54 protein-coding genes, 1 tRNA gene and 1 pseudogene (1 of these 56 running past the window's edge) are annotated in these 57,671 nt (G+C 46.3%); 38 read left to right on the top strand and 18 right to left on the bottom strand.

Annotation, left to right across the window (positions count from 1 at the left end):
* From PMG71_RS04025 to PMG71_RS03970, 12 genes are all read left to right on the top strand, one after another.
* A protein-coding gene (locus tag PMG71_RS04025) for a potassium channel family protein (protein ID WP_283752357.1) crosses the window boundary here: on the top strand, window positions 1-674 show its 3' end. It extends 1,102 nt beyond the left edge of the window; the window shows 674 of its 1,776 coding nt (coding positions 1,103-1,776); its start codon lies beyond the left edge, outside the window; it ends in the stop codon at window positions 672-674.
* A gap of 13 nt (window positions 675-687) precedes the next feature.
* Window positions 688-1,827: a glutamate--cysteine ligase gene (gene gshA, locus PMG71_RS04020; protein WP_283752356.1), complete on the top strand. Its 1,140-nt coding sequence runs from the start codon at window positions 688-690 to the stop codon at window positions 1,825-1,827.
* Window positions 1,828-1,916: 89 nt separating this feature from the next.
* A complete protein-coding gene (locus PMG71_RS04015) occupies window positions 1,917-2,384 on the top strand; it encodes a tRNA (cytidine(34)-2'-O)-methyltransferase (protein WP_283752355.1) in 468 nt (155 codons plus the stop codon).
* A gap of 319 nt (window positions 2,385-2,703) precedes the next feature.
* Window positions 2,704-5,208: a peptidoglycan DD-metalloendopeptidase family protein gene (locus tag PMG71_RS04010; protein ID WP_283752354.1), complete on the top strand. Its 2,505-nt coding sequence runs from the start codon at window positions 2,704-2,706 to the stop codon at window positions 5,206-5,208.
* A gap of 89 nt (window positions 5,209-5,297) precedes the next feature.
* A tRNA-Met gene (locus tag PMG71_RS04005) sits at window positions 5,298-5,371 on the top strand.
* Between the two features lie 160 nt (window positions 5,372-5,531).
* Window positions 5,532-6,134 carry a peroxiredoxin gene (locus tag PMG71_RS04000; protein ID WP_283752353.1) on the top strand — a complete coding sequence of 201 codons (603 nt, stop codon included), beginning with the start codon at window positions 5,532-5,534 and terminating at the stop codon, window positions 6,132-6,134.
* Between the two features lie 38 nt (window positions 6,135-6,172).
* A complete protein-coding gene (gene cobU / locus PMG71_RS03995) occupies window positions 6,173-6,778 on the top strand; it encodes a bifunctional adenosylcobinamide kinase/adenosylcobinamide-phosphate guanylyltransferase (protein ID WP_283752352.1) in 606 nt (201 codons plus the stop codon).
* Between the two features lie 136 nt (window positions 6,779-6,914).
* The gene (locus tag PMG71_RS03990) at window positions 6,915-7,454 is read left to right on the top strand and encodes a hypothetical protein (protein ID WP_283752351.1); all 540 of its coding nucleotides are present in this window, start codon (window positions 6,915-6,917) and stop codon (window positions 7,452-7,454) included.
* Window positions 7,455-7,468: 14 nt separating this feature from the next.
* Entirely contained in the window at window positions 7,469-8,215 is a 747-nt protein-coding gene (locus PMG71_RS03985; protein ID WP_283752350.1) for a hypothetical protein, read from the top strand.
* A gap of 116 nt (window positions 8,216-8,331) precedes the next feature.
* Entirely contained in the window at window positions 8,332-9,288 is a 957-nt protein-coding gene (locus tag PMG71_RS03980) for a phosphoribulokinase (protein ID WP_283752349.1), read from the top strand.
* 119 nt (window positions 9,289-9,407) lie between these two features.
* Complete coding sequence (gene radC / locus PMG71_RS03975; protein WP_283752348.1) at window positions 9,408-10,136, top strand: RadC family protein; 729 nt, start codon at window positions 9,408-9,410, stop codon at window positions 10,134-10,136.
* A 195-nt stretch (window positions 10,137-10,331) separates the two neighbouring features.
* Window positions 10,332-12,482 (top strand): Tex family protein, encoded by a 2,151-nt coding sequence (locus tag PMG71_RS03970; RefSeq protein ID WP_283752347.1) that lies wholly within the window; start codon window positions 10,332-10,334, stop codon window positions 12,480-12,482.
* A gap of 350 nt (window positions 12,483-12,832) precedes the next feature.
* Here the strand turns inward: PMG71_RS03970 and ppsA are convergent, their stop codons facing one another.
* The 4 genes from ppsA to PMG71_RS03950 all read right to left on the bottom strand — a co-directional run bounded on the left by ppsA (window position 12,833) and on the right by PMG71_RS03950 (window position 18,050).
* Complete coding sequence (ppsA, locus tag PMG71_RS03965; RefSeq protein ID WP_283752346.1) at window positions 12,833-15,295, bottom strand: phosphoenolpyruvate synthase; 2,463 nt, start codon at window positions 15,293-15,295, stop codon at window positions 12,833-12,835.
* A 658-nt stretch (window positions 15,296-15,953) separates the two neighbouring features.
* Window positions 15,954-17,243, bottom strand: coding sequence for a Glu/Leu/Phe/Val family dehydrogenase (locus PMG71_RS03960; protein WP_283752345.1), 1,290 nt, complete (start codon window positions 17,241-17,243; stop codon window positions 15,954-15,956).
* A gap of 226 nt (window positions 17,244-17,469) precedes the next feature.
* Complete coding sequence (locus tag PMG71_RS03955; protein ID WP_283752344.1) at window positions 17,470-17,763, bottom strand: type II toxin-antitoxin system RelE/ParE family toxin; 294 nt, start codon at window positions 17,761-17,763, stop codon at window positions 17,470-17,472.
* Window positions 17,760-18,050 (bottom strand): hypothetical protein, encoded by a 291-nt coding sequence (locus tag PMG71_RS03950; RefSeq protein ID WP_283752343.1) that lies wholly within the window; start codon window positions 18,048-18,050, stop codon window positions 17,760-17,762. Before PMG71_RS03950 ends, PMG71_RS03955 begins: the two co-directional genes overlap by 4 nt.
* A 138-nt stretch (window positions 18,051-18,188) precedes the next feature.
* Between PMG71_RS03950 and map the strand changes: the two genes are divergently transcribed.
* The 5 genes from map to PMG71_RS03925 all read left to right on the top strand — a co-directional run bounded on the left by map (window position 18,189) and on the right by PMG71_RS03925 (window position 21,899).
* Window positions 18,189-18,977 carry a type I methionyl aminopeptidase gene (gene map / locus PMG71_RS03945; protein WP_283752342.1) on the top strand — a complete coding sequence of 263 codons (789 nt, stop codon included), beginning with the start codon at window positions 18,189-18,191 and terminating at the stop codon, window positions 18,975-18,977.
* A 134-nt stretch (window positions 18,978-19,111) separates the two neighbouring features.
* Entirely contained in the window at window positions 19,112-19,648 is a 537-nt protein-coding gene (locus PMG71_RS03940; RefSeq protein WP_283752341.1) for a Fur family transcriptional regulator, read from the top strand.
* A 36-nt stretch (window positions 19,649-19,684) separates the two neighbouring features.
* Window positions 19,685-20,107: a DUF309 domain-containing protein gene (locus PMG71_RS03935; protein ID WP_283752340.1), complete on the top strand. Its 423-nt coding sequence runs from the start codon at window positions 19,685-19,687 to the stop codon at window positions 20,105-20,107.
* Window positions 20,108-20,129: 22 nt separating this feature from the next.
* Window positions 20,130-21,035 (top strand): hypothetical protein, encoded by a 906-nt coding sequence (locus PMG71_RS03930; protein ID WP_283752339.1) that lies wholly within the window; start codon window positions 20,130-20,132, stop codon window positions 21,033-21,035.
* A 42-nt stretch (window positions 21,036-21,077) separates the two neighbouring features.
* On the top strand, window positions 21,078-21,899 hold the full coding sequence (locus PMG71_RS03925) for a DUF3598 family protein (RefSeq protein ID WP_283752338.1): 822 nt from the start codon (window positions 21,078-21,080) through the stop codon (window positions 21,897-21,899).
* Here PMG71_RS03925 and PMG71_RS03920 read toward each other — a convergent pair.
* Complete coding sequence (locus PMG71_RS03920; RefSeq protein WP_283752337.1) at window positions 21,896-22,993, bottom strand: Gfo/Idh/MocA family protein; 1,098 nt, start codon at window positions 22,991-22,993, stop codon at window positions 21,896-21,898. The genes PMG71_RS03925 and PMG71_RS03920 overlap by 4 nt on opposite strands.
* A 296-nt stretch (window positions 22,994-23,289) precedes the next feature.
* On the opposite strand from PMG71_RS03920, the gene PMG71_RS03915 reads away from it, so the two are divergent.
* Window positions 23,290-24,900 (top strand): XDD3 family exosortase-dependent surface protein, encoded by a 1,611-nt coding sequence (locus PMG71_RS03915; protein ID WP_283752336.1) that lies wholly within the window; start codon window positions 23,290-23,292, stop codon window positions 24,898-24,900.
* 79 nt (window positions 24,901-24,979) lie between these two features.
* Here PMG71_RS03915 and PMG71_RS03910 read toward each other — a convergent pair whose 3' ends face one another.
* The 3 genes from PMG71_RS03910 to PMG71_RS03900 are packed head-to-tail and all read right to left on the bottom strand — an operon-like array spanning window position 24,980 to window position 27,383.
* Complete coding sequence (locus PMG71_RS03910; protein ID WP_283752335.1) at window positions 24,980-25,576, bottom strand: DUF6940 family protein; 597 nt, start codon at window positions 25,574-25,576, stop codon at window positions 24,980-24,982.
* A 9-nt stretch (window positions 25,577-25,585) separates the two neighbouring features.
* Window positions 25,586-26,335, bottom strand: coding sequence for a HEPN domain-containing protein (locus tag PMG71_RS03905; RefSeq protein ID WP_283752334.1), 750 nt, complete (start codon window positions 26,333-26,335; stop codon window positions 25,586-25,588).
* Window positions 26,319-27,383, bottom strand: coding sequence for a ParA family protein (locus tag PMG71_RS03900; RefSeq protein WP_283752333.1), 1,065 nt, complete (start codon window positions 27,381-27,383; stop codon window positions 26,319-26,321). The genes PMG71_RS03905 and PMG71_RS03900 overlap by 17 nt, the downstream gene beginning before the upstream one ends.
* A 169-nt stretch (window positions 27,384-27,552) precedes the next feature.
* On the opposite strand from PMG71_RS03900, the gene PMG71_RS03895 reads away from it, so the two are divergent.
* A complete protein-coding gene (locus PMG71_RS03895; protein ID WP_283752332.1) occupies window positions 27,553-28,914 on the top strand; it encodes a 16S rRNA (cytosine(967)-C(5))-methyltransferase in 1,362 nt (453 codons plus the stop codon).
* A gap of 8 nt (window positions 28,915-28,922) precedes the next feature.
* On the opposite strand, the gene psb35 is transcribed toward PMG71_RS03895, so the two are convergent.
* Entirely contained in the window at window positions 28,923-29,108 is a 186-nt protein-coding gene (gene psb35, locus PMG71_RS03890; protein WP_283752331.1) for a photosystem II assembly protein Psb35, read from the bottom strand.
* Window positions 29,109-29,189: 81 nt separating this feature from the next.
* Window positions 29,190-29,708, bottom strand: a complete 519-nt coding sequence (locus PMG71_RS03885) for a hypothetical protein (protein ID WP_283752330.1) — start codon at window positions 29,706-29,708, stop codon at window positions 29,190-29,192.
* Between the two features lie 145 nt (window positions 29,709-29,853).
* Between PMG71_RS03885 and PMG71_RS03880 the strand changes: the two genes are divergently transcribed.
* The 6 genes from PMG71_RS03880 to arsC all read left to right on the top strand — a co-directional run bounded on the left by PMG71_RS03880 (window position 29,854) and on the right by arsC (window position 34,966).
* Window positions 29,854-30,327 carry a CHASE3 domain-containing protein gene (locus PMG71_RS03880; protein ID WP_283752329.1) on the top strand — a complete coding sequence of 158 codons (474 nt, stop codon included), beginning with the start codon at window positions 29,854-29,856 and terminating at the stop codon, window positions 30,325-30,327.
* A gap of 17 nt (window positions 30,328-30,344) precedes the next feature.
* Window positions 30,345-30,662, top strand: coding sequence for a hypothetical protein (locus tag PMG71_RS03875; RefSeq protein ID WP_283752328.1), 318 nt, complete (start codon window positions 30,345-30,347; stop codon window positions 30,660-30,662).
* Window positions 30,663-30,712: 50 nt separating this feature from the next.
* Entirely contained in the window at window positions 30,713-31,312 is a 600-nt protein-coding gene (locus PMG71_RS03870; RefSeq protein WP_283752327.1) for a LemA family protein, read from the top strand.
* 6 nt (window positions 31,313-31,318) lie between these two features.
* Window positions 31,319-33,217 carry a M48 family metallopeptidase gene (locus PMG71_RS03865; RefSeq protein ID WP_283752326.1) on the top strand — a complete coding sequence of 633 codons (1,899 nt, stop codon included), beginning with the start codon at window positions 31,319-31,321 and terminating at the stop codon, window positions 33,215-33,217.
* Between the two features lie 195 nt (window positions 33,218-33,412).
* A complete protein-coding gene (arsB, locus tag PMG71_RS03860) occupies window positions 33,413-34,558 on the top strand; it encodes an ACR3 family arsenite efflux transporter (RefSeq protein ID WP_283752325.1) in 1,146 nt (381 codons plus the stop codon).
* A gap of 15 nt (window positions 34,559-34,573) precedes the next feature.
* The gene (gene arsC, locus PMG71_RS03855; protein ID WP_283752324.1) at window positions 34,574-34,966 is read left to right on the top strand and encodes an arsenate reductase, glutathione/glutaredoxin type; all 393 of its coding nucleotides are present in this window, start codon (window positions 34,574-34,576) and stop codon (window positions 34,964-34,966) included.
* Between the two features lie 324 nt (window positions 34,967-35,290).
* Here the strand turns inward: arsC and PMG71_RS03850 are convergent, their stop codons facing one another.
* The 4 genes from PMG71_RS03850 to PMG71_RS03835 form a co-directional block, all read right to left on the bottom strand.
* Window positions 35,291-36,928: an acetolactate synthase large subunit gene (locus tag PMG71_RS03850; protein ID WP_283752323.1), complete on the bottom strand. Its 1,638-nt coding sequence runs from the start codon at window positions 36,926-36,928 to the stop codon at window positions 35,291-35,293.
* 124 nt (window positions 36,929-37,052) lie between these two features.
* Entirely contained in the window at window positions 37,053-38,420 is a 1,368-nt protein-coding gene (locus tag PMG71_RS03845; RefSeq protein WP_283752322.1) for an NAD-dependent succinate-semialdehyde dehydrogenase, read from the bottom strand.
* A 224-nt stretch (window positions 38,421-38,644) separates the two neighbouring features.
* Entirely contained in the window at window positions 38,645-39,853 is a 1,209-nt protein-coding gene (gene lhgO, locus PMG71_RS03840; protein WP_283752321.1) for an L-2-hydroxyglutarate oxidase, read from the bottom strand.
* 137 nt (window positions 39,854-39,990) lie between these two features.
* Window positions 39,991-41,514, bottom strand: a complete 1,524-nt coding sequence (locus PMG71_RS03835) for a carboxypeptidase M32 (protein ID WP_430540989.1) — start codon at window positions 41,512-41,514, stop codon at window positions 39,991-39,993.
* 421 nt (window positions 41,515-41,935) lie between these two features.
* Here PMG71_RS03835 and PMG71_RS03830 point away from each other — a divergent pair, with 421 nt between their 5' ends.
* The 10 genes from PMG71_RS03830 to PMG71_RS03785 all read left to right on the top strand — a co-directional run bounded on the left by PMG71_RS03830 (window position 41,936) and on the right by PMG71_RS03785 (window position 51,852).
* Entirely contained in the window at window positions 41,936-43,252 is a 1,317-nt protein-coding gene (locus PMG71_RS03830) for a sensor histidine kinase (RefSeq protein ID WP_283752319.1), read from the top strand.
* Between the two features lie 384 nt (window positions 43,253-43,636).
* Window positions 43,637-43,960, top strand: coding sequence for a hypothetical protein (locus tag PMG71_RS03825; protein WP_283752318.1), 324 nt, complete (start codon window positions 43,637-43,639; stop codon window positions 43,958-43,960).
* Complete coding sequence (locus PMG71_RS03820) at window positions 43,953-44,339, top strand: type II toxin-antitoxin system VapC family toxin (protein WP_283752317.1); 387 nt, start codon at window positions 43,953-43,955, stop codon at window positions 44,337-44,339. Before PMG71_RS03825 ends, PMG71_RS03820 begins: the two co-directional genes overlap by 8 nt.
* 98 nt (window positions 44,340-44,437) lie before the next feature.
* Window positions 44,438-44,764, top strand: a complete 327-nt coding sequence (locus PMG71_RS03815; RefSeq protein WP_283752316.1) for a DUF433 domain-containing protein — start codon at window positions 44,438-44,440, stop codon at window positions 44,762-44,764.
* 6 nt (window positions 44,765-44,770) lie between these two features.
* Entirely contained in the window at window positions 44,771-45,124 is a 354-nt protein-coding gene (locus tag PMG71_RS03810; protein ID WP_283752315.1) for a DUF5615 family PIN-like protein, read from the top strand.
* A gap of 249 nt (window positions 45,125-45,373) precedes the next feature.
* Window positions 45,374-47,782, top strand: coding sequence for a CHAT domain-containing protein (locus tag PMG71_RS03805; protein ID WP_283752314.1), 2,409 nt, complete (start codon window positions 45,374-45,376; stop codon window positions 47,780-47,782).
* Window positions 47,783-47,890: 108 nt separating this feature from the next.
* Complete coding sequence (locus PMG71_RS03800) at window positions 47,891-48,748, top strand: hypothetical protein (protein ID WP_283752313.1); 858 nt, start codon at window positions 47,891-47,893, stop codon at window positions 48,746-48,748.
* Between the two features lie 331 nt (window positions 48,749-49,079).
* The gene (locus tag PMG71_RS03795) at window positions 49,080-50,669 is read left to right on the top strand and encodes a hypothetical protein (protein ID WP_283752312.1); all 1,590 of its coding nucleotides are present in this window, start codon (window positions 49,080-49,082) and stop codon (window positions 50,667-50,669) included.
* A 53-nt stretch (window positions 50,670-50,722) separates the two neighbouring features.
* Window positions 50,723-51,439, top strand: coding sequence for a GDSL-type esterase/lipase family protein (locus PMG71_RS03790; protein WP_283752311.1), 717 nt, complete (start codon window positions 50,723-50,725; stop codon window positions 51,437-51,439).
* 98 nt (window positions 51,440-51,537) lie between these two features.
* The gene (locus PMG71_RS03785) at window positions 51,538-51,852 is read left to right on the top strand and encodes a hypothetical protein (RefSeq protein ID WP_283752310.1); all 315 of its coding nucleotides are present in this window, start codon (window positions 51,538-51,540) and stop codon (window positions 51,850-51,852) included.
* A 25-nt stretch (window positions 51,853-51,877) separates the two neighbouring features.
* Here PMG71_RS03785 and PMG71_RS03780 read toward each other — a convergent pair whose 3' ends face one another.
* The 4 genes from PMG71_RS03780 to pgsA form a co-directional block, all read right to left on the bottom strand.
* Window positions 51,878-52,342: a DNA phosphorothioation-associated protein 4 gene (locus tag PMG71_RS03780; RefSeq protein ID WP_283752309.1), complete on the bottom strand. Its 465-nt coding sequence runs from the start codon at window positions 52,340-52,342 to the stop codon at window positions 51,878-51,880.
* Window positions 52,343-52,399: 57 nt separating this feature from the next.
* Window positions 52,400-52,735 carry a photosystem II reaction center protein Psb28 gene (gene psb28 / locus PMG71_RS03775; RefSeq protein WP_283752308.1) on the bottom strand — a complete coding sequence of 112 codons (336 nt, stop codon included), beginning with the start codon at window positions 52,733-52,735 and terminating at the stop codon, window positions 52,400-52,402.
* Window positions 52,736-52,819: 84 nt separating this feature from the next.
* Entirely contained in the window at window positions 52,820-54,907 is a 2,088-nt protein-coding gene (locus PMG71_RS03770; RefSeq protein WP_283752307.1) for a potassium channel family protein, read from the bottom strand.
* Window positions 54,908-54,957: 50 nt separating this feature from the next.
* The gene (pgsA, locus tag PMG71_RS03765; protein WP_283752306.1) at window positions 54,958-55,473 is read right to left on the bottom strand and encodes a CDP-diacylglycerol--glycerol-3-phosphate 3-phosphatidyltransferase; all 516 of its coding nucleotides are present in this window, start codon (window positions 55,471-55,473) and stop codon (window positions 54,958-54,960) included.
* 124 nt (window positions 55,474-55,597) lie between these two features.
* Between pgsA and PMG71_RS03760 the strand changes: the two genes are divergently transcribed.
* The 3 genes and pseudogenes from PMG71_RS03760 (at window position 55,598) to miaB (ending at window position 57,446) form a co-directional block, all read left to right on the top strand.
* Window positions 55,598-55,843 (top strand): UPF0175 family protein, encoded by a 246-nt coding sequence (locus tag PMG71_RS03760; RefSeq protein WP_283752305.1) that lies wholly within the window; start codon window positions 55,598-55,600, stop codon window positions 55,841-55,843.
* Window positions 55,840-55,947: pseudogene (locus tag PMG71_RS23820) on the top strand (PIN domain-containing protein); the annotation flags it as partial. The gene PMG71_RS03760 and the pseudogene PMG71_RS23820, both read left to right, overlap by 4 nt.
* A gap of 137 nt (window positions 55,948-56,084) precedes the next feature.
* Window positions 56,085-57,446, top strand: a complete 1,362-nt coding sequence (gene miaB / locus PMG71_RS03755; protein WP_283752304.1) for a tRNA (N6-isopentenyl adenosine(37)-C2)-methylthiotransferase MiaB — start codon at window positions 56,085-56,087, stop codon at window positions 57,444-57,446.
* Window positions 57,447-57,671: the final 225 nt, after the last annotated feature.

Below are 57,671 nucleotides of genomic sequence, written 5' to 3'. Positions count from 1 at the left end.
CCAACTGTCGGTTCCTCAATGCTGCCTATGCCCTGAAAGTCCCTGTCATTATTAGTGATGCCTGTTTAGCCACCACCTTAGAAAGTGCCCATATTCAAAAGGCAGAAGCGCTCTTTGCCGTAACCAGTGATGATACCATTAACCTGGAAATTGCCCTCAGCACTAAGGGATTAGTACCTAAATTACCGGTGATTGTCCGCAACCAAGACCCCCATTTTGCTAAGTTATTCCAACAGGTTTTCGATCTCGACTCCGTTCTCAGTCCCATAGATTTAGCCGCTCCTTCCTTTGCTGCTGCTGCCCTAGGAGGAAGAATTTTGGGTAATGGCATGACCGGTGAAAGCTTATGGGTAGCCCTGGCCGCTTTAATTACCCCCAGTCATCCCTTTTGCGGTAAACGGGTGAAAGAGGCGGCCATGCAAGCGGATTTTGTACCCCTGTATTTGGAAACCAACTATCATCAGGTGATGCATAGTTGGGAGTTATTAGAGGCGATGTTAACCCCTGGAGATGTGTTGTATTTAACGATGCCTGCCAGCCAATTGGATCAGTTATGGCGGGTAAAGCCCTCTTCTGGGGCGATTCGGGCGAATCAAGGTGCATCCGATCTAGAAATGGAGAATGGCTATTCTTTCCGGAGGGAGGGCGATCGCTATAAGCTAGAACAAGAATAATTGAGGAATCAATATGCTCCTCTCCAAAGGTTTTGAAATTGAAATGTACACGGGGACTCCCCAGGGCGAAATTGTGGGGCTGTCCGATCGCATTGTGGCCGATCTCAATGGTTTTGTCCGCGAACCCGATAGCCGTAATGTGGAGTACACTACCGCTCCCTTATGTCGTTATGAGCGTTTGTTGTGTGAATTGCTTCAGCCTCGACAACGACTGCGCCACTATCTGAAGGGGTTGGGGAACTATACCCTGATTCCGGGCAGCACCTTATCTTTGGGTGGGGGCGATCGCTTTTATCGCTCCGACCCCGATAATCCTTATCATGGGTATATCGAAAAAACTTATGGGACTAAAGTCGTCACCGCCAGTATTCATATCAATATTGGGATTTCTGACCCGGAAGTGTTAATGCGGGCCTGTCGTTTGGTACGCCTAGAAGCGCCTCTCTATCTGGCTTTAAGTGCGTCTTCTCCCTTTTTTAATGGCCAAGTGACTGGCTACCATTCCACACGCTGGCAGGTTTTTCCCCAAACCCCTGAATTTGTCCCCTTATTTGAAAGCCACCGCCATTATATCGACTGGACTCAGGAACAGTTGGCCCAAGGAACCATGCAAAATGTACGTCATCTGTGGAATTCTGTCCGTCCCAATGGCGATCGCCGTCCCTATACCCTCAATCGCCTAGAATTGAGAATCTGCGATCTCGTCACCGATCCGATCGCCCTTTTAGCCATTACCGCCCTCTTAGAAGCTCGCTTATGGCAACTCATTACCGATCCCGGTTTAGATCCCCTACTCCTAGGTGGTGGCGATCCTCAAGAATTAGTCCATTTAGCCACTAAAAATGAACAAGCCGTCGCCCAATCGAGTTTAGATGCCCCATTAGTCCATTGGCAAGATGGACGCTCTATTTTAGCCAGGGAGTGGATCGAGGAACTCTACGATCAGGTTTGGCCCGTAGCCAAACAAAAAGGATTTAGTTGTTTTCTCTCTCCCGTGAAAAAGATTTTGCGCCAAGGCAATGAAAGTTTACGATGGTTAAAGGATTATCAAGTCCATGGTAATCTGGAACAAGTGATGCAAAAGGCGATCGCCGCCACAGCACAACAGGAACAAGACATGGCCGATCATCTCTGTTATCCATTAGGAGCTTAAAAAAATATCTTTGGCCAAAAAGTAATTGCCCCCAATTTAAACCCACCTCATGCTCACTCTGATTAGAATTTCTGATAGCATTCAAGACTATGGTTAGGGTCGTTCTGGTTCATCCCCAAATTCCTCCCAATACCGGAAATATTGCCCGAACCTGTGCGGCAACCCGTACTCCCCTGCATTTGGTGGGCCCTCTGGGTTTTGAAATTAGCGATCGCTATCTGAAACGGGCCGGACTAGACTACTGGCCCTTCGTCGATCTCACCTATCATGTTGATTGGGAAACCTTCACCACCCATCAACAAGCTCAAGGAGGGCGCTGCATTGGCTTTAGTACCTCCGGCACAACCAACTATATCCATTTTGCCTTCCAAAGCAATGACTGGCTCCTATTTGGCAGTGAAACCCAAGGCTTGCCCCCAGACATCCTCAAATCTTGTGATTGTGTCGTCAAAATTCCCATGGATCAACCCGGAGTCCGTAGCCTCAATCTCTCAGTCAGTACAGCTTTAGGACTATTTGAAGCCCGTCGGCAACTGGGTAAACTCGATCGGCTTTAAGCTCTAATCTATAACTCAATCGAGTCAGTTGAATAAGAAATTTCTATCAGAAGTCTATTGATAGGGGTTTAAAGTCCTGAAACCCTTCAAAAATCTAGATAATCGATAAGGATGACAATTTAACCAGTCAGAGCTAGAATCATTGAAACAAAAATTAACGCTTGTCAGATTTGAAAAAGCAAGGTAGTCTTGCCTAAGCCTATTACATTGTCTGTGATTCCGATCTCCGAACTTAAGTGTTTCAAATCACGAAAGTTAGGTTATATTGACTCAGATAGCTCAGACACTGTTGAGCGCTCGTCTATTAGGAGGTCGTTCTTTGAAACGAGCAAATTCCCAGAAAGATAATCAATCGGTTCTGCTTCCCACCGCTGTATTTCAAGCGGAATTAGGTAACTCGAAGCAGGTTTCCCCAGATAGCAACCGCAGGGTGTGTACATCGGCAGCCATGATTGGCTTGGCGGCGATTTCCATGGGTTTTCCCAACCTATTATTCCCAGAAGGTCAGCAAGCGGCTAGAGCGGCAGAACCAGCAGCGCTTGACCCTAATCCAACTACTGATCTAACTTCCCAACCCAATTTAGCGGGTCGTGAAGTGTCCACAACAGTAGCTTCTCCAGGGTTTATAGCAGCACCTGCTTCTCTGGGAAATGCGCCTGCGGTCTTCGGAAGTCAAGGGTTTTCTCAAGTGGAAACCTTGAACGAGACATCCCCAATGCTCGGCTCGCAGCCTCTCGAAACTCCCTTGCTAGACAATAAGAGCCAATCTGCCTCTGAAGTCCCAGCTCAGGGAATGAAGGTCACCGCTCCGGCGATCCTCACTCCAGCATCAACCAGCCATCAACCGGTGGCCGAACAACAGAAAGAAAAAGAGCAAGCCGCCTTAGAAGAGGTAGTTAGCTATGTAACTTTACTAGAATCGGTAAACCCGGAATCATCCCGCACTTTAACTGTTCTCCCCTCTGGAAAAACTGCCCCTAAATTCCAAAGCGTGGCTGTAGAGGAATCTCCCGTCCAATCGGAATCGGTGATTCCGGTGACGACAGAAGCGCAACTACCAGAAGTCACGGCAGTTAAACCCTCTTGGCAGGAGCGGAACATCCCAGAGACAGGGGAAGTGAAAATTGCTCCCCAGGTGAGAGTTCAGCCCATGACTGTGCCTCAAGTGGATGAGGCCCCGAAAAAAGTTACTCTAGAAGTTTACCAAGTTCAATCGGGAGATACGGTCAACAAAATTGCTGAAACCCATGGCGTGGACTCCCAAGCTCTGATTGAAGCGAATCAGCTCAGTAATCCAGATGAGCTGGAAGTCGATCAGTCCTTGGCAGTACCTCGGTTTCAAACCTCTGGGTCAGCAGTAGCCCCCTCTCTAACCTGGCAAACGGCAGGAGAGCTAAAAACATTAGAGCAGTTAGAGGCTCAATCGAAAGGGTTTACGGAATCTCCAGAGGTTGCGTCAACTGAGACATTCCCGACTCAGTCCCTGCTCCCTCAAAGCCAAGCTGTTCCTACCTTAGAAAACGCTAACCCGATGCCGGAAGCGGCAGCAAGGGTGACAGAAGTTGAGGACTCTTCGGCTCAAACGAAAGATCAAAGCAAGGAAATGACCCCAGTGGAGTTGGGTTCAGCTCAGATGGAGCCAGAGCTAACTCAGTTGCCGATCGCCCCTTCCTTGAATTCTACTCCGATTGCTTCTACGTTTAATCCGACAAACTCGAATTTCCCCCAACCCATCCTGCATCAAGTGCAAACTGGGGAAACCTTAGATGCGATCGCCCGTCGCTATGGCGTAACGCGATCTGAGTTAATGCGAGTGAATCACATTACCAATCCCAATTTGATTCGAGTCCATCAAAATCTCAAGATTCCTAAGAGTCATAGCGTAGACTCATTTCCTGCAACAGCCCTGATTCCAGGAATGAATAGCACCCAAATTAGCTCATCTGTAATTGATCCCAATCAACCAGTAGCTTTGGTGAGCTTCAACGATGATTCGTCATCCCAAAAGCAGTCTACCAACTCCTCTAGTGGAGAAAACTCTTATAGTACCTATGTGGAAGGGTTAACCACAGAACTCAATCAGCTTCGCCAACAGTATCAAAATCAGCCGGCAAGCGTGACGTTACCCCTGACTCAACCCTCAACCCCAGTACAGCAGCCAGTGACTCCGGTGGCTCCCCCTGTAGAGCGGGTTAATCCAGAGTTCTCAGGTTCTAGTTCTGGTGGAAACTTAGAAGCAGACTTACGGCGCTTACAAGAGCAATATCGCTCTTCTAGTCCTTCGCTTCCCACAACTCCAGCTTCTGGAGGGGGGCAAAATGTAGCAGTGGCTCCACTAGGGCCAGATGCTTATGACCCCAGTAAGTTACCCATTGGGGAAATGGTTTCTCCAGAAGTTCCCCCCTTAGCGCCTGGTGAGCGTTATCTTCCCGATAGCCATCGCATGAATGGCTATATCTGGCCAGCTCAAGGAGTGTTAACCTCTGGATATGGCTGGCGCTGGGGTAGAATGCACCGAGGAATTGATATCGCTGGGCCCATTGGTACGCCGATTTTTGCGGCTGCGCCTGGTGTGGTAGATTATGCCGATTGGAATACTGGCGGTTATGGCTATTTGGTGGATATTCGCCATCCAGATGGTAGTTTAACTCGCTATGCCCACAATAACCGTTTGTTAGTCCGTGAGGGGCAAACCGTTCGCCAGGGACAGCAAATTGCGGAAATGGGAAGTACCGGTTACAGTACCGGCCCTCACCTGCACTTTGAAATTCATCCTTCGGGACAGGGTGCTGTTAATCCCATGGCCTATTTGCCCAATCGTTAAAGTTGATAATTGCTAGATCGGGAAAATTTTCCCGATCTGCCTTGCTTTTTGGCTCGCAATTAAGTTATAATCGTGAAGTTGCGAGTTTTGGCTCGGTAGCTCAGTTGGTTAGAGCAGGGGACTCATAAGCCCAAGGTCGGCAGTTCAAATCTGCCCCGAGCCATGGAAATATTAAATAGTCTTCAAAATCGTCTGTATCTTCTGGGTATAGGCGATTTTTATGGGATGCATTCCTCAAGATTAGGGAAAATTGGCAAAAAAAGGAGTCATAACGACTATGAGTATGATATGATTCGTAACAATATGTAACGGAGAAAGCAGACATGACTCAATCAGAAGGATGTATCCGCGTTGGCCAGGCTGCGCCTGACTTTACGGCAACCGCAGTGGTCGATCAAGAGTTTAAGACGATTAAACTATCTGACTATAAGGGTAAGTATGTGGTGATTTTCTTCTATCCCCTAGACTTTACCTTTGTTTGTCCGACCGAGATTACTGCATTTAGCGATCGCTATGAAGAATTCAAAAATCTAGGTACTGAAGTTCTAGGAATTTCTGTAGATAGTGAATTCTCTCACTTAGCTTGGATTCAAACCGACCGTAAATCCGGTGGTGTTGGCGATCTGAACTATCCTCTGGTCTCTGATATCAAAAAAGAAATCAGCGCTGCTTACAATGTCCTCGATCCCGATGCTGGAATTGCTCTGAGGGGTCTGTTCATCATTGACAAAGAAGGCGTGATTCAACATGCCACCATTAATAACTTAGCTTTTGGTCGCAACGTTGATGAAACCTTGCGCGTGCTGCAAGCGATTCAATATGTTCAATCTCACCCCGATGAAGTTTGTCCTGCGGGTTGGAAACCGGGTGAAAAAACCATGAACCCCGATCCGGTAAAATCCAAAGTTTACTTCGCAGCCGTATAAAAGATACTGCTTAGAAGTTGATTAACCAGGTACACTAAATGTACCTGGTTTTTTATGGGGAATATAAAGGATTGACTTGGCCAACTGATGCTTCTAGTAGAGGAACCGTTATATTAGTAACGGGGCCAGCGCGATCGGGTAAAAGTGAATGGGCGGAAACTTTGGCCCAGCAGAGTGAAAAAGTTGTGGTTTATGTGGCCACAGCCCACCTCGATCCTACGGATCGGGAATGGGTTGAGCGGATTGAGCGACATCAACAGCGCAGACCTGCACAATGGCAAACAAGGGAGGTTTCCGAGGATTTAAATCACTGCTTGGAGAAGGGGCAGAAAGGAGAATGTTTTTTAGTGGATTCTTTAGGAACTTGGTTAGCGAATTGTTTGGATCTAGAGGAAGAGGGTTGGTTATTGGTGGAACAAAGATTTTTAGCTCAGGTGGCAAAGACGCAAGCGGATCTGATTTTGGTGGCGGAGGAAACGGGATGGGGGGTGGTTCCGGCTTATCCTTTGGGTCGCCAATTTCGCGATCGCCTGGGAAACTTAGTGCGTCATGTCGGGGCGATCGCTGACCAAGTTTACCTAGTTACGGGAGGATATGTCCTCAATTTAACCCAGCTAGGAACTCCTTTGAAGACCAATCTTTAGAATTTTATAAGCTGTTTTGACTTAATTTCTCCCTTTCGATGGGCATAAGGCAGAGAGAATCAAGGTTAAGATGGGAATACAAGGGGAGCGATTAGGGATGTAAACCCTCATAAGTTGTATTCAGGTTAAATTATTTATGGCATCAGCAGACCAAGTTAAACGATATTTAGCCCACTGGCTTCAGTTAGGGCGCAAAATTTATATTCATAATGGCGATCGCTCTCTTTCTCCCCATCCTGTCATAGAAGGAAATCGCTATAGTAAAGCGTTTGAAGAGTGTTGGCAAACCCTCCTTGCTAACGAATCAGGAGACTGTTATTTAGAAGATACGGATCAAAGGATTGCCGAATTACTCACGGACAAATGGGATATTATTCTTTGCTGTCGTTGTGTGATGCCCATTCCCATGACCATTGGTAGCATGGAGTCTAAAACTTGTCCTTGTATTAGTCTCTCTAGTTGGCCTAATTTAGACTTACCTTTACCGCGATCGCCAGTGGATAATCAATCTATCTTAAGTACCATTAAACAACGGTTAATTCAGACCAGTGAAAAACCCATCCCTGCTGAAATAGCCATTTTAGAACCCGGTGAAACTCCTCCGCCAGTTAGCACTACTGACACTGAATTACTCAATAAGTTGCCCAAATGTCAGTGTTCTCATCAAGTAGCTTAAAGGAATGATGAGTCATGAGTAAAGCTTTCATTTGGACAATATGGTTGGTTTATGTGGTTTATCTCTTGTTTTCTGACCTACCTCCCGGCCCCTCTTTGCTGCATATTAATGCCGAATTACTGCAAGAAGTTTGGGATTTAAGCTTAAACTTTTGGTTTATTACTCCCTTGGTTTTACCGGACTCTGCACCCCTGTTGCATCCGGCCTTAGAAGGGTTATTTAATATGGTTGTGGCTTGGGCTTTATTATTATGGGGCTTTTTGGTGGATGGTCGGGGTCAAAAATGGCCGATGTTTCCCTTTTTAGTGGGTATTGCCTTTCTGACCAATGTGTTTTATTTGCCTTGGTTAGGGATTAGACGCAGTAATCCGGAATGGGGCGATCGCCCCCTATCCCCATTAGAACAAGTCACAGAAAGTCGCGGTTGGAGTCTCTTTTTAACCGGAATTGTATTTCTGTCGGTCAGTTGGGCCCTGTTTGCGAGACCGGAATTCGGTAATATGGGGCAACGGTGGCAAGATTTGATGCAAATTATATCAAGCGATCGCCTCGCCTATTCCTTTGCGATCGATCTACTCTTCTTTTCCCTCTTTCAATCCTGGCTCGTTGGCGATGACATGAAGCGCCGTCAATGGCATAATCCAACAATACTATGGGTCACTCGTCTCATTCCCTTTTTTGGCCTAGTCGCCTATTTTCTCCTCCGTCCTCCCCTCCCCATCCCAGATACTACCGTCTCTCTAGAACCAAAAAAGCAATAGCCATCAATTCGCCATGTTCAAGAATTGGTTTTTCCCATTCCCCATTCCCCATTTTCCCATTCCCCATTCATGGTATCATAAGGCAACTTAATCCCTCGACTTGGTACTCCTAAATCATGCCCACTCGTAACAGTTCTAACCGCCCAATTCTCCTGGGTATTGTCGGTGATAGCGCTGCTGGTAAAACCACCTTAACCAAAGGAATCGCTCAAGTTCTTGGAGAAGACAGCGTTACCGTTATTTGTACGGATGACTACCACCGATATGACCGTAAACAACGGGCAGAAATGGGCATCTCTGCACTGCACCCCGATTGTAACTATCTGGATATTATCCAACAACATCTAGGACTACTACGAACCGGTCAATCCATCCTCAAACCCATTTATAACCATGATACCGGGATGTTCGATGCCCCCGAATATATCGAACCCAAACGCTTTGTCATTGTTGAAGGACTCTTAAGCTATTCCACCCGCATTGCTAGGGATAGCTTTGACGTGAAAGTATATCTTGCTCCCCCCGAAGATCTCCGCAGTCAGTGGAAAATTAAGCGCGATACCCGCAAGCGCGGATATACTCAAGAACAGGTAATCGAACAACTCCGCAAACGGGAACCCGACTCAGAGCAGTTTATCCGTCCCCAACGGCAATGGTCGGATATTGTGGTCAGCTTCTATCCTCCCAATGATGGAACTGAGGAAAATGACCTTTTGTTAAATGTGCGTTTAGTCATGCGCCCCACTATTCCCCACCCCGATTTTACGGGTATTTTAGAGCCGAGCCGATCGCACCTCAGTTCTGCCATTCGTCTCGAATTAGACCGAGACATGAATAAACCCGTAGATGTTTTAGAAGTTGACGGTCATGCCAACAGCGAACAAGTTAGAGAACTGGAAAAAATTCTTTGTAATGATGTACCTTATTTAGGCAAATTCTGTAGTTTAGAAGGCAACGACGAAATCGGTAAACTTGTCGGCACAACCGGCGAAATTTTGCAAAGTTATCCCTTGGCACTCACTCAACTTTTGATTACTTATCATATGTTGAAAGCCGCCAATGTTTACGAGTGAATCCTGTGGGATCATAAGTCCCTCTCCCGTGGGAGAGGGATATAGGGAGAGGGCAGGATCACTCTAAATTTTTAATTTTTTGGCTGTCGCCAACCTGAAAACTTTTAATTTTAATTGAAATGACCTACAGTATCCGGATGCTGGATCTGCCCATCAGCGAACGCCCCCGCGAGCGTTTACTTGAGCTGGGAGCTAGTCATTTGACCGCAACCGAGTTAATTGCCATTTTGTTAGCGACCGGGCAAGGAAAAGGCAAATTATCGGCCATGGGATTAGGACAACATCTGTTAAAAGAACTCAGCGATGGGCAGCGCGACGCTCTAGAAGTCCTACGAGATATTAGTCCCCAAGAATTAACTAAAATTCATGGTATTGGCCCAGCTAAAGCCACCACCATTATAGCCGCCATCGAATTAGGAAAACGGGTGTTTGAATGCCGCCCGCTCAAGCGAGAAATCAAGAGTCCAGATGAAGCGGCGGCGGTTTTGAGTCATCAGTTAATGTGGCAAAATCAAGAAAAGTTTGCAGTGATATCTTTAGATGTTAAAAACCAAATTTTAGCCACTAAAGTAATTACCATCGGCACAGCTACTGAAACTTTAGCCCATCCTAGAGAAATCTTTCGAGAAGTGATTCGTCAAGGGGCAAGTCGTTTGATTATTGCCCATAATCATCCCACGGGAAGCACGGAACCAAGCGAGGAGGATCTGGAGCTAACAAAACAGTTATTACAGGCGGCTCAATTGTTAGGTATTCCGTTGTTAGATCACTTGATTTTAGGTCAGGGTTCCCATCAGAGTTTGCGTCAAACTACGGATTTATGGGATAATTATCAGGAGTTCGGTTAAGCTTTATTTACTGAACGGGTTATTGTTTTTATTTTATATGGCGTTTTGAAGCAATCAGCATTTTGCCCTCATCCCCTAACCCCTTCTCCCGCAGGAGAAGGGGCACAAGTCCCTCTCCCGTGGGAGAGGGATACAGGGAGAGGGCAAAATCTGGTCTATGCAAAAATTGATTAAAAATAGTATTGTGAATGAATCATGCTACAAATTCCGCGACAAATTGCCCAAGAATTAAACCTCAATCTCTCTCAAGTGGAGAATGTGCTGCAATTGCTGCAAGAAGGGGCGACGATTCCCTTTATTGCTCGCTATCGGAAGGAAAGAACGGGATCGCTCGATGAAGTGCAGTTGCGGGAAATTGCTGACCGCTCTCTCTATCTCTCGGAACTGGAAGCGCGGAAAAAGACGATTTTAGAGTCGATTGAGAGTCAAGGAAAACTGACGGATGAGCTAAAAGCGCAAATTGAGAACTGTGAGCAGAAAACGGAACTGGAAGACCTGTATCTGCCCTATAAACCGAAGCGCAGAACTCGCGCTACTATTGCGAAGGAAAAGGGACTCGAACCCCTGGCGCAATTGCTGCAAGACTTGAATACATCCCAAGGTTCGGTTTCGTCTTTAGAGGAGTTGGCTCAACCCTATTTAAATGCAGAAAAAGGGGTGGAGACGGTGGAAGAGGCGCTCAAAGGAGCGGGTGATATTCTTGCCGAACAAATGGCGGAAACGGCGACTTTGCGGGCGCAAGTGCGGGAACAGATGATGAAAACGGGGGCGTTTGTTTCTCAAATTAAGAAGGATTATCCGGAGGGAACGACAAAATATGAGATGTATCGCGATTATAGCGCTCCAGTGAGCAAAATTGCGGCTCATAATTGGTTGGCTTTGTTACGGGGAGAGGCGGAGAAGGTTTTGAAGCTGGATTTGGACTGCGATCGCGATAAAATCCTAGAGACCTTAGAAGGCCAGATTCTCCGTACCCGTAACCGGGTGTTGCGTCCCTGGTTTCAGGGGGTGATTGAGGATAGCTTTAATCGCTTGATGAAGCCGTCTTTAACCTCGGATATTCGCAGTGAGTGTAAATTGGCGGCGGATATTGAGTCTATCCAAACCTTTGAAACGAATCTGCGGGAGCTGCTGCTTTCTCCTCCAGCAGGAATGAAGCCGACGCTGGCGATTGACCCCGGATTTCGCACGGGGTGTAAGGTGGCGGTGTTGGATGAGACGGCGAAGTTTCTGGAGTATCAGGCGATTTTTCCCCACCAGGGAGAGCGGAAACGGCAGGAGGCGGCCCAGGTTATCGTTAAGCTGATTGGGAAGTATAGCATTGAGTTGATTGCGATCGGTAATGGTACGGCTTCCCGCGAAACGGATCAATTTGTGACCGAAGTGTTGCAAAATTTAGAGCGCAAACCGATTAAGGTGATGGTGAATGAATCGGGGGCTTCGATTTATTCGGCTAGTGATTTGGCGCGGGAGGAATTCCCCGATTTAGATGTGACGGTGCGGGGTGCAATTAGTATTGGTCGGCGGTTGCAAGACCCGTTGGCGGAATTGGTGAAAATTGACCCGAAATCGATTGGCGTGGGGCAATATCAGCATGATGTGGATCAGAAATTGCTGAAAAAACAGTTAGACGAAACGGTGGAAAGTTGCGTGAATTATGTGGGGGTGGATTTAAATACGGCTTCGATGCAGTTGTTGTCGTTTGTGTCGGGAATTACGCCCACCATTGCCAAGAATGTGGTGAAGTTCCGGGATGAAAATGGGGCGTTTAAGAATCGTCGTCAGTTGCTGAAAGTGCCGAAGTTAGGGCCGAAGGCGTTTGAACAAGCGGCGGGGTTTTTGCGAATTCGTGAGGGTGAGAATCCGTTGGATAATACGGCGGTGCATCCAGAGAGTTATGGCATTGTGGAGCAGATGGTACAGGATCTGAATTTGCCGTTGGCGAGAGTTGGAGAAATTGCGGATCGGGTGAGTAAAATTCGCTTGGAAAACTATATTACGGAGGCGATCGGATTACCAACGCTCAAAGACATTGTGAATGAGCTTCAGAAGCCGGGACGCGACCCTAGAGCCAAATTTGAATATGCGACGTTTAGAGAGGGCATCAATGAGATTACAGACCTAAAAGAGGGGATGATTTTAGAGGGGGTGGTATCGAATGTGGTGAACTTTGGCGCGTTTGTGGATATTGGGGTACACCAAGATGGATTAATTCATATTTCTGAAATGGCGGATCGTTTTGTGAGCGATCCCAAGGATATTGTCAAGGTGGGACAGGTGGTGAAGGTGAGGGTTTTGGAGGTGAATGAGAAGTTAAAACGAATTGGTTTGTCGTTGAAGGTTTAACGAAGTTATGGATGGGAAATGAGGGATACGGTTAAACTTGCCCCTACAAGAATAGGGAATATTGATTAATTCGTACGGGCGGGTTATACCCAAATCTAGGACACCCACAGATCAATAACGTAAACCCGCCCATCCCAACCATTTTGGTTAAATGATGACAAGGGGCGGCAATTGATTGATTCCGGCGAAGACCAGAAACCCGGTTTCTTGAAGAAACCGGGTTTCTAGACAGGGGTGGGGGCAGGTTTAGGGAATTGATGGGTGGGTGTTCTAGATTTGGGTATAACCCGCCCCTACAAAAATTGGTAATAATGCATTAACCCGCCCCCACCATGGATTAACCCGCTAAATTATCCGCGCTCCAGTTCGGCAATATCCAACATTGTCTTCAACACTGAATCCGGATTCAAACTAATCGAATCAATGCCTAACTCGACTAAAAAGCGGGCGAATTCTGGATAATCACTCGGTGCTTGACCGCAGATGCCGATTTTTCGACCTTCGGCTTTTGCGGTTTCAATGGCCATTTTCACCATCCGTTTAACGGCTTCATTGCGTTCGTCAAATAAGGGCGCAACTAACCCGGAATCCCGGTCTAAACCTAATGTGAGTTGGGTTAAATCATTGGAACCAATGGAAAACCCGTCAAAGACTTGGGCAAATTCGGAGGCTAAAATCACGTTGCTGGGTAACTCGCACATGACATAAACTTGCAAGCCATGTTTACCCCGTTTCAGTCCATGTTTTTCCATTTCTGCTAACACCTTGCGCCCTTCTTCTGGAGTCCGACAGAAGGGAATCATGGGGATAGCATTCACCAATCCCATGTCATCGCGAACCCGTTTTAAGGCTTGGCATTCTAGGGCGAAGGCTTCCCGATATTGGGGGTCGTAATAGCGGGAGGCTCCGCGCCAGCCAATCATGGGGTTTTCTTCCTGGGGTTCAAATTGACGACCGCCTAAAAGATTGGCGTATTCGTTGCTCTTGAAGTCGGAAAGCCTGATAATGACGGGATGGGGATAAAAGGCGGCGGCGATCGCCCCCATACCATAGGCTAACCGATCCACAAAGAAGTCGGGTTTATAGGGATAGTGTGCCGTCAGCTCCTCAATTTCCGCCTTTACGTCGGCATCTTCGAGGTCGTCAAAGTGAAGGAGCGCTAAGGGATGGGTCTTAATTTGATTGGCAATAATGAACTCTAAACGAGCTAAACCGACTCCATCACAGGGTATGGCTGATAACCGGAATGCCTCCTCTGGGTTGCCCACGTTCATGAGAATCTGCGTGCGGGTTCGAGGTAAATCATTTAACACCGTTTCCTGCACTTCAAAGGGTAACAAACCGGAGTAAACATTGCCCTGTTCCCCTTCGGCACAGGAGACGGTAATTTCCTGACCATTACTTAACCGCTCGGTCGCTTTTTCGCACCCGACAACGGCGGGAATGCCCATTTCTCTAGCAATAATGGCGGCGTGGCAGGTGCGTCCCCCGGTATTGGTGACGATCGCGCTCGCTTTCTTCATGATTGGCTCCCAATCGGGATCGGTGCGATGGGTGACCAGCACTTCCCCGGACTGGAATTGATCGATTTGCGACACATCCAGAATCACCCGTGCGGGGCCGGAGGCGATCGCCTCTCCCACGGCTCGACCTTGCACCAACAGCTCGCCCTGTTCCTGCAACTGATAATGGCGTAAAACTTGGCTCGACTTCTGGGACTGCACCGTTTCCGGCCGTGCTTGCACAATAAACAACTGCCCGGTTTTCCCATCTTTGGCCCATTCAATGTCCATCGGGGTATAGGTTTGCCGCAATTTAGAGTAATGATCCTCAATCATCACAGCCCAATCTCCGAGCTTGAGAATTTCCTCATCACTGAGGGCAAACTGTTGTTGCCGCATCCAAGGAACCGGCACAATCTTCGTCGCATGGTTGCCATCCTCACGATAGACCATTTTAATCGCCTTACGACCCAGACGTTTCTGCAAAATCGGCTTGAATCCTTCGCGCAATGTGGGTTTAAACACCAAATATTCATCCGGGTTTACCGATCCTTGCACCACGGTTTCTCCTAACCCATAGGCAGCCGTAATCAGAGCGGTGTTCTTAAATCCCGTTTCTGGATCAATGGAGAACATCACCCCGGAAGTCGCTAGGTCAGAGCGTACCATTTTTTGCACGCCTACAGAGAGGGCGACCTCAAAATGGTCAAAGCCTTTATGGGTGCGATAGGAAATGGCGCGATCGGTAAACAGGGACGCAAAGCAGCGATGAACCGCTTTAATGACCTCATTTAAGCCAGAAATATTCAGATAGGTGTCCTGTTGACCGGCAAAACTGGCATCGGGTAAATCTTCTGCGGTGGCTGAAGAGCGCACTGCTACATCGGGATCTTTACCGTAGAGTTCTCCTAAGCGCTGATAGGCAACGGCGATCGCCATTTCGATGTCTTTCGGGAATTTAGTATTGAGAATGAGCGATCGCGCCTTAGCTGCTCGCTGACGCAACAATGGCCCATTCTCCACATCCAAATCTGTCAACAGTTCCCGCAGTTGCGGCTCTAACCCCGCCGACGAGATAAAATAACGGTAAGCATGGGCCGTAATGGCAAATCCTTGGGGCACATTAATCCCTTTGGGCGTTAACTGACCGATCAGTTCTCCTAACGACGCATTTTTACCGCCAACTAAGCCAATATCATTTAAACCGACTTGATCGAACCAAAGGATCAAGGCATTTTGTTTCCACAACACCAAAGCCTTGGCTTTAGCTTCTTGGGTATAAGCATTTGTTAAAGCAACAGTTTTTAACATTTTTTTAATCTCTCCAAAAACTGGAATAATAGAGGCAAAAGGCAACAGGCAACAGGCAACAGTTACAGCACGTTGCTCTGCTCTGCGACACATATCGATCCCCCTAAATCCCCCTTAAAAAGGGGGACTTTTATTGCCCCCCCTTAAAAAGGGGGACTTTTATTGCCCCCCCTTAAAAAGGGGGACTTTTATTGCCCCCCCTTAAAAAGGGGGACTTTTATTGCCTCCCCTTAAAAAGGGGGACTTTCGCTGCCTCCCCTTAAAAAGGGGGACTTTTACTGCCTCCCCTTAAAAAGGGGGACTTTTACTGCCTCCCCTTAAAAAGGGGGACTTTTACTGCCTCCCCTTAAAAAGGGGGGACTTTTACTGCCCCCCTTTTTAAGGGGGGTTGGGGGGATCTTCGCCTATCGAATCAAAGAGGTAAATTGAATCAAAGAGATAAAGATTCCAAAAATGAATTAAGGGGGGTAGAGAGTGGGAAGCAGTGCCACCCCTACCGGGAATCTTTACCTGAAAATAGAATGGGATGAAAAAGTGGGAAAAATTGATCCCTGAATGTTAAAAAGCAATTTCAAAATGGATTATCTCAATTCTAGCAAACAAATTGTCAATGAGACAAGAGAATGTTGCTGATTTGTAACAGAAAAACCAAACTCAATTACGGATATAAACCGCGATCGCTCAAAGCCTGAGCCACACGACCCACACCCAAGGTATACGCCGCCAACCGTAACGGAATTCCACGGTTTTGAGACTCTTCATAAACCCGATGATACGCCCGTACCATCAAGCCTTCCATCTCCTGGTTTACCCGTTCCTCATCCCAAAATACATAGGACTGGCCTTGTACCCATTCCAGATAGCTAACCACCACACCACCGGCATTAGCCAAAATATCCGGTAAAACCGTAATACCGCGACTTTGCAACAGTTGATCTGCAACCAGCGTCACCGGGCCATTTGCCGCTTCTGCCACAATTTGTGCCTGAATCTGAGCCGCATTGTCTTCCGTAATCTGATTTTCCAGAGCTGCTGGAATCAGCACATCACAGGGCAAAGTTAGCAGTTCCTCATTACTAATCAGTTCGCCACCGGGGAAGTTACCCATATGGCCATGATGTTCAACCACATGCTTATAGAGTGCAGGAATATCTAAACCATTTTCGGCAAACACGCCACCGGAAACATTAGAAACTGCTAACACTTTAGCCCCTGCTTCATGGAGTAACAGAGCAGCCGCACTACCCACATTACCGAAGCCTTGAATGACCACAGAAGCACCCGCCAAGGGTTTCCCCTGTTGCGCCAAAGCTTCCCGCACCACAATCATCACTCCTCGACCAGTTGCCTGTTTCCGTCCCTTAGAACCGCCCACAGACAGGGGTTTACCCGTGACAATTCCGGGAACCGCATGACCGACATTCATGGAATAGGTATCCATCATCCAAGCCATTTCCCGCGCCGAAGTCCCCATATCGGGAGCCGGAATATCAACAGCCGGGCCAATATCCTTAATCAGTTCGCTGGTATAGCGGCGAGTAATCCGCTCTAGCTCACCCACGCTATATTGATTCGGGTCAATAGCAATACCGCCTTTAGCTCCGCCGTAGGGAATCCCCAGTAAGGCACATTTCCAGGTCATCAGCATGGCCAAAGATGAGACTTCCTGCAAGGTGACGGAGGGATGATAGCGCGTTCCCCCTTTGTAAGGGCCGAGAACATCGCAATGTTGGACTCGGTGTCCGGCTAAAACCTGCACTTCTCCGGTATCAAGCTTAACAGGAATCGAAACCGTTACCACTTTGCGGGGATTTTCCAAAACCACCAGAATACCCGGATCGATATTAAGTTCAGAACCGGCTTGCTGTAAGTAACTACAGGTGCGATCCATCGGGCAAATATGGGCCGGAGTTGGAGGCTGGGGCATCTTAACTGAGGTGTTCATCATCAGAGTTTACCTCTTATGTATGGTGTTAATTCAACCTTATAGCTCTAGATTAGCCCACAATTATAAAGAAAAACAAAAAACTGTAAATTTCGTAACAATTTGACATTTTTTAACATAATTCTCATAATTCCGCTCTGCCTGTGTCCTGAGCGGAGTCGAAGGGTAGATCTCTCCTATCCTTTGAAATGTGAGTTGTAGGGTGGGCAGGGTATAGAGCGATCGAAATCTATTCTTCCAAGCTATCCGACAAATTACGATAACCACTCATCACACGCACGATTTCAATACCGTCTTCCATCACTCGATAGAAGATGATGTACCCCATCAACGGAGTGCCTCGTAATCCGGGCTTCATATGAGCGTAAGAACGTCCTGAATAAGGAAACTTACTCAATTGCTGGCATTTGCGATGAAACCCCTCAACAAAGCGATCGCCTGCATCTAAACTCTTTTCCAAAAAATAATCAGAAATTTCTTCTAAATCCCGGCTTGCCCCAACCGTAATTCTTAAACGGCTCATTGTTCCTGCTCTCTAGCTGATAAGACTTTCTGTCGAAGTTTAGCAATAACGGTTTCTCCATCCAATACGTCCCCTCGTTTTGACTGCTCCAATCCTTCTTCTAGCTTTTGTCGAGTGTGTTCTAACCATTGTAAGTATTGGGGATTGTCCTCTAGTTCTTCTAATTCAGTTTCATCAACCAGAAGCATTAAGGCCGCATCCAGGGCCTCTTGCAATGAAGCATACCGTCCTTGTTTGACTAGCAACGTTAACACTTGGGTTTGTTCTTCAGTTAAGGCGATCATCATGATACCTGCTACATTATCTGGGTGAGCCAAATTCCCCTTATTCTAAACCAGAGCCTTAATCAGTCATCTCCCCATTTCCCCATTCCCGTATGATGGATAAAGAGTGAAGAGCTTGATGACCTTTGAGATCTTAGAAACATGGGAAGCGAAACAATCGTATTATTATCGCGGCGCGAAATCGACAAAATGCGCCAAGCCGGAATCTTAGCCAGCCAGTTACTGGATCACTTAGCGCCCATGGTGCAACCGGGAGTAACCACTTTAGAATTAAATGATGAAGCTGAACGCTGGACTCGCGAACATGGAGCCATTAGTGCGCCTTTGGGATATCATGGGTTTCCCAAATCCATTTGTACCAGTGTGAATGAGGTGATTTGTCATGGTATCCCCAACAGCAAACAAAAACTGAAAGATGGGGATATTATTAATATCGATGTGACTCCGATTCTGGATGGCTATTATGGGGATACCTCGCGAACGTTTTTTGTGGGGACTCCTTCACCGGTTGCTAAAAAGTTGGTGGAAGTGACCTATGAATGTATGATGCGCGGGATTGCGGCAGTGAAACCGGGGGGCAGAATTGGGGATATTGGCGCAGCAATTCAAGAGTATGCGGAAGGTCATGGCTTTTCTGTGGTGCGCGATTTTGTCGGTCATGGGATTAATCGTGAGTTTCATACGGCTCCCCAGGTTCCTCATTATGGGGTACGGGGTAAGGGGAAACGGTTGCGTAAGGGGATGGTGTTTACTATTGAGCCGATGATTAATGAAGGCACTTATGAAGCGCAGGTTTTAGAGGATAATTGGACGGCAGTGACCAAAGATGGCAAGCTCTCGGCCCAGTTTGAACATACGATCGCCGTTACGGAGAATGGCGTAGAAATCTTGACTTTACCAGAATCCCAAGACGAGGTGAAAAGCGCTTAGGGCTATTCAGGAGTCCTCGGTCTGAAGATACGGGGACTCATAAACTAGAATTATTCTCAATAAAATTGTTTTTTTGCAAATCAGTAATTCGCGCTTTATAATTGTGAAAACAGCACTATTGTTGAGAATTCCCCATGTCTCTCTATACTCCTACCTCTCTCAAGGCTGAACTGAATTCTAAAGGTTGGCGCTTAACCCCGCAGAGGGAAACGATTCTGCATGTTTTTCAGAATCTTCCCAGGGGAAACCATCTGAGTGCCGAAGAACTCCACGATCTTCTGAAACAGAGGGGTGAGCGGATTAGCCTATCGACGATTTATCGCACGGTCAAACTGATGGCCAGGATGGGGATTATTCGGGAATTGGAACTGGCAGAAGGTCATAAACATTACGAATTGAATCATCCCTACCCCCATCATCATCATCACATTGTCTGCGTTCAGTGCAACCAGACCCTAGAATTTAAGAATGATGCGATTCTTAAACACAGCTTAAAACAAGCCTCGAAAACCGGGGTACAGATGATTGATTGTCAATTGACGATTCATGCTATTTGTCCGGAAGCGATTCGCAAAGGATGGCCAGCCATGTTACCGAGTAGTTGGTCTTGTTCGATGGCGATCGCCTCCAGTCATAATAATCTAGAAGAGATTCAAGAATATCTCGATTAAGAAGAATCTGAAGACCTATCATAGAAGACCCAACCTATGTCCGATCCTCTGCCCCCTGAATTTTGGCACGGCATTGAACAATTTAACCAACAAGAATTTTATGCCTGTCATGATACCCTAGAAGCCATTTGGCTCGAAGCCTCGGAACCGGAACGCACCCTTTATCAAGGCATCCTACAACTTGCGGTCGGTATTTATCATCTGAGCAATCAAAATTTACGGGGGGCAATGATATTACTCGGTGAAGGGATCGGCCGCTTGAGTCGCTATCAACCGGACTACGCAGGATTAGACATTCGCCAACTGCTCATACAAAGCAAAACTTTACTGACTGAACTGCAACAAGCCAGCCTGAATTCTGCGGATCGGGTAAATATTGACGAGTATTCTCAACTATTGCCTAAAATTGAGTTTGTCGATCAAACCCATGGAACTGAACGCCCTGAAACCCATTGTTAATCATCAACTGTGAATTAATCTCATGAGTGTCTTATCCAAAACCTTGGGCATGGCATTAGTTTTAAGCCTATCCTATGGACTCCCCTCCCTAGCCCAAACCTCCACCTTCGCCCTAACTCCCGAAGTCACCGTTATGGAGGATGGGCGCAACTATAGATTTGAAGCGGGGCAAGGTATTTATCGCGTGCGATATAACTACACGGGTAAAAACTGGACTCATGCGGATGTTGCCCCCATTCGCATCAACACCAACCAACCCATCGCCATTTTACCGATTCAGTATACCGCTAACTCCATGCAACCGGGAGCCAAAGTTGAGGATTACCATGTGGGACTCTATTGGAATACGGTGACTGCTAATGAACTTTATCAACGGTTAACCGCCCTTGGATTTTATGTCCTGGTTCCCACGATTCAAATGTATGGCGAAAATCTCGACGGGTTTCAAGCCTTAGAACACTATATCGCTGGTGTCCATAAAGGGAACCGTAATGTGCAGACCCTAATTTTAACTGCTGATGCCCATGTCGTCAGTGAGGCTAATCCGTTTCCGGGGGCACAAATGTTAGTGACTGGGTTGCATGAGCGCGATCGCCAATGGGAAAATCGCATTCAAGCCAAACTGCAACCCTTTTATCAACAGCAAGGGTTACGCAACATTGGCCCTAGAGTAAGGGGAGGAAAAAGCGATCGCGAAGGGCATTCCCTAGCCTGGCATCCCCTGATTGAGCGAGCAGCCGAATATAATCCCCATGTTGCCATTCTAGAAGTGGCCCAAGCCAGGGAAATTATGGCTAAAGTCGGATCTTGGGAAAGAGCTGCTCAATGGGCAACTCCTGTATTTGACGCAGTAGCCGCAGCCATGGCAGAACAAGCTTGTGTGAATGGCGCACAACTGCCCCAAGTCTGTGGGAATGTCACCAATTAATCATTCCCTATTCCCTATTCCCTATTCCCCATTCCTTAAATTATGCGATCGCAGTGGCAAAATCTCTTAGAAAACCTCGGCATTTGGGACGGTTCCTTTACCCAATTCTCACCCCTAGGCATCCTGGAAAAAGATACCCCCACCGTCGTTACCCTCGAAGGCAGAGATAACAACCAAACCGTTTACCAAACCGTGCAACGATTTCCCCCTGGGGAAACTCCACCCCCCATGCTCGAACTCGAATACAAAACTCTCCATCGCAATATTCTCTTCTTCGACGATGGGCATTTTTCCCAAGGCAGTGCCCACTATAACCCCTTTGCTACTTTTGGGGGTGAATTTGGCTTTATCCACCAACAGCGCCGCCTCCGCTTCGTGATTCTCTATCAAAAAAGTTACCTTGACCAAATTACCCTGATTCGGGAAAAACTCCGAGGGACAACGATTCCCGAACGTCCCCCCTTAACCGTCGAGCAACTCTTAGGAACCTGGGAAGGGGAAGTCATCACCCTCTATCGAGATCTGCGCCCCCCAGACGAAACCCAAAGCACCCTGACTCTCTCGCGAGAGGGGAATGAAATCACTCAAACCCTGAACAGTAATGATTTTAATCTGACCTCAACGGCAATCCTAGAGGGGTCTAGATTAGAATTTTCGGGAGGATATCAACCGGTGCAAGTTCTCTTACTTCCTGATGGGGGTTCAACTACTAGCCCAGTGAGCCTGGAATCTGGAAAACCCTTCTTTTTGGAAGTGGGATGGCTGATTTCCCCGACGGAGCGCCTACGGCTCATTCGTAACTACGATCGCCAAGGCGCTTGGGAAAGCTTGAGTTTAGTGACTGAATACAAAACCGGTTCTTAGTCGTGAGGAACCTCAACCCAACGGTTACTGGTATGAGATTGATGGGTTAAGTCCATCAACAGTTGGGAGTATACTCCTTCTTTGAGGGTGGGAACAGTCGGTGGAGCAGAAGGATTTTCGATGCTGTCTACCCAAGCATCAACGACGCGCATAAAGGCGGCAATGCGTCCATCGGGGTAGGTTTGGGGAAATTCTAGCCGTTGGGGAATTTCTAGTTCGCTCAAGGGTTCGCCAAATTTGGCTCCTTGCAGGGTAAAGCCATAGATATAATCTTTTTGATTGGCACTGCCTAAAATTAGGGTAGCGCGATCGCCATAGACTTCTACCCAATGCCCCCGTCCTTGATAGGCGATGGAACTGAGGGAAACTTGACAGGGTGTACCATCCGCGAGTTCGAGCATCAGTAAACCGGTGTCATCTGCGTCTACCGGTTTGAGTTCCCCCGTTGTCGGATCGGGGCGCTCGGAAATCGCGGTACTCAAACGAGCGGATAGGCGCTTGATGTCTCCAAAGAGCCAGGCAATGTAGTCAAAGGTATGGGAACCGATCGCCCCTAATGCGCCGCCTCCTTTCTCTTTTTGGGAATACCAATTCCAAGGACGATTCGGATCGGAGCGTGAGGGAGCGAGCCAATCAATTTTGATGAAGCGTTTTTCACCGACATAGTTATCAGCTAAAAGTTCTTGAAACCGTTGCCAGGCTGGGACAAAGCGAAATTCAAAATCCATGGCTGCGACTACCCCTTGAGCTTGGGAGAGTTGATAAAGTTCTTGGGCTGATTCAACAGATAGGGTGGTGGGTTTTTCCAGTAAGAGATGTTTTTTGGCTTCCAAAACGGTTTTCGCCATCTCGTAGTGTAGGAAGGGCGGGGTGGAAATGCTAACGGCATCTACTTCTGGTAAATTGGCGATCGCCTCTACGGTATCCACAGCATGGGGAATTTGATGTTGGCTGGCGATCTTTTGAGCGGTAGCGAGATCTCGGTGATACACGGCTACCACTTGAGTGCGGTGGTGATGCTCAAAAGCGGGAATATGGACTTTTTGCCCAAATCCTGTGCCCACAATGCCGATACCAATAGGAGACTGACTCATAGAATTTTCCAGATTACCTCTACTGTGAATTATCTATAAAGAGTAACCCAATCGGCAATACATTGATGAATCCCTGATCAAAAGTCAGTATTTGTACAGGAGTTATTGAAGAGTGCCCTAGAACTGCTCTGTAAGCTTCACACTTCTTTTAACCTAAATTCGGTATTCTCGACAATTTACGGAAGCGGTTGAGTTAAATTACTCTGAGAAATAGGGAGTCAAATACCAAGATATCATCTCACGTCAAATGTAGATGGCGATCGCCAGCAACAAATACAGTTTTAGGAGCATTGATCATGGCACGCAATACAACAACTCATTTTCTCGGCACAGTCGCTACCCTCGGTTTAGCAACCCTCTTCACCTCTCCCGCACAAGCTGGCACATTAGGCGGAACGTTCAGCATTTTCCTCGATTGTAATAATGATGGTATGGCCCATCAGAGACAAGGAAAAATCAATGGATGGCAATTCACCCAAGATGCAGTGGGAGATAACACAGACGGCCCCCTATACGACATGCGAGGGATGGCTACCACGGTAACCGAGGATGGAAAAGTTGTTGTCGTCATGACTGGAAACACAAGCATTGATGGAGAAGGAAGCGATCGCAGTGGTAACACCATTGCCTGGGGTGACCTCTTCTTCACTGCGGGGAACCAAACCTTTGAAGAAGCGCAAAACTCCGGTAACCTCTTTGCCATTAACTTCTCCCAAGCCAATGATTCTAATGCTCCTGAAGTTGGTGTTTATAACAGTGTCACCGCTCAAGGGGTGGGAATGCACAACTTTGGTCACCGCACCTATGGCAACTACATGGATTTAGTTGACTCTGATGTAACCAACTTCTTCGGAGATATCGAATCCAATGAACTCGGTGGCAATAACCCCTACTACAATACCACTGGGCCAGGATACAATGTCATCGGTCAAGGAACCCGCGCCTACAATGATGGATTTTCCTTTGTTGACTCCACTCGTTTAGATACTTTAGGATTTAATGATTCTGGATTTGACAATGCAGGAACAGAGGTGATTGCCTTTGAATTCAATCTCAAGGCTTTAACCCAACCTCTCCCCCTACCCGACCAAGCCGAACAACTGGGTGTGGAATGGATTTGGGATGATGACTTCCAGGCAATTGACGATGAGTACGATCGCCTCCAGGCAGAACAACGGCGGATCTGGCGCGAAGAAATCAAAGACCATCACGAAGAGAACAAAGCCATTCGTGCAGACACTCCTGGTTTTGATGAAATCTGGGGCAACCGGCAAGCGGCTTTAGAGGTCAGGAACGCAGCCAACAAGCGCCAAGGGTATCTTGACGACATCACAGAAACCGAAGCCAAGATTGCTGAACTCAATGCTAGGGAAGTCAACGACCCCACCTGGAACACCAAGGATGAGAAATACCGCAAGTTCCTCCAAGATGAGATCAAGAATGCCAACAAGGAAATCCAGAAGATTGAGAATGACTACGGAACTGAGGCTTTAGCCACCGCTCAGGAGGACTGGAAAACGGCAAACCGGGCGTATGGCAGCCTGATTAATCAAATCCGTGCTGACAATCCCACCTATGTGGCCAATGAAGAAGCGATGGTAGAACCGAACGCACGTCGCAAGGAAGTGATTGCAGAACGCAATGCACAAAAACAAATGCGTAAGGATTTGGAGCAAGAGATTCAAGGTATTCTCGCCGGTATGCGCCAAGAGATTGTGGCTCAAGCAGATGCTCAGGAACAAGTCTTGGAAGAAAAATATGGGGTACGGACTTCAGCGAGCGATCGCAATGCAACCACCATTTCTGAGTTTGAAGACCCTGTTGATGTCCCCGAACCCTCTGCTCTGGCTGGTTTAATGTTACTCGGCTTGGGCGCGACTCAATTGCGTAGAACAAACAAGCGTTAAGTTTGTCCCTTCCAATCTCAATTAGCTATATCCATTGATTCCATCCCCCGGTATGAACCGGGGGATGTTTTATTAATTGTTAATTGAACTTATAGGGGGTGTAGCTATAGTATTTTGGTCGTGAATCCAGGCGAATATGGAGCCAGGGAACCCCCATGCCAGCAGTATTTAACCAAATTGGTATTTGGGGCGATCGCTGCAACTGAGCCGTCATTTCCCTGGCTACGGTTGCCCATAATTGGTGCTGTTGAGACTCTGGAGCCTCTCGCACAAAGGCGGCTAAGTGAACATAAACGGAGTCAGAGGCGATCGCACAGGGCACAATTAAATGAGCATCCCCGCTCAGATTGGGGAAACTAACCATGGTTTGCTCAGGGGAGGCTGAATCAAAATAGGTCTTAAATGCATCCGGATCGGGAGGACGGCATAAACTGGGTTGATCAATCAGCACATATTCAAAGAGGCGATCGCGGGTTGCCCAGGTGCAAGGGGGAGTTTCCCAGCGAAAGGCAGTAAAGGGGCGATCGGCGAGTATGCGGCTATAGAATAAGCGAAAATCAGGATTATCTTGCCAAAGTTCTAAAACTTCTTGAACGCACAGATAACTATCACCGCTACGGATGCGATATTGGATAATCCGACCGGGTTTTATTTCCTCAGATTCAATCTCCCACATAATCAAAAATTATAATATTTGATGAATGCTTTCAACCACTTGTTCAACAAAATTAACCGCATCGCTCACCATGATTTCATCAATTGGCCAGCGATTCCCGATACCAAAACTCGGATCAATATCCGCTTCATGGGCAATTTTATTGCGCCGATCCACAATTAAGCTCAGTTGTTGCTTGATATCTTTTGCCGATCGTCCTAACTTAACTGATACCTCATCCCATAGCTTCTTGTCTGAAATCAGTCTGATCCCATCCGCAATTTTTTCTGGTTGCTGATAACTTTTGTAACTGAGTTGCTGGCGAATTTCATCTTCTAGCCAAGAACTACGATTCAGTTTATTCACCAGGCTACTCGATAGAATACGCAATAAGGAAGATACTGTATAAGATTGCTGCAAAAAGAATGAACCTTGACTTTGCTGGATTTCATTCTCTAACCAAGAGGCAATATCGTTGATGATTATTCGTTCTTGTCGTGCCCCACCCAAGGATACCTGAAACCGTGAAAAAGCAGACTGAGAACTATTGGGTGGGACTTGAGGTTCAGCACGTTGTCCTTGATGGATCTGTATCATGCCTAGGGTGACTACTTCATGAATATAATAGTCTAAAGCACTCACTGTCAACACTAAAGTTGCTCTCAAAATATCGGATAAATCTAGAGCAGCAGTGGATTGTGCTTTAACAGAATTATGAATAGAAATCAAATCGCGAACACGGGCAATGCTAATCCGGAATTGATCAAGCGCTGATTGCATGGGCAGGAGAAGTACGAGTGATTATTTTATCAGCCAATTTTGAAAAATTTGATCTAAATTCATTTTGTTTTTCTTGGGCTTTGTCCAAAACTCGACCATACCAATGAGCGGATTTTAACTGCTCTGCTGTTAAGGCATAAACCGGTGTTTGATGTTCTTGAGATAAAGCAATTAGACTATTAAAGTCCGGTATTTTCATCAGTACAAAATTATCTTCTGTATTATTCCTGCTGCCTGTAATAATCATATTATTACGGTCTAAGACTGGAATCATTTTTTGAGCAACACTTTCTTCTATTGTTTCGATCCAGTTTTGAAAAGCTGCCGTTTCTGTACCCCTAATAATGCGATAATTTTGGACAATAATTCCTAAAAATTTCAGATGCACCTCTGGAAAGGGATAAACCGCTTCTTTGAGAATGGGGAGGGAGCTGGCGGTTTTAGCCCAACTATACCATTTAGGTAAAACATTCGTTAAAGAATCAATGGCCATGACTGAAAAGAAATCTGCCGTTGTGGGAATAATAAAAAAATCACTGGTCATCAATAAGTTCTGATTGATCGATCCCAAACTGGGACTCATGTCAATCAAAATGTAATCAGCTTGATACTTTTCTGCGGTCTTGTTTAATAACTCTGTAATCGAGCCTGGTAAATTTTTAAGAGCTTGAATTGAACCACTTAGTTCTTGGGCAATGCCTAACGTTACTTCATATTCAGCCAAGCCAACATGACCCGGCAATAAAAATAATCTTTCTCGATCTTGCACCGGAATACAATCGACGGCTTCAATGGGTTTGGGCTGTGATTCAAAAGCGGGGGCTAAAGCAGTTTTGATATTGGAAGGGGTTTGGTAAATGGCGGCAATTCTCTGTTGATTCTCTTCTGTTCCTTCTCCCAAAACCATGCCGGTCAAGTTACATTGAGGATCGGTATCAACGAGAATGACGGTTTTCCCTTTCTCAGCCAGCATCCAACCTAGATTAAATGTAGTGGTGGTTTTGCTGACTCCACCTTTATGATTAAAAAGGGCAATCTTTTGAACCATGAGATTGACTCCATATTGAGGGACGGGAATTGAGACGATTGCATATTATTATAGACTATGGGAGATACTAAAATTGAGACTCTAGTGAACTGAAGATTTTTTGACTAATGACTTCCCTAAAATCGCTTCTAACCCCTATCATTAATAAGTCAGTCTGAGAAAAGTTGATATGCCTAACGCCAATGCTCGTCAAGTTGCCTTTGCCATTCTCAAGGAGATCGATCGCCAAGATACTTATACGGATGTCGCCTTACATCGGGGGTTGAGTGGGGCGAAATTGGCGGCGGTAGACCGGGGTTTGGTGACGGAGTTGGTTTATGGGGTGGTGCGAAGGAGGCGATCGCTCGATGCCCTCATTAGTCAGTTTGCCCGTAAACCGATTGAGGAACAACCGGCGGATTTACGGTTAATCTTTCATCTGGGATTGTATCAACTGCACTATTTGAATCAAATCCCAGCGCCTGCGGTAGTGCATACGACGGTGGAGTTGGCGAAAAATAATGGTTTGCGAGGCTTGTCGGGGGTGGTGAATGGGGTATTGCGCCAGTATATGAGGTCACCTGGCGATCCCCTGAAGTTGCCCGATCCAGTCGCGCAACGGTTGGGCACTCTTCATAGTTACCCAGATTGGATCGTGGAAAAATGGTTAACCCAACTGGGAGAAACGGAAACAGAACAGTTATGTGAGTGGTTTAACCGTCCTCCAACGCTGGATCTACGGGTTAATATCCATAAAGTTTCGGTAGAAGAAGTGGAAAAGGCGTTTCAGGAGGCAGATATTCCGGTGGAGCGCTTACCTTATTCTCCCCAAGGGTTGCGATTATTGAAAAAAGTGGGCGCGGTGCAGCAGTTGCCCGGTTTTGAGCAAGGATGGTGGAGTATCCAAGATTGTAGCGCCCAATTGGTGGGGTATTTGCTCGATCCGCAACCGGGGGAGGTGGTGATTGATGGCTGTGCTGCTCCTGGGGGTAAAACGACTCATTTAGCGGAGTTAATGGGCGATCGCGGTACAATTTGGGGATGCGATCGCCAGGGTTCGCGGTTGAAGAAAGCGATCCAAAATGCCCAACGTCTCGATTTACACAGCATTAAAACCCGTGTGGGAGATCTGCGGGAGATGGCCGATTTTACGGGAAAAGGCGATCGCGTCTTAATGGATGTTCCCTGTTCCGGCTTAGGGACGCTCCACCGTCATGCCGATGCCCGGTGGCGACAGTCTCCAGAGGCGATCGAGCAGTTATCGGTGCTACAGCAAGAACTGCTCGAAAAAGCCGCCTCTTGGGTGAAACCAGGGGGAATTTTGGTCTACTCCACTTGTACCCTTGACCCCCAGGAAAATGAGGAGGTGATAAGCCGCTTTTTAGACCAGAACTCTCAATGGAGTATTGTGCCGGTGCAATCGCTTCAGCAATGCGGAGCCTTATCGCCCTCCCCCCTAGCCCCTTTATCCACCCCCGAAGGCTGGATTAAAGTTTGGCCCCACCGTCATCAGATGGATGGCTTTTTTATGGCACGCTTGCAATTAAGCTAAGAGTCGATTTAAGAATCTTTGTTATCTTTATTCACGTCCGGAATATAGTCCGGTTTTTCCGCATCCTCCCATCCGGCGGGACGCTTAGAGTTATACCAGGCGATCGAACCAATCACTACCGCAGCAATAAATCCCACCACATAAACCAGAGTAAAGGCGAGAGGAAATGATCCAGCTTCCATCAGGATTAACATCGTAATACAGCCCTATCTTTAAAGGTCATCTTTCAGGATATCAGCTTGGTATAGCCCTACGCGCTAGAGTGGAAAGATCCCCTAACACTTCCAAGTTAAAGTATAAGGATCGAACGGACAGACTTTCGGAAATTCAGCCTCCGTGGAAATAGCAGGCAGGGTAGAACCATCCGGGAGGGCAGGAAGACGAGAAGGGCAATTGTCTAGATGTTGCTCAATGCGGTTGGCTTGAGTTTGGGCAATTCTGGCAATATCCACCCAAGCATTGAGAAAATTAGCCACTTGATTCGGTGAAGCAGGTAATGGCGAAGTATAAGAATTATTCTGGTTTAAGGAATTAATCTGAGCTTGAATTTGGGGAATTTGATCGATCCATTTGCCTAAATAATTGGCATAGTCTTGCGGGTTGTCAGACACAGGCGGACAAGTGTGGGTAAAAACTTCTGTTGTTTGTAGCAAGATATTGAAAGCGGGACAAATTTGGTTATCCCGACAGGGAAATCCTAGAGTTTGAGCAGAGACCGGAGCAGTGAACGTTAGGCTGCTTAAAGTTAGGGCGCTAAGGGTGAATAACCCAGTTGATTTGGGTATAAGTTTCATTGAGTATTCTCCAAATTTCAAGCCAAAATTTTGGGTATAATGACGCACTCTTTTTGATTCACTCTTTCAGTTTAGCCCACGAAGATAGCAATAAGCTAAAATGGGCTTAAATCATTTCATTCAGAGATAGGACTAATTTTGTTCAATGAATATTAAACAAGTTTTAGTCATTGGCTTTGGAGTCATTCTCGGTACTGTTGGACTGAGTGCTGTTGTCTCCAATTATACCAATCATTTTGTAGAACAAAGTCAACATTGGGTACTCCATACTTATGGTGTGCAAATTAGATTAAAAAATATTGAAACCAATCTCCTAGAGGCTGAAACCGGTCAACGAGGGTTTATTTATACAGGTGATGAAATATTTTTAGAACACTACAACTGGTCAACTCAAAACATAAACAGTGAGTGGGCAATTTTAGAAGACCTAGTGGCTGATAACCCACAGCAGATTATCAATTTACAAAATCTTAAAAAATTATCTGAGCAAAAAAACGATGAATTAGGAGAGACTATCCAACTGAAAAGATTGGGAAAAGAAGAAGAGTTATGGCAATTAGTGAAGTCCAGAAAAGGTCAGATAATCATGAATAATATCGAAGTCGAGAGTCTACGGTAAATATCAATGATTTGATTATGGAAATTCAAAAATCTATTACTGGAACGACTCAAATGAGTCAAAAAGGTCAAGAGAGTGTGCAAAGTTGTTTCACGATTACTCAGGATACTAGCCACACCTTTGAAGAGGTAAAAAAGTCTGTAACTGATGTTATTGATAGCAACCAGCAAATCACTCTAAACTTAAAACAACAGTTGATTGGTGTAGAACAGCTCATCGAGTCTATTACCCAGATCAATGCCGGGGCAAATCATAATGCCAGTGCCCTAACCCAGATTAATGAGAGTATTCAACAGTTGAATCATGTGGCTTTGGAGTTGAAAAAAATAGCTTGAAGAGTTGAGGTTGACTTTGATATAATTTGATCTAAAAGAGTTTTTATATTATGGCACAAATACTCCTTACCCTAGCTGTTCTGGGGACGTTGGTGGCTCTGGTGGCTTCTATTGTCATTGAGGCTTATAATTCTTTGGTTAAGTTACGCAATCGCTATGAGAATGCCTTTGCTCAAATTGATGTGCAGTTGCGTCGCCGTCATGATTTGATTCCGAATTTGGTGGAAGCGGTGAAGGGGTACATGAAGCATGAACGGGAAACCCTAGAGGCGGTGATTCAAGCGAGAAATGCGGCGGTAACGGCGACTTCTCAGGCTTCTCAAGCACCGGGCGATCCAACTGCGATGCAGACTTTAGGTAGTGCAGAGGCAGTGCTGACGGGTTCTTTGGGGCGATTGTTTGCTTTAGCTGAGGCGTATCCAGATTTGAAGGCGGATCAAAATATGGCTCAGTTGATGGAAGAGTTGCGATCGACGGAAAATAAGATTGCTTTTGCTCGTCAGGCGTTTAATGATGGGGTGACTCTCTACAATACGAAGCGGGAAGTTTTTCCGAGTAATATGATTGCAGGTATGTTTAATTTTCGGGCGGCGCAGTTGCTGCAAGAAACTGATCCTGATGTGAAAAATGCACCTACTATTTCTTTTTAGAAAACGATGAACTTTTTTGAGCATCAAGAGCAGGCAAGGCGGAAAACGGTTTATCTGATTTTCTTGTTTGCGATCGCCATTATGGGGATGATTCTGGCTCTGTATTCTGTGGTAGCCATCATCACGTACATGGAGTTGCAAACCCGGCGATCGCTCATTTCACCGGAATTACTCATCCTTATTACCATCGGTGTATTGCTGGTTGTCGGGTTTGGCAGCGGCCACAAAATCCTGCAATTGCGATCGGGAGGGAAAATCGTAGCCTTCAGTCTGGGCGGGCGTTTGGTGCAACCGAACACCACCGATCTATTGGAGCAACGACTGCTGAATGTCGTCGAAGAAATGGCGATCGCCTCCGGAACCTCCATTCCCCCCGTCTACCTCCTCGATCATGAACCCGGAATCAACGCCTTTGCCGCCGGATTTACCATTAACGATGCCGTCATTGGCGTAACAAAAGGGTGCTTACAGGAGCTATCACGAGATCAACTTCAAGGCGTAATTGCCCATGAATTTAGTCATATTATTTACGGCGATATGCGGCTCAATTTATATCTGATCGGAATCGTTCAAGGCATCTTACTCATTCATATTTTAGGGCGCACCATGTTACGATTGATCAGTGATGGCCCCACAGTAAAGCGCAAAAAACAAGGACTACTCGTAATCGCCGGTTTAGCCCTTTTAGGCATCGGATATATCGGCTTTCTCTGCGGCAGAATGATTAAAAGCGCCATCTCCCGTCAGAGAGAATTTCTAGCCGACGCTTCCGCCGTTCAATTCACCCGCAATCCCCTCGGACTTTCCGGCGCTTTGCGTACCATAGGAAACCTAAAAGACGGCTCAAAAATCAAAACCCCCACAGCCGAAGAAGCCAGCCACTTATTTTTTGGCGAAGCCATCCGCAACTTCAATCACCGCTTCTTCGCCACCCATCCCCCCTTGAGCGAACGCATTGAACGGTTGGAAAATCTACCTGTGGGCACATTATCCGAGGATATTTCCCCACCAGAAAGGCAACTTACCGCAACTTTAGAAACCCCAGAAATCTCTCAATTACAATCTACTACCATCCACGCCAACCCCGAATCCATTATTACTGAAATTGGTACAACCGATCGCGCCCATCTCAACTATGCCCAATCCTTACTTTTCCAACTTCCAGAAGCCATTAAAACCGCCCTCAAATCTGAACCCGGTTCCCAAGCCCTAATTTATGGACTGTTATTAAACACAAAAGATAAAACTATCCAGGAGCGCCAAATCAGCCATCTTAGAGCCACCGAATCCCCAGAACTTCTCGATCATCTCTGGCAGATTTTCCCCTATTTTCAAGACTTAAATCCTCGCTACCGTTTACCCCTCATTGACTTAACCATTCCTATCCTCAGAAATTTATCCATTGACTCTTATCAACATCTCAGTCAACAAGTGCAAACCCTCATTGATGCCGACGGAAAACTATCCTTATCCGAATACACTTTACAAGTCATTTTACTCCATCGTCTCGCCCCCTATTTCCATCCCACTCGTAACCCCAAAACCCTATCAACAACCCTCCCTGAAATTTGGAATGATTGTCTAGTAATTTTGTCAGGATTAGCCAAAGTCGGACATCCGGATGAACAGCAAGCAATTCAGGCTTTGCGATCGGGATTACAACAATTCCCTGATGGCCCTAAAAAAACACTTCCCGATCGACTCATTCCCACCAATATTATCAGTATTCGCCGCAGTCTAAGACGGCTAATGAATACAACCCCAAAATTAAAACAAGCCATTGTCGAAGGTTGCGCCCACACCGTATTATTTAATCATCAAGTCAATATTAAAGAAGCAGAACTCCTACGCACCGTTATTATTCTCTTAGATTGTCCCATTCCTCCCTTTTTAGAAACGCTATAAAAATCAAACAGGATTAAACCTTAAACTCACTTAACCAGAAATTAACCCTACCTTAACTTGACATTTGACCAATTTTTGAAATGATAACAAGTGGGACTCTCAAGGATATAACGTCCATTCCCTGTTCCCTGTCCCCTGTTCTCCATTTAATGTACCTCATAAAGCAAGCAAAATTCCGTATATAAAAAGAAGTTTATGGCTAACAAAATTAATCCCAAGGCAGTCAAAGCGGGAGGAACTCTCAGCATCTTTGAAGCATACCTTACCCTTTGGGTTGCCCTTTGTATCATTCTCGGTATCATCTTAGGGCGTACCTTTCCTAGAGTCGCAGAAACCTTAGACTCAATGAGTGTCTATAATGTTTCAATTCCCATTGCCATCTGTCTATTTTTTATGATGTATCCCATCATGGTAAAAATAGATTTCTCCCAAGCAGTAAAAGCTTCAAAAAATCCTAAACCTGTACTTTTGACATTAGTCATTAATTGGTTAGTTAAACCCTTTACTATGGTCGTTTTTGCCCAGTTCTTTTTGGGCTGGTTTTTTTTACCCCTATTAAACTCAACGGAGATCATTCGAGGCTCAGAAGTAACCTTAGCTAACTCCTATATTGCTGGGTGTATCTTATTAGGAATTGCTCCTTGTACAGCAATGGTACTGATGTGGGGATATCTTTCCTATAGCAATCAAGGGCATACTCTAGTCATGGTTGCTGTCAACTCATTAGCCATGCTCTTCCTCTATGCTCCCCTGGGGAAATGGCTGCTTTCCGTCAATAATTTAGTGGTTCCTTGGCAAACCATCGTCTTCTCAGTTTTAATCTATGTAGGTTTGCCTTTAGCGGCTGGAATTTATAGTCGTTATTGGATATTTAAATACAAAGGAAAAGACTGGTTTGAGCGTCGTTTTTTACACTATCTGAGTCCCATTGCCACAACCGCTCTGTTGTTAACTTTAGTCCTTCTTTTTGCCTTTAAAGGAGATCTCATTGTCAATAACCCCCTGCATATCTTATTAATTGCAGTTCCCTTGTTTATTCAAACCCACTTTATCTTTTTAATCACTTATGTTCTGGCATTCAAACTCAATCTGACTTACGAAGATGCAGCCCCTGCTGCTTTAATTGGTGCAAGCAATCACTTTGAGGTCGCGATTGCCACATCCGTGATGCTGTTTGGTCTTAATTCTGGCGCGTCTTTAGCCACCGTTGTGGGAGTCTTAATCGAAGTCCCAGTGATGTTGCTATTAGTAGAAATTTGTAAAAAAACAGCTTTTTGGTTTCCTCGAAATCCAGAAAAAGCAACTTTACTCGATCCGCGCTGTATTGATTCTTTGAGATAGTTTGAGGTCATTTCCATGAAAAAAGTCATGTTTGTCTGTAAACGCAACTCCTGTCGTTCCCAAATGGCAGAAGGATTTGCTCGCAGTTTAGGTGAAGACAAAATTGAAGTCACCAGTTGCGGTTTAGAATCCTCTAGGGTTCATCCCACTGCCATTGAAGTCATGAAAGAAATTGGCATTGATATTACCGGTCAAACTTCCGATCCCATTAGTGACTTTAAGGCTGAAGATTATGATGCCGTTATTTCCCTCTGTGGCTGTGGGGTGAACTTGCCCCAAGATTGGGTTTTGCGAGAAATTTTTGAAGATTGGCAACTCGACGATCCCGACGGTCAACCCTTGGAAACCTTTCGCCGAGTTCGGGGAGAAGTTAAGGAACGAGTAGAAGGGTTAATTGCCCAATTATAGTTGATTTACAGCACCTTGCGCTTTTATGAGGTACGTTATTCTTGGCTGACAGAGAATTGAACCGGGCCAAAAAAACGGTTTTGAGAAGCAAAGATTTTGCTTTTGTTGTGGTATAATTTGTGAAAATGAAAACCCCCTGCTTTTTACAGCAGTTTTCGCGTTTTATGTGGGACATCTTGATCCCCCTTTCATGTCCGCTTGCGGAAAATCCCCCTTAAAAAGGGGGACTTTTCTATTCCCCCCTTTTTAAGGGGGGCAAGGGGGGATCTTTTCCTACTGTCCATCTATACAGCGCAACGCGCTATATTACTATCGATTGATCAACTAAATGCTACAACTTAAGCCACCGGCTTTTTTACTAAAGCGGGCATTTTCTCGATAGTCTACAGGACAATCAATCACCGCAGGAACGTCTTGTTCTAAGGCTTCTTTGAGGATGGGCAATAAGTTTTCCGCAGCATCTACTCGGTATCCTTTTAATCCCATACTTTCCGCTAATTTAACGAAGTCAGGATTGGTAAACTTAATGAATGCCGATTCCCCATATTGGTCTTCCTGTTTCCACTCAATTAAGCCATACCCCCCATCATTAAAGATAATGGTAACAAAGGGGGTTTTCACTCTTAGAGCGGTTTCTAGCTCCTGACAGTTCATCATGAAGCCCCCATCACCGGTGACTGCGACTACCTTATGATCGGGATACACTAATTTAGCGGCGATCGCCCCTGGAATGGCAATGCCCATGGCGGCAAATCCGTTAGAAATAATACAGGTATTGGGGCGATCGCAGTGATAATGGCGAGCCATCCACATTTTATGAGCGCCCACATCAGAAATAACCACATCTTCGGGCCCCATCACTTGCCGCAAATCATACACAATTTTTTGCGGTTTCACCGGGAACCCTGGATCGTTGGCATATTGTTCGTAATCTTCGCGAATTTCCGATCGCAGTTGATGAATATAAGGATCGGGTTTTTCTGATCGCTCGCAGCGCCGCAAAATTTCCAACAGCGCATCCGAAATATCTCCCACCACTTCCACTTCGGGAATATAGCTGCTATCAATTTCAGCCGGTTTTGCCCCAATATGAACGATGGGAATGTTTTTATTAGGATTCCATTTTTTCGGGGAATATTCAATCAGGTCATAACCAATGGCAATCACTAAATCCGTGCGATCAAACGCACAACTAATAAAATCCCGTTGCTTTAATCCCGTTGTCCACAAGGATAAAGGATGACTATAGGGAATTGCCCCCTTACCCATAAACGTATTAGCCACCGGAATATTCAAATGGGTAGCAAACTCCGTTAAGGCTTCGCTGGCATTGGCGCGAATCGCTCCATTGCCCACTAAAATCATGGGAAACTTGGCTTTAGAAATCACTAAAGCCGCTTCATTGAGACTATGATAAGCGGCATAGAACTTATCTTTTTTGTCTCGTTTTAAGGGGTCACCTTCTGCGGGCATGGCGGCAATATTTTCGGGTAAATCAATATGGACTGCACCCGGTTTTTCCGTTTGAGCAATTTTGAAAGCGCGGCGGACAATTTCCCTCGTATTGCTTGGACGCACAATTTGGGTATTCCATTTGGTAACCGCACTAAACATGGAAACTAAATCGAGATATTGATGGGACTCAATATGCATCCGGTCTGTACCCACTTGGCCGGTAATGGCGACTAGGGGAGCGCCATCGAGGTTGGCATCAGCAACCCCAGTCATCAGGTTGGTGGCTCCGGGGCCGAGGGTGGATAGACAGACCCCGGCTTTACCGGTGAGACGACCATAAACGTCGGCCATGAAGGCGGCCCCTTGTTCGTGGCGGGTGGTAATAAATTGGATAGAGGAGTGGGTGAGTGCTTTTAGCACTGCCATGTTTTCTTCTCCAGGGAGTCCAAAGATGTATTTAACGCCTTCGTTTTCTAAACAACGGATCAATAATTCTGCGGTATTCATGGGAATGGGGATGGGATAGGGGGATGGGGGATGGGGGATTGGGGGGATGGGGGGATGGGGGGATGGGGGACGGGGAAAATATTGTTTTCCTATTCCCTATTCCCTATTCCCTATTCCCTTGACCCTACTTTATCCAAACGGTTTTGAGGTTGACAAATTCGCGGATACCTTCGACGCTCAGTTCTCGGCCGTAGCCCGATCGCTTGATGCCACCGAAAGGAAGACGGGGGTCAGATTTGACCATACCGTTGATGAAGACGGCTCCGGCTTCTAAGTCGCGAATAAGGCGATCGCACTCTTGTTCGTTAGTTGTCCAAGCACTCGCTCCTAGTCCTAAAGAGGTGGAGTTCGCCACAGTAATGGCTTCGTCGATGTCTTTAACCCGGAACAGGAGCGCAACAGGGCCGAAAAATTCTTCGGTGTCGGCGGGAGTGCCGGGGGGAATGTTAGCTAAAATGGTGGGCGGGTAGTAGTTTCCTGGGCGATCGCCTAAAGGTTTGCCACCAATCAGAACTTCTGCCCCTTGACTCACACAGGCTTGCACCAGTTGATCCACTTCTTTCAGGATACTGGGGGTCGCTAGGGGGCCAATATCATTAGCCTCGTCCATGGGGTCACCGATACTGAGTTGCCGGTATTTTTCTACCAGGGCGTTTTGGAAGCGATCGGCGATCGCCTCCACCACAATAAACCGTTTAGCGGCAATGCAGGACTGACCATTGTTTTGCAGTCTCGCCGTCACCGCAGTGGCAACGGCTGCATCGAGATCGGCGCTCTCCAGGACAATAAAGGGGTCAGTACCACCGAGTTCGAGGACGGTTTTTTTAATGTGTTTTCCAGCAATGGAGGCTAAACTGGCTCCTGCGGGTTCCGAGCCGGTTAAAGTAGCAGCTTTTACTCGGTCATCAGCTACAATTTGGGCGACCTTATCTGCACCGACTAGGAGCGTTTGGAAGACTCCAGGGGGGAAACCACCTTGGGTAAAGATTTCTTCCAGGGCGATCGCACATTGGGGCACATTAGAAGCATGTTTGAGCAGTCCCACATTCCCCGCCATCAGTGCCGGAGCTGCAAACCGGAAGACTTGCCAGAAGGGGAAATTCCAAGGCATCACCGCTAAAATAGCCCCCAGGGGATGGTAAGCCACAAAGCTTTGACTGGCATCAGTTTCAGTATAGGTGGGGCTGAGAAACTCTTCGGCGCGATCGGCATAGTAGCGACAGACGAGGGCGCATTTTTTCACTTCGGCGATCGCTTGTTTAATGGGTTTCCCCATTTCTAAGGTAATAATTTTGCCAAACTTTTGGGCTTCGGCTTCCACAATATCCGCCGTTTGCTTTAACCAAGTGGCTCTTTGGTCAAAGGAAGTCTGACGATACTCTAAAAAGGCTTGTTGTGCTAAAGCTAATTTCTTCTCTAGTTCAGCATCTGTGAGTGCTGAAAAGGTTTGGCAAGTTTCTCCGGTTGCTGGGTTAACAGTGGCAATGCCCATGCAGTTTCTTCCTCAAGTGGATCATGCGATAAAAAAGCCTTTTGCCCGATCGGAGATTGGTCTTTCCGGCAAAAGACTTTTACAGATTGTCTTAATTTAAATTTTAGATACAATGGAGGATTACAAGATTGAAACTCTACAATTTGTATCACTTAGGTATTGTAGTGACTACATCTAAAGTTAAGAAATATGTGCGATCGCTCCTAATATTATAGATGCAGGGATCAGCTATAAGTCATAAGTCCCTGTAGTTCAGGCACTTGTGCTGCAATTTCTCGACCAATTTCCAAAGAAGCCGTTGCCGCAGGAGAAGGTGCATTACACACATGCATTTTTCGCTTATCCTGGAGAATCAAAAAATCATCAACTAACGCTCCATCAGGTTTCAAGGCTTGAGCGCGAACCCCCGCATGGGTAGGGATCACATCTTCCGCTTGCACTTCGGGAATTAATTGTTGCAGACTATGGACAAAAGCCGCCTTACTAAACGAGCGAATAATCTCTTTAATGCCCTCTTTGCCATGTTTAGCCGCGAGTTTCCACAGTCCAGGATAGGTGAGCATGTCGGCAACATCAGCCAGATCCACATCCGTTTTTTGATAGCCTTCCCGTTTCAAACTTAACACCGCATTCGGCCCCGCATGGACAGAGCCATCGATCATGCGGGTAAAGTGAACGCCTAAAAAGGGGAATTCTGGGTTGGGAACGGGATAAATGAGGTTTTTGACCAAATAACGCTTTTCTGGCTTGAGTTCGTAATATTCACCGCGAAAGGGAATGATTTTGGCTTGGGGCTGCATCCCACTCATCTGGGTGAGGCGATCGCTAAATAATCCCCCACAATTAATCACAAATTTGGCTTCAATTTCCCCTTGGGAAGTTTCGAGAATAATCGTTTCACCCATCTCCCGCCAGTTTTCCACCTTCGTATTCAGGCGAATCTCGCCCCCAGCTTCGGAAATTAACTGGGCATATTTTTCACAGACTTGGCGATAGTCAACAATGCCAGTTGTTTTCACCCGAATCCCGGCTAAACAACTTACATGGGGTTCAATTTCCTTTACTTCTTCGGCGGAAATTTTCGCCACTTCTAACCCATTTTCTAAGCCGCGCTGATAGAGTTTTTCTAATTGGGTTAACTGGTTTTGAGCTGTGGCAACAATCACTTTACCACAAACATCATGGGGGATATCATGCTGTTGGCAAAACTCGACCATGGATTTTGATCCAGCACGACTTAAACGGGCTTTCAAGCTTCCGGGTTTATAGTATATTCCTGAATGAATCACACCGCTATTATTGCCCGTTTGATGGCAGGCTAATTGAGGCTCTTTTTCTAATACTGATATTTGGGCGTTGGGAAAACGATTTTGCAAGGCTAGTGCTGTGGCTAAACCGACAATTCCGCCCCCAATTATTGCAAAATCATACATAATCGATATCCTCTATAGCGAACCTAAATGAGTTATGTAATAGCTGCCCCTCATCCCCCTACCCCCTTCTCCCGCAGGAGAAGGGGAGCAGAAGTCCCTCTCCCAAGGGAGAGGGATATAGGGAGAGGGTCTGTTCTTTAGAAATTATACAATTGCCGATATTTCTGCTCAATGTAATCCACAAATGGGGCAATTTTCAAATCGCTACCCGTGACTTTTTGCATTAACTCCAGTGGGGTGTAGACACTGCCAAATTGATAGATATGATCGATTAACCACTGGTGTAAGGGGGCAAAATGACCTTGGGCAATGTCGTCTTTCAGGTGGGGCAGATCCTGGAGAGCGGCTTGATAAATTTGAGCGCTCATAATGTTTCCCAAGGTGTAGCACTGGAACATGGCTCCGAGGGTGGAGGTGTACCAATGAACATCCTGAAGCACTCCCAGGCGATCGCTCTCTGGACAGACTCCGAGATCGGACTGATAGCGAGCATTCCAAGCTTCGGGCAGATCCCGCACTTCTAGAGAGCCTTCAAGTAATTCTAATTCGAGGTCAAAGCGAATCATCACATGGAGATTATAGGTGACCTCATCGGCATCCGTGCGGATCAGCGATCGCTCCACCCGGTTAATGGCTCGGTAAAAGCGATCTAAAGCAACATCCTGCAATTGATCCGGGAACGTTTTCTGCAACTGAGGATAAAAATACTGCCAAAATTCTGGCGATCGCCCCACCAAATTTTCCCACAGTCGCGACTGACTCTCATGGACTCCAGAGGATGTCCCTTCTGCTAAGGGCGTACCCTCTAAACTGGGATCTAATCCCTGCTCATAGAACCCATGGCCCATCTCATGAATCGTACTAAACAGAGCCTCCGTCAGGTCGTTTTCCCGCACACGGGTGGTAATTCGCACATCACCAATGGAAAAACTGGTGGTAAACGGATGCAAGCTCTCATCCTGACGACCGCGATTAAAATCATACCCCACTTGCCGCAACAGATTTAGGGTAAACTGCAATTGTTTTTGGCGATCGAACCCTTGCTGCACACAGGAAACATCCGGTTGGGGACAAGAGGAAATAGCCTCCACCAATGGTACTAACTTCTGACGCAACTGGGCAAACAACGGTCGCAGAGTTGCCGTAGTCATCCCATAATCCACCTCTTCAATCAATGGATCGGCAATATGGTCATAGCCAGCAAAAAAACTCGCATACTGGCGAGTAAAATCCAGGGTTTTTTCTAACTCCGGTTGCACCAGAGCAAAATTATCCTCTTCCTTCGCTTTCGCCCAAGCTTCGTAACAGCGACTGCGATGGGCCGAAAACTGGGCCACAAAATCCCCAGGCACTTGTATCGCTCGTTGATAATTGCGACGAGTAATGCGAATTAAACTCGCTTCTGAGGAATGATAATCCCAGTTTTTTTGCCCAGTCTCTAAATCAGCCAACAACTGTCCTAACTGAGGATCAGTCAATTTCTGATGGGCCATTTGTCGCAACAGGGCGATCTGTCGTCCCCTAGCCCCAGCCCCACCAGAGGGCATATAAGTCGCCTGATCCCAATAGAGTACAGAAACAGCCGCATTAATATCGTAGATCTCGGTGACCCTTGCTTTCAATTCTTCTAATTGAGCAGTTGTGGACTTCAGGGTTGCTATCATAGTTCACAAAGAATGGGGTAAATGAGTTGGATTCAGCGATGGGGAAGAGTGACTCAAAACTTCCCATAATTTATGATGACACCCTAAATAAAGTTGTGCTGTTCACTCAAGCCTTGGCTTATGAGTGAATTGAGTGTAGCACTCTGGCGAGAGTTTCTGCATGTAGATCGGCAATCTTATGCCATTTTTACTTCGATATCTTGGGCAAATTTTTGCCGTTGTTCCGGGGTGAGAAATATGTCCGTGGCTAGGGGGTGGCAAAGGTTTTTTGGTTACGCGGTTCGCTCTCCCGATTCCCCCACCCAGAGCGCAAAGCGCTGTATTTTGTAAAGACGGCGATCGCCGCTATTTGGTAGAATGAGTTTCTTTCTATCAACCTTTGTACTTAGCCTAATTGGGCATCAAGATCCACTCTTAAATGAAGATTCCACCCATTCCTAGCCATGAAACAGAGCGCTTGCAGGCCCTAGAGAATTACGATATCTTAGACACTGCGGCAGAAGAAGCGTTTGACGATCTCACCCAACTGGCTGCATACATTTGCGACACTCCCATTGCCCTAGTGAGTTTAGTCGATCAAAATCGGCAGTGGTTTAAATCCAAAGTGGGCATAGATGCCGCAGAAACGCCCAGAGAGATTGCCTTTTGTGCCCATGCTATTAACCAACCCGATCGCCTTCTAGTGGTTCCCAATACTCTAGAGGATGATCGCTTTGCGACCAATCCCTTAGTCACCTCAGAACCCAATATTCGCTTTTATGCGGGCACTCCTCTCGTCACCCCCGACGGATATCCCATCGGCACACTTTGTACCATAGATCGAGTTCCCCGCGATCTAAGTGACGAACAATTGAAGGCTCTGAAAGCCCTGGGGCGACAGGTCATCTCTCAGATGGAATTAAGGTTAAAGTTCAGACATCTTCAACAAACCCAAGCTCAATTAATCCAAAGTGCCAAAATGTCAGCTTTGGGACAGTTGGTTGCGGGGGTTGCCCATGAGATTAATAATCCAACGGCCTTTATTCAGGGCAATCTCCATCATTTGGGAGAATATTCACAAGAATTATTGTCCCTAGCTCAAGCTTACCAAAACCACTATCCGAATCCACCGGAAACTTTACAAAACTTACTGGAAAATCTCGATTTAGAGTTTTTGGGTCAAGATCTTCAAGAACTCCTGAAATCTACTCAAGTGGGTATCGATCGCATTCAAACCATTGTTAACTCACTCCGCAAATTTTCTCGCTTGGATGAATCAGACTATAAAAGGGTAGATTTACAGGAAGCGATTGAGCATAATTTATTACTATTGGGACATCGACTCACCCCCAACGGCGATCGCCCCCCAATTACCATTATCCGTGAGTATAGCGACCTTCCCCCCATTTCCTGCTATCCTCGACAACTGAACCAGGCCATTATGCATATCCTCAATAACGCGATCGATGCTTTAGAAGAACATACAGTGCTAAAGAAAACCTTAAAGATTTCAACCTTATCCCTTCAAGAACAAGCCGTGAGGCTGTCCATCACCGATAATGGCATAGGGATATCAGAAGCCATACAAGAGCAAATTTTTCAGCCCTTCTTCACCACAAAGTTAGGTAAAAACCATAATGGTCTCGGTCTCTATATCAGCTATCAAATTATTACCGAACAACATCAAGGTCAACTCTATTGTCACTCTAACCTCCATCAGGGAACAGAATTGATCGTTGAATTACCTATTGCCTAGAGTAAAGCACCGTTCTCAAAAAGCGGCTTGTTATCCCTTACCCATGCGATCGTTGGCACTTAGTCCAACCACTCCTCAATTCCATTCAAGCGGAAACCACGGGTGCTAATGGCGATCGCGACTTAGCAGACTTAGACGTAGCTTTATCTACAATATTGGGGTTGTAGCTCTGCGCGATCGCCATAAATCCGCCCTCATCCCCCAACCCCTTCTCCCACAGGAGAAGGGGAGAAAAGTCCCTCTCGGAGTGGGAGAGGGATTTTCCGCAAAGCGGACATGAAAGGGAGAGGACACAATCTAGAACACCAACCCAGAACCATTGTTAATTGTTAATTGTTAATTATATCGCGCTATCCTAAAAATAGTTGATGTGGCACGCCAGAGATGACATTACCCGAATTACGCGATCGCATCCTAGCATTACCCATAGGCGATCGCTGGCATCTAGTCCAAGCACTCCTCAATTCCATTCAAGCAGAAACCAACCGTTCCCATGATGAGACGAATGAAGCATCTGTAACGGCTGAGAGTGAATTATCACTTCAAAGGTTGCGTAACTCCTCTGAGGCTGCTGCTCTTTTGGCTCAAGCCTTAAGCGACTCGAAGGCTGAGAATCATGAATTATCATTAGATGGGTTTGGGTTTCTCCCGCAACGGGTTGATCCTCTAGTCTTCCAAAAGCAACTCAGGCAAGAGTGGGATGACTAGATATTTACTCGATACGAATATTTTTATCTATTATTTCAATGGAGATGCAGTGGTTCAGCCCTTGTTTGCCGATATTTTAGCGGGTAATCATGAAGGTTACTATTGCCCTTTAACTTGGGTTGAATTACTCTGTTATCCAGCCTTAACCCCAAGAGAAGCCAATCAGATCAGAGCATTTTTGAGAAGACTTTCCTCAGTTACACTGACGGAGACGATTTTAGACAGCGCTGCTCAGATTCGGCAAAGTTACCGCTTGAAACTACCCGATGCTGCGATCGCCGCTTGTGCATTTGTACAAGGCTATACGCTAGTCACTCGTAACATAGCAGATTTCTACAGAATTATGGGTTTGGCACTGTATAACCCTTTTAATCCTTAGCCGCCACCCACCCAGAACCATTGTTCATTGTTAATTATTCATTGTTCATTGTTCTACGATCGCGCTATCCTAAAAATAGTTGATGTGGCACGCAACAAATGACAATAGCCGTTGAAAACGTCCCATTAGTTACCGATCGCCAAGGCGTTATCCGAGTTGCCCAAACCCGTGTAACTCTAGATACGGTTGTGACGGCTTTTCTTGAGGGATGTACGCCAGAGGAAATCAGAGAACAGTATCCATCATTACAACTTCCCGATATCTATCTGGTGATCGGTTACTACCTTAGACATCAGGATGAGGTTCATACCTATCTGGCAGAACGTCAACGACAAGCCGATGCGATGCGGCAGGAGCTTGAGCAGCGTTTCGATCCGGTGGGAATACGCGATCGCTTACTTGCCAGACAAAATCAATTCAGGTAGTCTGAAATGACTCGATTCCTGGCTGATGAAAATTTTAACAACCAAATTGTACGAGGTGTTCTTCGTCAAAGTCCAGATGTTGACATTGTGCGCGTTCAAGATGTCGGTCTGTCTGGAGTCGATGACCCAACTGTTTTAGAATGGGCTGCACAAGAGGAACGAATTGTCCTCACTCATGATGTGGCTACCATGACCACTTTTGCTTATCAACGCATCCAGGCTGGGTTGCTCATGCCTGGGTTGTTTGAGGTGAGTCGGCGCGTTCCTGTAGGGTTGGCAATAGAGGAAATAATCTTGATTGCCCAGTGCAGCCTTGAGGGAGAATGGGAAGGACAAGTAAGATTTCTGCCTCTGAGATAGCATGGGTAATGGATGATTGGATTGCCCGATTCCCAGAAACCCGGTTTCTCCCCAATCGCCTCATTGTTAATTGTTAATTGTTAATTGTTCATTCAATCGTAGGGGCGGGTTATACCCAAATCTAGAACACCAAACCACCAATCCTCTAAACCCGCCCCCACCCACCGGAAACCCAACCCAGCAACCCAGAACCATTGTTTCGGCTATCGCCGACATGAAAATTGTTAATTGTTCATTATTAATTGACCTATGGATGCAGACAATCTATTCAACCAAGGGATAGAACAATACTACAAAAGCCAGTTTCGCGAAGCTTTCGCCTCCTGGGAACAGGCCCTTGCTCTCTATCGGGAAATGGGAAATCGCCAGGGAGAGGCAGCTTCCCTGGGAAATCTGGGCCTTGCCTACCAATCATTAGGGCAATACCAAAGAGCGATAGACTTCTACGAGCAGTCTTTAACCCTAGCTAGGGAAATCGGAAATCGCCAGGGAGAGGCTTCTTCCCTGGGAAGTCTGGGCATTGCCTACCGTGCATTAGGGCAATACCAAAGAGCGATCGCCTTCCACGAGCAGTATTTAACCATAGCCAGGGAAATCGGCGATCGCCAGGGAGAGGCAATTTCCCTGGGAAATCTGGGCAGTGCCTACTATTCATTAGGGCAATACCAAAGAGCGATAGACTTCCACCAGCAGTATTTAACCCTAGCCAGGGAAATCGGTGATCGCCAGGGAGAGGCAGCTTCCCTGGGAAATCTGGGCAATGCCTACTATTCATTAGGGCAATACCAAAGAGCGATCGACTTTCACCAGCAGTCTTTAACCATAAAAAGGGAAATCGGCGATCTTCATGGGGAATGGAGTTCCCTAAATAATCTTGGTAATAGTCTCCGGAAAATTCCACAGCTAGTAGATTTAGCTGAAAAAACGCTACGAAAAGCGGTAGAAGTCTGCGAAACGTTGCGATCTGACTTACAAGACAGCCATCAAATCTCCATCTTTGAAACCCAGCGCTCCTCCTACCGAATGTTGGAAGAAGTCCTCATTGCCCAAGATCAACATATCCAAGCACTAGAAATCTCCGAGCGCGGGCGCACCCGTGCCTTTATCGACCTGCTCAGACAGCGCTTCCCCGAAGAGAGCAACCCTTACATCAGCGCCCCTCAAATTCGCCAAGTTGCCCAAACCCAAAACGCCACCCTGGTCGAATACTCCATTGTTACCGCAGAACTCTATATCTGGGTGATCCAACCCACCGGAAACATCGAGTTTCGCCGCTCCCCCATCACTGAATCCGAACTCGACAACCTGGAAACCCTAATTCTCCGGGCGCGAGTCTCCATCGGTATCACCGAAAAAGACAACGACAACCAACTCCTCAAACTCAACCCGGAAGAAAAACCCCGCAACGGTCACTTTCCCTGGCTGCAATACCTCTACAATATCCTCATCGCCCCCATTACCGACCTCCTGCCCACCGACCCCGAAGCGCGAGTCATCTTCATTCCCCACTATGCCCTCTATTTGGTTCCCTTCGCGTCCTTACAGAACCCCCAAGGGCGCTATCTGATCGAAGACCATACCGTCCTCACGGCTCCCTCCATTCAAGTCCTAGAGACCACCCACGCCCAACAGCAGCGCCTGCACCCAACCCAGAAAAAAGCCCTCGTCGTCGCCGAACCCACCCTGCACCCCAAGTTCCAGAAGAACTATAAACTCAATCCCTACCCCTACATGAAAGAAGCAGGGGAAAGCATTGGCGCTACCTTAGCAACCGATGCCATCACTGGCGATAGAGCGACCAAAGTTGCCGTGATTAACCGACTGCTCGAAGTAGACACGCGCACCGTTCACATTTTCGCCCATGCCTTACAAGAGTTAAAACTCGAAGACCGCAAACAAGACTTAGAAACCGATATTCCTGGCGTAATTATCTTAGCCCCCGATGGTGACGATGATGGAGCCTTATATGCCGAAGAAATTCTCGATTTAGACTTAAATTCAGAAATTATTGTCCTCAGCGCCTGTAGCACCGGCAAAGGTAAAATTACCGGCGATGGCATCATCGGCCTATCGCGCTGTTTCATTCTCTCCGGAGTTCCCAGTCTCGTTGTCTCCCTCTGGAACATCGGCGCACCGGCCGCCAAAGTCCTGATGACGGAATTTTACCAAAACCTCGCCCAGGGCAAAAACCGCGCCTCCGCCCTCCGTCATGCTATGCTCAACACCAAAACCCGGTTTCCCAAACCCGAATCCTGGTCTGGGTTCACCCTCATCGGCGAAACCCAACCCCTCACCCTCACCACCCAAAACATAGAAGAGGCCTTACGCACCATGTCCATCCCCGAACATGCCACCCCCGCAGCCATCGTCAAAGCCTTCACCGACCTATTCGACTACTACGAACCCGAATTTTTAACCCAAATTCAAGGCTTAGACCTCCAACCCACGGACAGCATCGAAACCCTAGCCACCAAAATCAAAACCTGGTGCAAAACCCATCCCAACGTCGAAGAAAACATCGAAAACGACCTCAGCCAAATGGGCCTCGATGATGCCGAAGAAGCAGAAGACGACCCGGAAGAAGTGGTCAAAAGAGCCTATGAAAAATACCTAGAAAACCTCAACCGCTTAGGTCAAACCAACGAGAAACAACAGTAGCTCAACCCACGCGGCAACCCAGAAACCCGGTTTCTTCAAGAAACCGGGTTTCTTAACCCTCTCAACCGATCCCCATTTTTAATTTTTAATTTTTAATTTTTAATTGATATGCCTCTCCCTGGCTACAAACCCCAAGCCGAAGACACCAGCATTGATGCCGATATTTTCCTCTTTGAAAAACTGCGTCAATTTTCCCCCGTCCAAAAAACCCAACGAGTCAAAACCTTTAATCAATCCGTCCGAAAAATGGCTCTCTTCTCTCTCAAGAGAACCTTTCCCCAAGCCTCCCCACCAGAGCTTACTCAAGCCTATGTCAACCAAAAGCTACTCACCTTCAACTTACCTAAATCCAGCGATCAATTACTCGATAAATTAATGATCTTAGACCCCATTTCATTAGCGCAAAACATCGCTGAAATCTTAAATCCTTTAGACATTCCCTATATGGTTGGTGGCTCGGTGGCGAGTTCTCTATGGGGGGAAGAACGCTCCACTCAAGACTTAGACTTGGTTATCGATCTCCAATCCGTTAAAGTTGCTCCCTTAGTTGCGGCAATGTCCGCAGAATTCTACATTAATGAAGCAACGGTTACCGAAGCCATGAATAACGAATCCTCGTTTAATGCTATTCATTTATTCTCAGCCGAGAAAGTCGATTTCTTTGTCCTCCCCAACGATGACTTTTCCCGTTCTAAATTTAGTCGTCGTCAGCCCTATCGAGTCTCTGAAGACCCCAATATTGACCTTTATCTCTACTCACCAGAAGATATTGTGCTGCAAAAATTGCGCTGGTACACCCTCACCGGAATGCAGTCCCAGAAGCAATGGCGAGATGTGTTAGGGGTTTTGAAAGTGCAACGTTTATCCCTTGATTGGGTTTATCTTAAACAATGGGCGGAATTTCTTCAGCTTACGTCCCTGTTAAATCAGGGGTTGCAAGAATCAGGTTTGGAAATGGGGGAATAGGGGAATGGGGAAATAGGGGAATGGGGCGGGTTTAGGTAAGATATTTGTGGGTATTCTAGATCTTGGTAAAACCTGCGCCTACAGTGAATCATTGACCTGGAAACCCAGAAACCCGGTTTCTTCAAGAAACCGGGTTTCTTAACCGGGAATGGGGCGGGTTTAGGTAAGATATTTGTGGGTATTCTAGATTTTGGTAAAACCTGCGCCTACAGTGAATCATTGACCTGGAAAACCCAGAAACCGGGAATGAGGGCGGGTTTAGGTAAGATATTTGTGGGTATTCTAGATCTTGGTAAAACCCGCCCCTACAGCAAATCATCATCAATTAAAAATGACTGAAATTCAAAACCCTATTTTCACGCTCTACGCTTTCCACTTTTGGTCAGATTTTGACCAAGGCTATCAAATGCCCGCAAAAAATGCCGAGGAACTCTGGCAAACCTTCGCCACAACGGTTGCGACTGCTTTTAACAGTGAAGAGCTGAAAACCTTCCGCGCCAACTTGCATCCAATTCAAGAAAATGAACCCTGGCAAGACCTGATCAAAGGACAACGAAAACTGAAGTTAAGCCAAGTTCCCTTAACTCCAACGCTGCAAGCTAAAGGAGCATTTCACGCTGAAAAGTTGCAAGATGTCTATCTAGGCGAACTAACTCTCTTTTTAGATAAACGTGACCGAAAAATATCGCTTTTTTGTCACCAAATTAACGGTTTTAATCCCAATAATATTCTTTCCTATTCTACCCTAAATCCCTCGTTAGGTCAAAGTTTTTTACTCTATGCCGAACCCAGTAAACCGATTGCCCTGAAAGACTATCGCATCCTAATTAATGAATATCGCGACCTAGCGGATGATTGTGTAACCGGCTTATTTCCCGATCGCCCCACAGAAATGATCCCCCGTCCTCTACAGACCCGTGAAGGTCAACTGTTCGGTAGCCCCTTATTCCTGTACGAAGCGGAAAATACTTATATTTTAGTCTGGCTCAAATTCAAAGAAAATAGCTTATCTTCTTTTATCAATAAAAGGTTCAACCGACCCCTGAAAGAACTACTCTGCTTTCGCCATAAAATCCTCTTCACTACCCAACAATCGAGACAATACTACGAAGAAGCGCAAAAGCTGGCCAACGAGCTAGAGCAACAAATTCCCCGGTTTAGCCAAATTGAGCAAGAAACCGATGACGAAAAACGGTTACAAGAGTTAAAACGATTACTCAATAATATCCGCAAACTGGGATTTAAGTATAGCCAAACCCTGCGCCTGCTCCGCGAGTGCTACAACACCACGGACACCAATATCAAGAATTTTCAAAAGGCATTTACTGAGATTAACCAGGCGAAATTGACCGATGATCATTTCCCCTTCTGGGACTCTTTTCTCGACTTAGCGAAAAATACTTATCTGCAACAAATCGAAACCTACTTAAATTATTTACTCGCGGGTCAAAATCTGTTTCAAGAAATGATTGCCACCATTCGCGGCATGTTAGAAATTGAGCAAATTGAAGCCGATCGCGCTCTGGAAGAACGGTTAGTCAGACAAGTAAAAGCTAGTCGAAAGTTACACAAAGATCTAGTTAAGCAAGCCAAACAAAGCCGGAAATTACAGAAGACGTTACTTAAGTTAGAGAAAAAGATTAAAAAAAGCAATGAACAAGAATCCATTGATAGCCACAACTTAAATATTACCATCGGGGTCGTCGGTGGCGGTATGGCTGCCGCGAGTGTGATCGCCACTAGCTATGCTCTGATTACAGACAAAAACCCCTTACTGATGCCGTGGGATGCCAATGCTACTGTTGTGCATCCCTTTGTAAAATCGGTGGGTTTGAGTCTCGGATGGGGGTTAGTATTGGCGATTTGGCTGATTCTCTTCCTATGGCGACGCAAACCCAAGGGAAGAAACGAAAAGGAGTAGGCCCTAGAGCATTTTGCTAAAATAGTGACTACTATTAAGGATTGCTCCTAATCATGATTGCCTCTATCCTGAGTTTAAGTCTACTGCCCTTCGCTCAACGCAGAGTACGGCGAAGTCTCCTTCTGATCGTCCTCCTATTCACCACCTGGGGACTCGTCATCAGTTGCGGTTCATCTGTGAACCAGGTGAAAAACTTGCAACTTGGACAAGGAGAACAGATTATTGTTTTGGGTGATAGCATTGCTTCGGGGTATGGACTGAACCCAGAGCAAGCTTTTCCCAGTCTTTTAAGTCGTCGGTTGAATGTGCCGATTCTGAATCAGGGGGTTCCAGGGGATACAACGGCTATGGGGTTAGCACGGTTGCAAACGGATGTGCTGGATGAAAATCCCTGGTTGGTGATGGTGGAGTTGTCGGGGAATGACTATCTACAGAACATCGCAGAAACGGAGACTGAGGAGAATTTACGGCAAATCATTACGCAAATTCAAGCTCAGGGGGCGATCGCCGTTATATTGGGGATTAATGTGGGAGTTGTGGGGGACAAATACGATCGCATGTTTGAGCAGTTGGCAAAGGAGACGCAAGCGCATTTGATTCCCCAGATTCTCAAGGGTTTGCTCAGAGACGAGAAATACCGACAAGATGATATCATTCATCCGAGTGCGGCTGGCCATGAGGTAATCGGCGATCGCATCTTCAAAGGCTTACAACCCTTACTCAAAGCCGCTAAGATTCCCCCAAACCTTGAGAATCTGGCGATCGAATAGTCAGAAAAAATGTTAACCTTTGTAAAGTATCAGGGGTGTGGCAAAGAACCTGGTAAGATACCTGTCGAAACTCTCCGATCTTATGAAGGGAAATCGTTATGAGCTGGGAAACTGTGCGCCGACATCTTTCGGAATTAACGGAATTAATTAGTCAATTGGAGTATGAAAACCTCAACGCGGAACAAAAGAAAGTCAAAGCTTCCCTCATTGAGACTTATGAAGAGATGAGAACCCGCGTCATAGAAGAGTATTGGCGCGAGATTGAGATGAAAGGCGCTTATATGTCAGAAGAAGGGGGATTAATTGGAGTGGCAGAAGAACTAAAAAATGCATTAGAGGCTGATGGCAATTACTTAGGCAAAACGCAAAAAGCAGTTGATGCCTTTATAGCAGATGTGCAAAAGTTGCGCTAAACCCTAGCTTGTCTCTAGCGGTTAACTAGAGAAATTGGCTTAAATCGAATTCTGGGGGTGACTCTTGGGGATGCCTTTGCTTGTGCAACATCAGGGGAAGATGATGGGTGATATCAATAATACCGCGCAATTCTTCTTGTAAGATCTGCAATCCCCCATTGGCATATTCTTCTAGAATTTGAATTTGTTGGGCGATCGCCTCTGGAGAGGATAGGGAAAGAACACTAACCTCCTCCGTTGTGGCGATCGCCAATAGGCGAATGGTGCGATCGTATCCTCGCGATCGAAAAACATCCCAAGCAATGGGAGCGGGTTCTTTGGCAATCACATCATCTAGGGGAATTGCCTGATGGCGTTGATATCCTAAACTAGCGGCAAACATCACCACATCTGCATAGGTTTCAAACGGTGCATTATCCTCATCAGACTCTACCAACCGCTTAACCAACTCTCCCTTATCCTTTGCCAATCGAATGCGGTAGACTGCCATCCTAACTTTTCCCCATTCAGAAAGTGAGTCGAGACGAGATTCGCCCCAATATCGCCATTAGGCTTTCTGAAACCCTAAACCATGCTCTTTGCCGTAGCGTTCCATAAAGCGCATAAACCGATCCCACTCACCTTCTCCCCTCATCACATAGAAGGCTTCTACCGTGGTGGGTTCACCATCAACAAACTTAGCGGTTACCTCCCGACTGACGATTTCTCCTTCTTCATCAATCAGATGTAAGCCGGTTACTTCATCGGTATTGCCTTCCTTAAAAACAGTGGGATCGGAAAAAATAAATGTTGCTGTACCACTACTTTTATCTTTAGCACGGGTTAGACGCACTTCAGGAACATCTTTTTCTGTGATTCCTTTGGTTAACTGGATTTCTGCCATATTTTTTGTGATTTAGGGTAATTCAAACGAATTAAAGGTATTTTACTATCATGTCAGTACCCAAGCACTTGTGCAACTCTGGCTCTAGGTCTTCGGTTTGGGTTTGATTAATTGGGCTTTAACTCGCGATCGCTTTAATTCTCCCACTAAACGGGCCGCTTGATGAAGATAGAGCCGTTTCGGTAAGATTTTGGGCAATTGATCCATCAACTCACGAGCGCCGCTTAAACTGTATCCGGAAATGCGCGCAATCACATTGGCTCCATCGAAAGCCGCATCCCTTGTCGGCGTAGAATCAATCCGAACTCTCCAAGTTGGGGTGATGATGGTTCCGTGTTCAATGCGTTTTAAGCCTTCAATGGAAGACAATACCACAATGCGATCGCCCACTGCCAGCCGCAGATCGTCAGAAGGCATCAATGTTGCCGTCTCCGGTGGAGTTTGGTGAAGCAGCACCACCACCCGATAGCCATAAGCCACTTCACTAATCAGTAATCCATGTAAGGTATCAATTTCTTCAATTTGATATTCTGTAACTAAAATGGTCTTATGATAGCGAAACAAACTAATAATATTTTCACCAAACGCCGCTCCAGCAAAGGCTTCGGCGGCTACCTCATAGGTTCCCAATATTTGTACATTGGTCAATAAGTGACTTAGATATTGGCTTAAACCTTGGCCATACGTGCCAATAACTAAATGGGTGTTAGGATTTAATCGCCGAGCCATGAGTGCAATTTCTAGATTAAGCATTTCATTATCGGTGGTGATAATCACGCTTCTAGCCGTTAATACATTGGCTTTGGTCAGGGCTTCGGTTAAATTTCCGACGACGAGGGGAATACGGGGTAGTACATTCTGATCCAAATTTGGGTTAAAAGGAATGACCACTAGGGCTTGTTCCAAATTATCCAAGAAACCGGCGACCTGTTGTCCGAGGCGATCGAGTCCCACTAGGATTAAATGGTCAGTTTTAGGAATGGGGGGACGGCGACGCAACAATTCAAATTTAGAGGAAAGAATGGCTTCAGTGAGCAGGGCATACAAAACCCCAACAAATGCCGTCCCCACTAAGGTTAGGGTAAACGCAAATAACTGTAAGGCTGCGGGAATCTTGGTGATGGGTTCCAAGTCTCCAAATAATTCTCCATAGTCTCCAAGCAACAGGATAGCTGTGGCATAAAATGAATATAACAGAGTCGTATTGGGATAATAAGCCTTAAATAAAACTGTGCCTAGGATTAATAAAAATACAACAATAATCGCATTGATAATGGCAACTTTTCGTACTCCAGTGATCAAAAATTCATCCTTAAATCTTTGCCATTGCAACTGCCAAAAGGTCACTTCAAAAAGCTGCGTATTCCAAAAATGAGTCAATCTAGACCCAAGGGTTTGACGAGAGTTGCTTCTGGGTCGCTCAGACAAATTTCTCCTGAAGTTGGGGGTCTGTTGCTCATCGGTTAGAGAAAGCTTGTCCACAACTTCTACATAAACAATCTCGTCACCCGGTTTAACCACATCCTTGGGATTCCATCGATAAAAATGGGGCAATAACCCCGGTTTGGGGTGATAGAACAGAACTCGCCGTTTGCTGGTATTGAGGTCTTGAAGCGATCGCGTATGACACCATCGATGGCCCTCTTCAAGTTTATGGGTAATCACCTGGAGATGTTGACCATCTAGCTCAAAAAAGCCCAAGGTTCCCGCCCCCAAACCGGCTAAACCAAAGGCAGTGGCGACCATTTGTCTCGGTTCGGCAGCAAAGAAATTACCTAACTGTTCGCTCAATAGTTGATTCAAGTTATCCGCCGCAGAACGCACTACAATTCTCACATGGGGATTCAGTTGCCGTACTGCTAAAGCGGTTTGAGCGTTCACTTCTTCGTCACTGGTAACAATTAAAACTGTCCGACAGCTTTGAATTTGAGCCTGTTCGAGAATGTATAGTTGCCGACAGTCTCCTATAATCAAGGAATCTAATAATTCGGGAACTGTCGCTAATTCCCATTCAGCAGGAGGCATTTTTTCAATCCCAATAACAATGACTCCAAAATTCCTCAGAGCAATCACGCATTCTTGACCGAGACGACCTAATCCACAGATTAAAAAGCGATCGCCGTTTTGAGAGGGAGGAGTTACATTGGGTGGTGTAGGTGACAGGGTTGACATAACCTCAGTTCTCACTTGAGAAACGACATCAACTGAGCCTTACTCATTATTCATGACTCACCGGAAGGTTGGGGAAAAATATAAATCAAGCCTGAAATCCAGGTTAGAGCTACAGCACTCCAAAAGAAGATTAAGATAGGTAGAGTCCAAGAAACGGGAGTTGGAGCAATTAAAAAGGCGATCGCCCCAATTTGCACCACGGTTTTCAGTTTTCCCCAAATATTCGCCCCCGAAACCGTGGTTTGATTGACGCGCCATCCGGCGATCGTCAATTCCCGCGCTAAAATTAGAAACACCCCCCAAGCTGGAACTTCTCCCAACTCCACCAACGACAACAACGGCGCTAACACCAACAACTTATCCACCAAAGGGTCTAAAAACTTACCCATCTCACTGACTTGATTGAGCCGCCGCGCCAAATAGCCATCTAACCAGTCTGTTCCCGCAGCCACCAAAAACACCGCCAAACAAAACCAGCGCCGCTCTACCGTCGGCTCCAGTAAACTGTAGAGCAGAAACGGAACTCCCAGCAAGCGAGAAAATGTAATCCAATTGGGAAGGGTCATGTCAATTAAAAATTATCTCAAGTCTGTTGAATCAATTATAATAGGTCATTGCGAATGAAGGGTTATATCAATGAACAATGAACAATGAACAATTTAAAAGAAATGATTGCTGGAGTAAGTCAAAATGAATATTACGATTCCTGATGAAATCCTTCACTCGGCTCAACTGTCCGAAGCGGATATTAAACTAGAACTGGCGATATCACTCTATCAACAACGGAAAATTAGTACAGGACAAGCCCGCCATCTTGCCGGGATGCACTTGATACAGTTTCAACAAGAACTATCTAAAAGAGGAGTATATCTCAATTATGAGGTAGAAGATTTCGAGGCGGATATTCAAACCTTAAAAAGGTTAGGAGAGTTATGATTGTTGTTAGCAATACTTCTGCAATTACCAATCTTGCAGCAATTGATCAACTTGAACTCCTGCACCATCTTTATCAGACTATTCTAATTCCCCAAGCTGTCTATATCGATAGAGCTGGCTTTCGTATTAATCAGCAATTGTATAGCACTATTTAGTTTCTGCTAATGAAAGTTGATTGAGGAAATCAGTATGAAACTAATGTAAAATTAAAAATGGTACTTGACTCTCAACTCTAAAACCCATGACCCATCGTCGTTATCACATTACTACCTTTGGATGCCAAATGAACAAGGCCGACTCGGAGCGGATGGCTGGCATTCTAGAGGATATCGGCTTAGAATTCGTCGAAGACCCTTATCAAGCGGATGTGATTCTCTACAATACCTGTACCATTCGTGATAACGCCGAGCAAAAGGTCTATTCTTATCTGGGAAGACAAGCCAAACGCAAACATGAAAACCCCAATTTAACCCTAATTGTGGCTGGATGTGTGGCCCAACAGGAAGGGGAAGCGCTCTTGCGTCGGGTTCCAGAACTCGATTTAGTCATGGGGCCCCAACATGCCAACCGCTTGGGAGATTTGTTGGAGCAAGTCCTAGAGGGGAACCAGGTGGTAGCTACGGAACCGGTTCATATTATGGAGGATATCACCAAACCCCGGCGCGATAGTAAGATTACGGCTTGGGTGAATGTGATTTATGGCTGCAATGAGCGCTGTTCCTATTGTGTGGTTCCTGGAGTTAGAGGGGTGGAACAGTCTCGGACTCCCCAGGCCATTCGGGAAGAAATGGAACAGTTGGGTCAGCAGGGATATAAGGAGGTGACGCTGTTGGGTCAAAATATTGACGCTTATGGTCGGGATTTACCCGGAATTACGCCGGAAGGAAGACGGGAGAATACGTTTACGGATTTGCTCTATTTTGTTCATGATGTGGAAGGAATTGAGCGCATCCGATTTGCCACCAGTCACCCCCGCTATTTCACGGAGCGGTTAATTCGCGCTTGTGCAGAGTTACCGAAGGTGTGTAAACATTTTCATATTCCGTTTCAGTCTGGAGATAATGACATCCTCAAGGCTATGCGGCGCGGGTATACCCATCAGAAGTATCGCCGGATTATTGATAAGATTCGCGACTTGATGCCGGATGCCTCCATTAGTGCGGATGCAATTGTGGGGTTTCCCGGAGAAACGGAGGAACAATTTGAGCATACTCTGGAGTTGGTTGAGGATATTGGCTTTGACCAGTTAAATACGGCGGCCTATTCTCCTAGACCAGGTACGGAGGCAGCAGTATGGGAAGATCAATTGAGTGAAGAGGTGAAGAGCGATCGCCTACAGAGGTTGAATCATTTAGTTGCTATTAAAGCACAGGAGCGATCGCAGCGTTATCTCGGACGCATGGAAACCGTCCTCGTCGAAGACCAAAATCCCAAGGATGCCACCCAAGTCATGGGACGCACGGATGGCAACCGCTTAACCTTCTTTACCGGAGATATTGAGCAACTTAAGGGGCAATTGGTGCAGGTGAAAATTACAGAAACTCGCGCCTTTAGTCTAACCGGAGAGCAGAGGATAGCTGTGGGTGCTGGCGATCGCACTTAGGACAAAAATGCTGTAATATTGTTTAATTTTCGATCCCCCTAAATCCCCCTTTTTTAAGAGCGATTTAGGGGGATCGAAATCCACTGTCATGAAAAGATAGTTATGCTATGATATCAAGTCCAGTTAATTGGTTAAGAAGCGGGCAAGATGCCCGCACTCCTCGAATTCTTTGATATGACTGGAGTGGGAGCATCTTGCTCCCTGGATTTTTAATTAGGGTATTTC

This window comes from Roseofilum acuticapitatum BLCC-M154 (genome assembly GCF_030068475.1).
Lineage (GTDB): Bacteria > Cyanobacteriota > Cyanobacteriia > Cyanobacteriales > Desertifilaceae > Roseofilum > Roseofilum acuticapitatum.
This window is presented reverse-complemented; position numbering and strand designations above follow the sequence as displayed.

What these genes read in the sequence shown, in the direction of transcription:
- gshA (WP_283752356.1), top strand. Translation starts at nt 688, where the DNA reads ATGCTCCTCTCCAAAGGTTTTGAAATTGAAATGTACACGGGGACTCCC.
- PMG71_RS04015 (WP_283752355.1), top strand. Translation starts at nt 1,917, where the DNA reads ATGGTTAGGGTCGTTCTGGTTCATCCCCAAATTCCTCCCAATACCGGA.
- PMG71_RS04000 (WP_283752353.1), top strand. Translation starts at nt 5,532, where the DNA reads ATGACTCAATCAGAAGGATGTATCCGCGTTGGCCAGGCTGCGCCTGAC.
- cobU (WP_283752352.1), top strand. Translation starts at nt 6,173, where the DNA reads ATGTACCTGGTTTTTTATGGGGAATATAAAGGATTGACTTGGCCAACT.
- PMG71_RS03990 (WP_283752351.1), top strand. Translation starts at nt 6,915, where the DNA reads ATGGCATCAGCAGACCAAGTTAAACGATATTTAGCCCACTGGCTTCAG.
- PMG71_RS03985 (WP_283752350.1), top strand. Translation starts at nt 7,469, where the DNA reads ATGAGTAAAGCTTTCATTTGGACAATATGGTTGGTTTATGTGGTTTAT.
- PMG71_RS03980 (WP_283752349.1), top strand. Translation starts at nt 8,332, where the DNA reads ATGCCCACTCGTAACAGTTCTAACCGCCCAATTCTCCTGGGTATTGTC.
- radC (WP_283752348.1), top strand. Translation starts at nt 9,408, where the DNA reads ATGACCTACAGTATCCGGATGCTGGATCTGCCCATCAGCGAACGCCCC.
- PMG71_RS03970 (WP_283752347.1), top strand. Translation starts at nt 10,332, where the DNA reads ATGCTACAAATTCCGCGACAAATTGCCCAAGAATTAAACCTCAATCTC.
- ppsA (WP_283752346.1), bottom strand. Translation starts at nt 15,295, where the DNA reads ATGTTAAAAACTGTTGCTTTAACAAATGCTTATACCCAAGAAGCTAAA.
- PMG71_RS03960 (WP_283752345.1), bottom strand. Translation starts at nt 17,243, where the DNA reads ATGATGAACACCTCAGTTAAGATGCCCCAGCCTCCAACTCCGGCCCAT.
- PMG71_RS03955 (WP_283752344.1), bottom strand. Translation starts at nt 17,763, where the DNA reads ATGAGCCGTTTAAGAATTACGGTTGGGGCAAGCCGGGATTTAGAAGAA.
- PMG71_RS03950 (WP_283752343.1), bottom strand. Translation starts at nt 18,050, where the DNA reads ATGATGATCGCCTTAACTGAAGAACAAACCCAAGTGTTAACGTTGCTA.
- map (WP_283752342.1), top strand. Translation starts at nt 18,189, where the DNA reads ATGGGAAGCGAAACAATCGTATTATTATCGCGGCGCGAAATCGACAAA.
- PMG71_RS03940 (WP_283752341.1), top strand. Translation starts at nt 19,112, where the DNA reads ATGTCTCTCTATACTCCTACCTCTCTCAAGGCTGAACTGAATTCTAAA.
- PMG71_RS03935 (WP_283752340.1), top strand. Translation starts at nt 19,685, where the DNA reads ATGTCCGATCCTCTGCCCCCTGAATTTTGGCACGGCATTGAACAATTT.
- PMG71_RS03930 (WP_283752339.1), top strand. Translation starts at nt 20,130, where the DNA reads ATGAGTGTCTTATCCAAAACCTTGGGCATGGCATTAGTTTTAAGCCTA.
- PMG71_RS03925 (WP_283752338.1), top strand. Translation starts at nt 21,078, where the DNA reads ATGCGATCGCAGTGGCAAAATCTCTTAGAAAACCTCGGCATTTGGGAC.
- PMG71_RS03920 (WP_283752337.1), bottom strand. Translation starts at nt 22,993, where the DNA reads ATGAGTCAGTCTCCTATTGGTATCGGCATTGTGGGCACAGGATTTGGG.
- PMG71_RS03915 (WP_283752336.1), top strand. Translation starts at nt 23,290, where the DNA reads ATGGCACGCAATACAACAACTCATTTTCTCGGCACAGTCGCTACCCTC.
- PMG71_RS03910 (WP_283752335.1), bottom strand. Translation starts at nt 25,576, where the DNA reads ATGTGGGAGATTGAATCTGAGGAAATAAAACCCGGTCGGATTATCCAA.
- PMG71_RS03905 (WP_283752334.1), bottom strand. Translation starts at nt 26,335, where the DNA reads ATGCAATCAGCGCTTGATCAATTCCGGATTAGCATTGCCCGTGTTCGC.
- PMG71_RS03900 (WP_283752333.1), bottom strand. Translation starts at nt 27,383, where the DNA reads ATGGTTCAAAAGATTGCCCTTTTTAATCATAAAGGTGGAGTCAGCAAA.
- PMG71_RS03895 (WP_283752332.1), top strand. Translation starts at nt 27,553, where the DNA reads ATGCCTAACGCCAATGCTCGTCAAGTTGCCTTTGCCATTCTCAAGGAG.
- psb35 (WP_283752331.1), bottom strand. Translation starts at nt 29,108, where the DNA reads ATGTTAATCCTGATGGAAGCTGGATCATTTCCTCTCGCCTTTACTCTG.
- PMG71_RS03885 (WP_283752330.1), bottom strand. Translation starts at nt 29,708, where the DNA reads ATGAAACTTATACCCAAATCAACTGGGTTATTCACCCTTAGCGCCCTA.
- PMG71_RS03880 (WP_283752329.1), top strand. Translation starts at nt 29,854, where the DNA reads ATGAATATTAAACAAGTTTTAGTCATTGGCTTTGGAGTCATTCTCGGT.
- PMG71_RS03875 (WP_283752328.1), top strand. Translation starts at nt 30,345, where the DNA reads ATGGAAATTCAAAAATCTATTACTGGAACGACTCAAATGAGTCAAAAA.
- PMG71_RS03870 (WP_283752327.1), top strand. Translation starts at nt 30,713, where the DNA reads ATGGCACAAATACTCCTTACCCTAGCTGTTCTGGGGACGTTGGTGGCT.
- PMG71_RS03865 (WP_283752326.1), top strand. Translation starts at nt 31,319, where the DNA reads ATGAACTTTTTTGAGCATCAAGAGCAGGCAAGGCGGAAAACGGTTTAT.
- arsB (WP_283752325.1), top strand. Translation starts at nt 33,413, where the DNA reads ATGGCTAACAAAATTAATCCCAAGGCAGTCAAAGCGGGAGGAACTCTC.
- arsC (WP_283752324.1), top strand. Translation starts at nt 34,574, where the DNA reads ATGAAAAAAGTCATGTTTGTCTGTAAACGCAACTCCTGTCGTTCCCAA.
- PMG71_RS03850 (WP_283752323.1), bottom strand. Translation starts at nt 36,928, where the DNA reads ATGAATACCGCAGAATTATTGATCCGTTGTTTAGAAAACGAAGGCGTT.
- PMG71_RS03845 (WP_283752322.1), bottom strand. Translation starts at nt 38,420, where the DNA reads ATGGGCATTGCCACTGTTAACCCAGCAACCGGAGAAACTTGCCAAACC.
- lhgO (WP_283752321.1), bottom strand. Translation starts at nt 39,853, where the DNA reads ATGTATGATTTTGCAATAATTGGGGGCGGAATTGTCGGTTTAGCCACA.
- PMG71_RS03830 (WP_283752319.1), top strand. Translation starts at nt 41,936, where the DNA reads ATGAAGATTCCACCCATTCCTAGCCATGAAACAGAGCGCTTGCAGGCC.
- PMG71_RS03825 (WP_283752318.1), top strand. Translation starts at nt 43,637, where the DNA reads ATGACATTACCCGAATTACGCGATCGCATCCTAGCATTACCCATAGGC.
- PMG71_RS03820 (WP_283752317.1), top strand. Translation starts at nt 43,953, where the DNA reads ATGACTAGATATTTACTCGATACGAATATTTTTATCTATTATTTCAAT.
- PMG71_RS03815 (WP_283752316.1), top strand. Translation starts at nt 44,438, where the DNA reads ATGACAATAGCCGTTGAAAACGTCCCATTAGTTACCGATCGCCAAGGC.
- PMG71_RS03810 (WP_283752315.1), top strand. Translation starts at nt 44,771, where the DNA reads ATGACTCGATTCCTGGCTGATGAAAATTTTAACAACCAAATTGTACGA.
- PMG71_RS03805 (WP_283752314.1), top strand. Translation starts at nt 45,374, where the DNA reads ATGGATGCAGACAATCTATTCAACCAAGGGATAGAACAATACTACAAA.
- PMG71_RS03800 (WP_283752313.1), top strand. Translation starts at nt 47,891, where the DNA reads ATGCCTCTCCCTGGCTACAAACCCCAAGCCGAAGACACCAGCATTGAT.
- PMG71_RS03795 (WP_283752312.1), top strand. Translation starts at nt 49,080, where the DNA reads ATGACTGAAATTCAAAACCCTATTTTCACGCTCTACGCTTTCCACTTT.
- PMG71_RS03790 (WP_283752311.1), top strand. Translation starts at nt 50,723, where the DNA reads ATGATTGCCTCTATCCTGAGTTTAAGTCTACTGCCCTTCGCTCAACGC.
- PMG71_RS03785 (WP_283752310.1), top strand. Translation starts at nt 51,538, where the DNA reads ATGAGCTGGGAAACTGTGCGCCGACATCTTTCGGAATTAACGGAATTA.
- PMG71_RS03780 (WP_283752309.1), bottom strand. Translation starts at nt 52,342, where the DNA reads ATGGCAGTCTACCGCATTCGATTGGCAAAGGATAAGGGAGAGTTGGTT.
- psb28 (WP_283752308.1), bottom strand. Translation starts at nt 52,735, where the DNA reads ATGGCAGAAATCCAGTTAACCAAAGGAATCACAGAAAAAGATGTTCCT.
- PMG71_RS03770 (WP_283752307.1), bottom strand. Translation starts at nt 54,907, where the DNA reads ATGTCAACCCTGTCACCTACACCACCCAATGTAACTCCTCCCTCTCAA.
- pgsA (WP_283752306.1), bottom strand. Translation starts at nt 55,473, where the DNA reads ATGACCCTTCCCAATTGGATTACATTTTCTCGCTTGCTGGGAGTTCCG.
- PMG71_RS03760 (WP_283752305.1), top strand. Translation starts at nt 55,598, where the DNA reads ATGAATATTACGATTCCTGATGAAATCCTTCACTCGGCTCAACTGTCC.
- miaB (WP_283752304.1), top strand. Translation starts at nt 56,085, where the DNA reads ATGACCCATCGTCGTTATCACATTACTACCTTTGGATGCCAAATGAAC.